Genomic DNA, 57,671 nt, shown 5'->3' with positions numbered 1-57,671 from the left:
TCTTGTACTTGCCCCAGTGCTGATAACATGATGATTGGTAATTCCAACATTGAATGTGTTTGTCGTAATTTATTACAGACTTCATAGCCACTCATTTCAGGCATCATAATATCAAGCAGTACTAAATCTGGCTGTTGTTTAGCAATCAAAGTTAATGCTTGAGGGCCGCTTTCTGCGGTTTGAACACGATATCCTGCAAGACGTAAGAAATTGGTTAATATTTGTAAATTGACAGGCTCATCATCAACAATCAGTAATAATTCACCATCTGGATTTTCAGGTAAATCAGACGCATCATAATTTGCCGCATTTAATAATGGTGCTTTAAAGTGATTATTATTAGGGTTTGCTGCCATGGCTGCGATTTGATTTGCATTGGCTAAATTAAGGGTAAAACTAAAGGTGGTACCAATCATTTGTTGGCTACTCACATATAATCGCCCGCCCATAAGTTCAATCAATTGACGACTAATTGATAACCCAAGTCCTGCGCCTTGACGGTAATTTGCTGATCCCGTATTAGCTTGAATAAGTGGCTCAAAAATATGCTCCAATTGTTCGCTAGGAATACCTTGTCCAGTATCAACAACTTGAATACGTAATTGGTGCTCTAATACCGTTGCCGATAAGATGATTTTACCTTCAGAGGTATATTTAATTGCATTACCAACCAAGTTATAAAGCACTTGTTCTAGGCGTTGTTCATCGGCATCAACGAGAGGGAGATCCGTTGGAATTTGATTAATAATTCGAATTGGTTTATTACCTAACAAATGACTTGATAATTCTAGAACCAAGCGAATAGCTACTGATATATCAACCGCTTGATGGTTAATATCAAGATCGCCATAACGCATTTTGTGGTAATCAAGCAGATCATCAACGAGTGTAGTTAAACGTTGACCACTATTGATGATCATTTCTAATTGGCGTCGTTGTGATTGATGTAATGCACCATTAGCTCCCGCTAATAAAGACTCTGCAATTCCCACCATACCATGCAATGGAGTACGCAATTCGTGTGATGTTGTGGCTAGAAATTCATCTTTCATTTTATCTGCAGTTTGCAGTTCATTATTTTGTTGACGAATAATCGTTAGGTTATGCTCTAACTCTTTATTTTGTTGCCGAATAAGACCAATTTTCTCACGAATTGAGCGTTGCATACGGGCAAAGCTGATCGCTAGCCGTCCAATTTCATCGGGGCGTTCGGTGCCATCAATTTTTTGCTCTAAATCACCACCAGAGGCTTTTTCTGCGGCCCAAGTTAAGCGTAATAATGGTGCTGTAATAGAATTTGAGAGCCAATGTGAAGTAATGATCACTAAAATAATGGCGGAAACCATGGCCGCAACAAAGATTTTTTCTAACTCAAAGATACGCGCAAAGGCTTCTTTTTCTGGAAGTTCAACCACCAATGCCCAGTGGTGATTTAATATATTTAGCGGTGAAAATGCGCCTAATACTGGAATATTGTCATAGTTAATAAAGCTACCAATGCCGGATTTACCAGCAAGGGCTTGATTGATACTTTGGCTTTGTAATTGTATTGGCAATGTAGTTTGCGTTTCAAAACGTAATTTATGATCACTACCGACTAATAGGGTTTGAATATGCTTAGTATTGTCTTGGATTAGTTCGGTGATCTTTTGGTTACTTAGTTCCATAAAGACATAACTATGTAGGTAGCCTTGTTGAATAATCGGTGCGGCAAACCATGCTGTTGTATCATTATTGTGTTGATTGGTACTAAAGTCAGTAAACACAACAGGGACTTGTTCTGGATTATTGGGATTTTGTTGCGTTTTCTTTTTAATGGCCTCAAAGGTTTTCTGTAAAGCTATGTGAGAGGTGTTTTTAGCTAATAGATTAACCCCAAAAAGACCATGATTTTTAACTGAGTAAACAACATCACCAGAAATATCGACGAGCATAATATCTTTGAAATCAGAGCGTTTTAGGTACTCATTATAAACGGCGTTATACCGTTTAAACATTAATCGGTAACGCTCATGACCAAGATAACCACTATTCGCTGTTTGATTGCTTTTAGTGGTAAGGGTTGAATTAAAATAATTAGCTCGACCTTGAGCATCAAGTTGTGAATCAATATTACCTAATTGATGGAATGCGCCAACTAAACCGTAAAATCTTCCGCCACTGTTATTTGATAGCTCTGATCGCGCGAAACTTTTCACTTCTGATTCTTTAGCTGTAAAGAAACTCTGTAATTGTTTATGTTTATTATCACGCAATGAAGCAAGGTGGTTGATGCTCTGTTCTGCCAAATCTTTAGTATGAGAATTAAGGAAATAGAGTGCCGACAATATCAGCGGAGTGATACTGAGAACTAAAAATGCGAGCATAAGTGTGTGCTGAAGACGTTTGAAACGTTTAGTATTCTGCATTCCGGTGCCTGAATAAGATATTAGTGTTTATGGTTTTAACGATGAATATAGCCACGTTAAAATAGATATTAATATATTAACGGTTGTCCTAATTGTTAATATATTAATGTGATGAGTAATCGTGTTTATACTGGATTTTTATTATGAATCAAGTTACTAGAAAGGGAATCGTGTCAAGAGACGCAAAATTAACAAATTTAACGTCATAAAAAAGGGCAGTATTGACTGCCCTTTATAAAATGAAAATTTTGATTATTGACTGCTATTCGTTATTTTTTGGCAGTGTAGACATTGAATTTATTGGTATGCGAACTGATCTCACACTGACCAAGGCTAGCTTCAATCAATGGTGGATATTGTAGAAAACAGTTAGCCACAATGACTAATTCACCATTACTATTTAAATAATTCGGTGCTTGATTAATAAAGGTTTCAGTCGCGGCATAAAATGTTTTAAGGCCAGCGTGAAAGGGGGGATTACTGATTAAATATTGGTAAGGACCATCAATGTTTTTATAGACATCGGTAGCGATAAAGTTGGCAGTGAGCTGATTAACTTTAAATGTTTCTTTTGCTGATTCAATTGCGAGTGCGCTGATATCACACAGATCTAAGTCAATTTGAGGGTACTTGGCTTTCATTACTGCGCCAATAACACCTGCACCACAACCAAAATCGAGAACTTTACCGTTAAGAGCCGGTAAGTTATTGAGTAAAAGTTCTGAACCTTTATCAAATTCACCGTGGCTAAAGACACCGGGTAAAGAGCGGACGGTAAGGCTAACACCTGCAATATTAATTGGGTAGCTGCGGAACCATTTATTGATGTCAAACGTTGGAGCTGGGTTGTCACAACGTCCCCAGTAAAAACTACAACGACGGGCTGAGTCATATTTAGTTAATGGACCATATTGTGCAAACATTTTTTCTGCACTTCTGACGCCACAACGGTTTTCACCGACAATACAAATTTCAACGCCAGCTGCAAATTTACTCAGTAGCATTGATAGTAAATAATCAGCTTCAGCTTTTGCTTTTGGCCAATAAAGCAGGATCATATCAATATCGAGATCGGCGTTAAGTTCGGCACCAAAATGGCAGTCGATTGCTTGATGGTGTTCAATATTGCCTAAGTAACCATAATTGGTCGTGAATACTGTTACCGATTGTGCTGTGGTGAGCAATTCTGAGGCAAAGGTATCATTTAATTCACCAGCAATAAGGACTTTGCGGTTTTCAAAAAATTCAGATTGACGAGCAACCACTTGGCTCGCAGCAGAGTAAGACATTTAACTGGCCTCAAAATAGACATCATGGTTCAAGAGCGCGGATTGTTCCATAAATAGTGACAGATGGAAAGGCGCAGCTAGAGAGAATAAGTATAATCATGAGCCGCCGTTATTGTTGTTAATAATAACGGCTGGCTAGACAGTGATAACTTAGTATTAATTGTTATCTTGTTGTTTAAGGAAGGATTGAAATTCAACTTCATACATTTTAAATAGCACTAGTGTCACCCCAAAAATAATGGGTCCATAAATCATGCCGATTAAACCAAACAATTGAATACCACCAATAATTGAAAAGAAAATCAATAAGGTATTCATACTTGAACTGCCTTGCATTAATAGTGGGCGAACGATGTTATCGATAGATCCCACAACAAGAACTCCCCAACTTGCAAGAAAGAGAGCCCATTGCCAGTCGCCAATCAAGAGTAAATACAGAGATGCTGGAATCCAAATTAAAGCGGTACCAACAACAGGAATTAATGAGGCAAAGGCCATCATTGAGCCCCAAAATAAACCTTGGAATCCACATAGCCACATTGCAAAACCACCGGCAAGTCCTTGTGCAAGAGCGGTTAAGAAAGAACCGAGTACCGCAGATCGTGCAACTTGTTCAACCTCTTCCATGATTGCGTCTTCTTGACTACGAGATAATGGAATAACGTGGCGAATGGCAGAGATCATTTTATCGTTATCACGTAATAAGAAAAATAATACGAACAACATCATCATAAAATTAACGAGTAAATTTGTTGCATCACCTAATATTTTGGCGCTGATATTCAGTGCTTGAGAGCCAACTTGAGAGGCGGTTGTCGCTATTTTTTGAATAATTACCTGCGGATCAAAATCATGGAATGGCGAATATTTATCAATTAAGGCCAGTGCTTTTTGAGCAAAAGGGTGGGAAAACAGTTCTTTTGGCCCGCCAGTTGTTAACCAGGTATAGCTTTCTTTTGATACTGTCGTGCCTTGGTGAACGATGGATGAAAACACCACTAACAGAGGAATAACAATAATGACTGTCATTATAAAACATGACAGCATTGCAGCTGTATTTTCACGCGTTGGCATTTTAGCAAGTAAGCGCTTGTGCAATGGCGTAAATAACAAAGAGATGATAAACGCTAATACAATCGGACCAAGATAGGGTTCGATTAATTTATAACTTGCGTAAGAAGCGACAAATAGTGCCACTATCAGCATCCAATGACGTGGTTCTACCTTAAAGGGTTGAGACACGGTATTTATCCTTTTTTAAATCCATCGATAAAAGTTATTCTCACTGTAACTGATAAAGATTATCATTATAATCATTGCTGTTGTTTGATGATTATAGTCTTTATCGAGGAGATAACTTATGGGATGTTGTAATTGTGGGTGTGATGACAAAAAAAAATGGAAGCCATCGTTAGTACTCATTGTTGTAGTACTTGTTATTGGACTTGCCGTTTATTTTTGGCAGTAAATTAACCAATATTATTCATCACTTATTGGTTGTATATGACCGACGTGATGGTAAACACTCGCCGTAAAAAAAGGCCACAATAAGTGACCTTTGTTTTATGATAGCATTAATAAAATAATGTTTTTAATAACATTGTAGTATTTATTTTAAATGGTGCTATTTTGCTTCTTCCGCCAGTGTTGCAAAGGCAAAATCTGCCGCTTCTAATGTGGCATCAATTTCTTTTTCGTTATGTGCAAGAGAGGTAAAACACGCTTCATAGGCTGAAGGTGCAAGGTAAACCCCTTTATCAAGCATTAGATTAAAGAAACGTTTGAAGCGCTCAACATCACACTTAGTCACATCTTCATAGCAAGTAACGCTATCTTGATCGATAAAGAAGAAACCAAACATTGCGCCAACTTGGTTTACCGCTAAAGGTATGCCATGTTTGTCAGCAAGTGCTTTAAAGCCGTTTGCTAAACGTTTAGTGGTATTTGCTAAGCGTTTTTCATTACCTTCTTCTGTTAATACCGTTAAGCAAGCATGGCCTGCAGCCATTGCCACAGGGTTACCTGATAGCGTACCTGCTTGATATACTGGACCTGTTGGTGCAACAAATTCCATTACATCACGACGACCACCAAAAGCACCGACAGGCATACCACCACCAATGATTTTTCCTAATGTAGTGATATCAGGTTTAACATTATAATATGCTTGAGCACCGCCTTGCGCGACACGGAAGCCTGTCATAACTTCATCTAAAATTAATAATGCACCAAATTCATCACAAATTTCACGTAGGCCTTGAAGGAATCCTGGTACAGGTGGAATGCAATTCATATTTCCGGCAACAGGCTCAACGATAATACAAGCGATTTGATCTGGTTGAGCCATAAATGCTTCACGAACTGAATCAAGATCGTTATAAGTTGCAGTTAAAGTATGTTTAGCAAAATCAGCGGGAACACCAGGAGAGCTTGGCTGGCCAAGTGTTAAGGCACCAGATCCTGCTTTTACTAATAGGCAGTCAGCATGACCGTGGTAGCATCCTTCAAATTTAAGAATCTTATCACGACCAGTAAAGCCTCGAGCAAGACGTATAGCACTCATGGTAGCTTCTGTACCTGAACTTACCATACGAACCATTTCCATTGATGGCACAAGCTCTGATACTAATTCAGCCATAGTGATTTCCATTGCTGTTGGTGCGCCAAAGCTTAAGCCTTGTTGTGCAGCATCAATAACAGCATCACGAATTGCAGCATGATTGTGGCCCAGTATCATTGGACCCCATGAACCAACGTAATCAATATATGCATTACCATCAGCATCAAAAATATAAGCGCCATCAGCGCGATCAATAAATAATGGTGTGCCACCAACGCCAGCAAAAGCTCTTACTGGTGAGTTAACACCCCCCGGGATTTTTTGTTGTGCTTTGGCAAATAAATCAGCTGACTTGTTCGTTTTGCTCATGTTAAATCCTATAAAAAAAGTAAGGCGATGATTCAATCCACAAAAAATTCGATCCTAATTCATTATAGGTAGGGAAGTGTGGAGAATGAAACTGCCTTATTGTACCTAAAGTGGTGCTGAAGATAGAGTCATTTTACTGTTTAAAATGAATGCTAATCTAAAAGTAGATACTCTAATTTTGAGAAACAAGTCACAGTTGCAAAGCTATTTTTCAACATTAGCAGTGTAAATCATAACCACATTGAATTAGGCTATAGAACTGATTCTATCTTCATATTCTCGCTGTAATGGCGTTATCTTATATAATACGGCTCTCTAATGACTGAAAAATCGCGCGGTCTTCATATGCCCTTCCATCTACAACCGAGTGGTTTGGTTCGGCGTTTCTTGACCCAAGATAAAACACCTGCTTCTGTTATATTTCTTTCGGCGCTAGTTGGTACTCTTGCTGGCTTGGTTGGTACGCTATTTGAAATTGGTGTGCGGTGGGTTAGTGAGCAGCGTACCGTCTGGTTACGTGATGAGATTACTAACGTACTGCCTTTGTGGTTAGCGGCGTTTCTTGTTAGTGGCATACTCGCTTTTATTGGTTACTTTTTAGTGTGCCGCTTTGCTCCTGAAGCCGGAGGCTCTGGTATTCCAGAAATTGAAGGCGCAATGGATGAGATGCGTCCTGTGCGTTGGTGGCGTGTTATTCCCGTTAAGTTCTTTGGTGGCTTAGGTGCATTAGGTTCAGGTATGGTCTTGGGCCGTGAAGGTCCAACGGTACAAATGGGCGGTAATATCGGTCGTATGATCTCAGATATTTTCCGTTTAAAAGATAAAGAAGGTCGTCACTCATTATTGGCTGCTGGTGCGGCTGGTGGTTTAGCGGCAGCATTTAATGCCCCAATGGCGGGTATTATGTTTGTGATTGAAGAGATGCGTCCGCAATTTCGTTACAGTTTAATTTCGGTTAAATGTGTAATGATTTCAGCGATGATGTCGACGATTGTATTTCGATTTATATCTGGTCAAAGTGCGGTTATTACCATGCCGCAATATGATGCTCCTGCGCTAACGTCTTTATGGCTATTCTTAGTGCTAGGATTACTCTTTGGTGGCTTCGGGGTTCTTTTTAATCGCTTAATTATTTTTACATTAGATTGGTTTGTTAATATTCACCATAATAATCGTACTCGTTATTTAATTACTGGTGGATTATTAGGGGGGTGTTTTGGTTTATTATTACTTTACTTCCCTGAGCTAACTGGCGGTGGTGTGTTCCTTATTCCACCGGCAACTAATGGCGACTATAGCTTAAACATGCTTCTGCTGTTGTTCTTTGCTCGTGTTGTAACAACATTATTATGTTTTGGATCCGGTGCTCCTGGTGGTATTTTTGCGCCGATGTTGGCATTAGGTACGCTATTTGGTACATTTTTTGGTACGGTAGCACTCGATATTTATCCTCATTTAGGCATTGCTCCGGGTTTATTCGCTATTGCAGGAATGGGGGCATTATTTGCAGCAACTGTACGCGCACCTATTACCGGTATTCTATTAGTCATTGAAATGACCAATAACTATCACCTTATTTTACCATTAGTTGTAACAACATTGGGTGCAACCATGATGGCTCAAATGTTAGGTGGTCAGCCGATTTACTCTCAATTGCTTCATCGTACGATTAAAAAAGAGAAATTAGGTCACGATTCACCCCATGATGCTCCGGTTGAGACGGCTAATACTTGAACACAATAGTCAGGTATTAGATAATCCCTTTAATTAATGGAAGTGTTTGAGAGGTTTTGTAATGAGCGATGTTAATTTGCCGCTGACTTTTTCTGATGTGGCTGCGAATAAAGTGAAAACGCTTATCGCTGAAGAAGAAAATCCAGAATTAAAACTACGTGTATATATTACAGGTGGTGGTTGTAGTGGGTTTCAATATGGCTTTACGTTTGATGAAAAAGTTAATGATGGTGATATGACCATTGAAAACAATGGCGTGACATTAGTTGTTGATCCAATGAGCTTACAGTATTTAGTTGGTGGTGTTGTAGATTACACTGAAGGCTTAGAAGGTTCACGTTTCTTTGTTAATAACCCTAATGCGACTACAACATGTGGCTGTGGTGCGTCATTTAGCGTTTAATGCTGTGACATATTTGTGCTATAAAAATAAAAAAGCCGTCTATTTTGACGGCTTTTTTTATTTCAAACAGTTATAACGGTTTGAAATTAACTTTGTGGTAATAAAATGTCATTTTTAGCTAATAAGTGACGGTAGCTTTTTACCTGCCCTAGTTTGCTATTTGCTTGTTGTTTAAATACCGTTTGCGTTACACCTGAAAGTGAATGGGCTTGAGGTAAATCGACTGTACGTGGGTTTTTATGTTTACCATTGACTAAAAATTCATAATGCAGATGTGGTCCCGTCACTCGTCCTGTTCCACCTAGCGTTCCAATGGTTTGTCCTTGTTTTATACGTTGACCACTTTTAACCATCCGTTTCGTCATGTGTAAATACTTAGTAACGTAATTACCATTATGGCGAATAAAGACATAGTTGCCGTTAAATTTATTATAGCTTGATTCCATAACCACACCATCGCCAGCAGCCCAAATCGGTGTGCCGACGGGAGCCACATAATCAGTACCTCGGTGTGCTTTTACTTGCTTAGTGACAGGGTGTAAACGGCGAGGGTTAAAGTTTGAACTGACATAACGGAAGTTAATGGGTGAGCGTAAAAAGGCTTTACGCATAGCCTGACCATTTTTATCATAATATTTACCATCTTGGTGACGTATTGCGGTAAAAGTTTGTCCCATGTTGGTAAATGTAGCAGTAAGAATATTGCCATGGTCAATCGGATGACCATTAAGATAATGTTGCTCAAATAGCACCTCAAATTTATCTCCTGCTCGAATATCAAGTGCAAAATCGATATCCCAACCAAATAGCACTGCTATTTCCATAATTTGAGTCGCGGTTAATCCTGCTTTATCTGCGGCATTCCAAAAACTAGATTCAATCGTTGCTTGTGCATAGTTGGTTTGGGTTTCTATCTGCTGTTTAGTCATCGTCGCGGTAAAGCTATTGTGATTACGTTTTACCACTAAGGTTTCAAGAGGCGTTAATGGTTGGTGTAATTCCATTAATTTACCTGAGGCGTCAAACCCAAAATTTAAATGATCACCAGGACGGAGTGAGATTAGTTTTTTAGTTTTATTACTGGTTGCCATTATTTGATGTAATAGCCCATTGTCTAAGCCTATTTGATCAAATGCCACTGCTAAGCTTTCACCATTTTTGATTGTGTACGTTTTCCACACTAACGAGGATTTTGTGAGTGGTGTCGTTTCAGTGATTGATGATGGCGGCAATTCGAGCGGATAAGATTGGCCTAATTGGTAGGTGACATCTGTTTGGGCTGGCGGCTCGGCATAAATATCAGGCGCTATAATAAGGGCAATAAGCGCACTACTGATTATCCCGATCAGTATTTTATTTATTCTTGGCATATGAGGTGATGAGCTTCCATTCATGATGAGAGTAAAAAATAAATAATATTAAGTGTAACGGCTTTCAATATAAGGTGCTATTGAAGTTAAAATAACCAATGTTGTTTTTTATAAATTTGTGGTAATGATCGAAAATGGTTGATTTTAGAACAGTGGTAACCGATAGGTTAGCCGGCTTTAAAAACAATTCTTACCTATTGAGAGTCGTTTTTTTTGAATAGGTTCATTTTAGTAAGCTTAATTTTTAGCTTTGATCGTTAGGGTCTCTGTTAAATTCAGTCTATTATCACAAATTAACGTTCATTTTTTGATATAGACTGGCCATGGAATCGATTCAACATATTATTACTGAGCTCACGCCATTGCTGCAGCAATATGGTTATTATATTTTAGCGCTGGCGATTGCCGTGGAAGGTATGGGGATCCCTGCGCCTGGACAGTCATTATTAGTCGTGGCTAGTTTATTAGCGGCATCAGGCAAAATGTCATTACCTGCTGTACTTATGGTTGGCTGGGGAGCCAGCTTTATTGGTAATAGCATTGGTTATTTTATTGGACGCCAATTTGGACATGTACTAACTCGCAAGCAATGGATAAAACCTAAAACACTAACTAAACTGCATGGTTTTATTGATCGCTATGGCATGCTAGGGCTGATCATTAGCCGTTTTGTGGAAGGTATTAAACAATTTATGTGTATTGGTTGTGGTATTGCTGCTATGCCCGCTAAATTGTTTTTTATGGGTAACTTTTTAGCCGTGACGGTTTGGTTACTTATTTTTGGTGTTGCGCCTGCTTATTTACGGGATGAAATTGCCCCTATTTTAGCGTTCTACCATAAATATCAAACTCAATGTTGGGTCGTGGTTGCTGTTATCGTTATCGCAATAATATGGTTGGTTTACCGCCGTTTTCAGCGTAGTCGAATCGTGATTGAAAAATAAAAACGTGCTGTTTTAGTGAAAAAAACCGCCAACGTTTAACGCTGGCGGTTTTTTCATTTAAGTGTAGTTAGTGCTATTTCGTTAATTACGTAATGCAAAAGTCGGTAACGAAAGGTTCCATCGAATTGCAGCTAAACGAATTGATAAGGTGGTGATAATTCCCATGATTGCCGCCATTGAAGGCAGGACACCGAGCGATAAGCTTAGCGTATGGATAACGCCACCAATGATACAAGCTGTAGCATAAACTTCTGTACGGAAAATCATCGGTACTTCACGACCTAAGACATCACGAATAACACCGCCACCACACCCTGTAATAACTCCCATAATCACTGCTACTAATGGTGATGCGCCATAACGTAATGATTTCTCAACGCCAATGGCCACGAACACCGCAAGTCCAATTGCATCAGCAACAGGGAGAAAATACCATGGCATCCGTCGTGGGCGTTGAGTCGCGATCATAGTGATAATACAAGTAATAAAAATTACCCATAAGTAGTTAGTATCGTGGATCCAAAATACTGGTGTTGCCCCTAATGCCATATCACGAATCGTACCGCCACCAATAGCCGTTACACTTGCAAGCACCACGACACCAAAAGGGTCCATTCGTAGTCGTCCAGCCATAAGTACACCTGATGCGGCAAAAATGGCAGTACCAAACATATCGAGAAAATAAATGAGCATCTCTGTACCTACAAGAATAATGAAGTTGAGTTAAGCGGCAGAGATTGTACGAATAAATTCATCAGGAACAACCGTAATAAAATGCTTTGTGAGGTTATTCACAGGGTTTATCACAATAGTGTGATTAGTGATCACCTCGTACTTGGTCGAGCAATGTACAGACTTGTTTAATTGCCAGTAAAGCGCGTGGTGTTGGTCGGTTTAACCAGTTTGTGTTTAGCTGATAAATATGTTGTTGTTTAACGGCAACGAATTGATTTTTCCATTGCGCCCATAATTGTTGAGTCTCTGTTATTGGCTGAGCGCTAAATATTATTTGAGGCTGACGTACTACTACTTGTTCTTGATTGACTTGTGGATAGGCGGCACGACTTTTTGCAAAAATATTATCGCCACCACAAAATTGAAAAATTTGACTTGGCCAACCACTATCAGCAACTGTCATTAATGGCGTTGAACCCAATTGATAAAAATAACGTATCTTGGGTTTATTGTGATTGGCTATTTGCAGTTGTTGTAACTGTTGCCTAAATTTAGCGGCAGCTTGTTGTGCCGACTGTGGAGAATCAGCATAGCGCCCTAGTTGTTCTAATGTGTTGGGAATGTCAGCCAATACTTTTGGGTTTGAATAGAGTATTTTAATCCCAAGTTGCTCTAAGCGAGCTAATTCACGACTAGGATTGCCGCCTTGCCACGCTAAAATCAAATCAGGTTTCAGCGTTAAAATACGTTCCATTTTAAGGCCACGATAATTTGCTACGCGTTCTAATTTTTTAGCGGCGGAAGGATAGTCACTGTAAGCACTGGCGGCAATGAGTTTATTGCCTAAACCTGCGGCGTAAGCCATTTCAGTCGTATGAGGTGACAAGCTAATAATTCGTTGGGTTTGCTGGGCTAACGTTGCGGCAACGCTTGGCGTAATGGTGCTGATAACCAACAGAAGTAGACATAAGAAACGCACTATAAAATTCCGCTCCAAAAGTATAATAATAAGCTCTCAACAGCGATCCACACATAAAGTCGTTGGGTTATGAGTTGTTGTATTTGTGCTATATGCAGTGCTGCTGGTGTGATCCTGCCACCAAGACGAGGTCGCTGCATTTTAAGATTGTTGTAAATAGCGGGGCCGCCGAGAGATAAAGCAAGCTTGTAACCTGTGACCACTAATAACCAGCCGGGACCGGGTAAGTGCCAATTTTCACCTTGTTGCCGTAACCCTTGTATTGCTACTTGACCATTACGGCCAAGACTTAACAATAAAGCAAATAATCTTAGCGGTACAATATCAAGGATGGCTGCAATGCGGATCGCTGGGTATCCAAATATCGCATACTGGGCACGGGTTGGTGACCATGCACGAGCAAGACCAATGGCTAATCGATACAAAATAGCTGCAATACCACCACCGAGTGCATACCAAAACAGTACTCCTACCACATGCCGCCCATAGCTTAAAATAATGGTTTCAGCGCCAGCTTTACCTAAACCGAGGAGTGATAAAACGGTGGTATTTCGATTAAGATGAGGGGCGAGCAACTGGCGACATTGATCTTTATCGCTGCGGTTATAAGCATGCGTAAATTGATGACTAAGTTGACTGGTATGTTGCCAATCAAGGGCAAGCCATAATAATGTTAATTGAAATAAAGTGGGATACCAGACTAATTGACTGGTCGCGAACAATAACACGACGACCGTAAACCACATTAATGCCCAAGCTAAATACCCCGCTAATAAGCGTTGAGCGTAATTATCATGAGGATGATTGACCCGAGTTGCAATTAATAGCGCTAAGCGGTGCCAGATTCGCAACGGGTGTATTGGATAGGGTATGGGTAATAACCAATGTAATAATAATGCTCCCCACAAAGCCAGTAGGGAGCTATTGGTTATAAATGAGGCGATAAATGCCGAAGTTGTCATCAGTAGTTATCATCTCATTTAAGGTGAATTAGTTTAGCAATTCAACCATTTTAGCAACCATTACTGAAGAACTCTGTGCTGCAAGTGGCAGGAACTCATCAAAGCTCATTGGTGATTCTTTGTCAGCAACATCAGAAATTGCGCGAACAACCACAAATGGTACTTTAAATTGATGGCAAGCTTGCGCAATTGCCGCCGCTTCCATTTCAACAGCAACCACTGTTGGGAAATGAGTGCGAATAAAGTTTTGTTTTTCAGCTGAACAGACAAATGCATCGCCAGTACAAATCAAACCACGAACCGCGTGTGGTGGTTGTGGTAATGCCGCTAGTGCTTGCTCGGCGACAGACATTAACTTTTCATCAGATAGGAAAGCTGCTGGTTGCTGTGCCATTTGACCAATTTCGTAACCAAATGCTGTTACATCTGCATCGTGGTAACGTACTTCAGTTGAAATAACCACATCACCGACGTTTAAGCTTGACTCAAAACCGCCAGCAGAACCGCTATTAATCACGACATCAGGCTTAAACGTTTCAAGTAAAATAGCCGTACCTACTGCAGCTGATACTTTGCCAATACCTGATTGTAGTAAAGCAACGTCTGCACCGTTTAGTTTACCAGTATAGATAGTACAACCTGCTTTATTATGAGTTTCGCAGTCAGTAAGTTGCTCTTTAAGGATGACAACTTCTTGCTCCATTGCGCCAATAATGCCGATTTTCATGAATGGTATCTCTTTTTAATGGTGTGCACTTGCAGTGCTAATATGGTTAAGATTGTAGCATGAGCCATAATCATTATTCCAAAACTCTCGTCTAAACACAGTTAATCAACATAAAGACACCGTGGTGGTACACACAACCACGGTGTTGTTCATCCGTTTTTATGAGGGATAACGGTTACAAGTCTAAATAATCAAGTATACCATCAGCGGCTTTTCGACCTTCATCAATGGCCGTGACAACGAGATCAGAACCGCGTACGGCATCTCCTCCAGCAAAGATCTTTGAGTTTGAGGTTTGGAAAGCAAACTCAGTATCCGCCGCTTTAATTCGTCCCCATTGATCAAGCTCGACATCATAAGGAGCGAGCCAAGGCATTGCATGTGGCTGAAAACCAAATGCCATAATTACTGCATCAGCGGCTAATATGTGTTCACTATCGGTAACGGGTTCTGGACGACGACGACCAGCAGTATCAGGTTCACCTAAGGCGGTTTTGATGACTTTAACGCCAATCACGTTTCCAGAGCTATCGACTTCAATGCCTAATGGCTGGAGGTTAAACATAAAATTAACCCCTTCTTCGCGTGCATTTTTTACTTCACGTTTAGAACCGGGCATATTGGCTTCATCACGACGGTAGGCACAGATAACATTGTTAGCCCCTTGGCGAATTGAAGTTCGAACACAATCCATAGCGGTATCACCACCACCAAGTACCACCACCCGCTTACCTTGCATATTAATAAACGGTTGTTGTGGCTCAAGCGCCATTACTCGATAAGTGTTAGAGACCAAGAACGGCAGCGCATCGTAGACGCCATTAGCATCTTCATGTTCAAGCCCTGCACGCATATTTTTATAGGTGCCGACCCCTAAGAAAACCGCATCATAATCAGCGATCAGGGTGTCAATACTGATATCTTTACCCACCTCAGTGTTAAGTTGGAACTCAACTCCCATATCAGTAAAAACACGACGGCGATTGACCATAATGTCTTTTTCTAATTTAAATGAAGGAATACCAAACGTCAGTAAGCCGCCAATTTCGGGGTAGCGATCAAATACCACGGGTTTTACGCCATTACGCACTAAAACGTCAGCACATGAGAGTCCAGCCGGACCTGCACCGATAATAGCGACTTTTTTATCGGTCCATTCAACATTGGATATGTCAGGCTTCCAGCCCATTTCAAACGCTTTATCAGTAATGTATTTTTCAACATTGCCAATAGTTACCGCGCCAAAATCTTCATTGAGGGTACATGATCCTTCACATAAACGATCTTGAGGACAAACGCGACCACAGACTTCGGGTAAGGTGTTGGTTTGATGCGATAACTCTACCGCTTCAATAATACGCCCCTCATTGGCAAGTTTTAACCATTGTGGAATGTAGTTATGTACTGGGCATTTCCACTCACAATAAGGGTTACCACAATCGAGGCAACGATCTGCTTGAGCACTGGCTTGTTGACGTGTAAATGGCTCATAAATTTCGACAAATTCTATTTTTCTAATTTGAATCGCTTTTTTAGGTGGGTCGATACGTTCGACATCAATAAATTGGTAAACATTCTGGCTCATTTGGTTTTCCCTCCCTTATTGTGCCTGAAGACGCAGCTCAGATTCTGAACGGCTTTGATGCCCTAATAGGGTATTGATATCTGCTGATTTTGGCTTCGCAAGATAGAATTTTGGTATCCATTGTTCAAAGTTAGCCAAAATTTCATTAGCGCGCGTTGAGCCAGTTTCTTGCAGGTGACGATCAATTAACCCGCGTAAATGTTCTTGATGAATTTTGAGTTGATCAAGTGCGACTGCCTCAATTAACTCTGGATTCACTCGTCCTGCAAAATCGCCATCTTCATCTAAGATATACGCAAAACCACCCGTCATTCCGGCACCAAAGTTGACGCCAGTCTTACCTAAAATAGCCACAATACCGCCCGTCATATATTCACAGGCGTTATCACCAGCCCCTTCTACAACCGCAATTGTGCCTGAGTTACGTACTGCAAAACGTTCGCCGGCTTTACCTGCTGCAAATAATTTGCCACCGGTAGCGCCGTATAAGCAGGTGTTGCCAATAATAGTGGCGTCGTTGGATTTAAACGCTGAGCCGAGTGGTGGACGAATTGCTATTTTGCCTCCGGCCATACCTTTACCAACGTAGTCATTAGCATCACCCGTTAAATTCAGGTTTACACCGCCAGCATTCCAAACACCAAAGGATTGCCCTGCGGTGCCAATAAAGTTGAGTCTAATTGGTGCTGATGCCATGCCTTGATTGCCATAGCGATGAGCAATTTCACCGGATAAGCGGGCTCCAATTGAGCGATCAGTGTTGCAAATAGGGAAGTGATAATCTCCGCCACTGCGGTTTTCTATGGCGTTAAGGGTATGTTCTAGTAATTGCTGGCTTAACTGAGCATCATCAAAGGGCGAATTTGCTTCACTGCAATACACTGTTTTACCTGCTTGCGGTGTCGGTGCAACTAACAGTGGGCTTAAATCCAGTTTGGATTGTTTGGCTGTAACCCCTTCAAGTTGCTGTAATAGATCAGTACGGCCGATTAAGTCTATTAATTGTTTTACTCCAAGCTGCGCTAATAATTGACGCACTTCTTCGCCGACACCGATAAAGTAATTCATTACCTGTTCTGGTAAGCCTTTAAAGAAATCACGGCGCAGTTTTTCATCTTGGGTTGCGACACCCGTTGCGCAGTTGTTTAAGTGACAAATACGCAGATATTTACACCCAAGCGCAACCATGGGGGCAGTACCAAAGCCAAAGCTTTCTGCACCTAAAATGGTAGCCTTAACCACATCTAGCCCTGTTTTTAAGCCGCCATCCACTTGCAGACGGATCTTATGTCGTAAGCCGTTAGTGACTAGAGCTTGTTGGGTTTCAGCTAGCCCCAGTTCCCACGGGCTGCCTGCATATTTGACTGAAGTCAGTGGGCTGGCTCCGGTTCCTCCGTCATAACCTGAAATAGTGATTAAATCAGCATAGGCTTTGGCAACACCGGTAGCGATAGTGCCGACACCGGGTTCAGAAACCAGTTTGACGGACACTAATGCTTTGGGATTGACTTGTTTGAGATCGAAAATCAGTTGCGCCAGATCTTCAATCGAATAAATATCGTGATGCGGTGGTGGTGAAATTAAGGTCACTCCTGGAACGGCAAAGCGCAATTTAGCGATTTCAGTGGTGACTTTATGCCCAGGAAGCTGACCGCCTTCACCGGGTTTAGCCCCTTGTGCGACTTTAATTTGGATCACATCTGCATTGACTAAATAATGCGGAGTGACACCAAAACGACCAGACGCCACTTGCTTAATACGTGAGTTACGCTCAGTACCAAAACGACGTGGATCTTCACCACCTTCACCTGAGTTAGAGCAACCGCCTAAACGGTTCATCGCAATCGCTAAAGCTTCATGGGCTTCAGGACTCAGTGCGCCAATTGACATTGCCGCGGAGTCAAAGCGTTTATACAATTCAGTGGCTGCTTCAACCTTCTCTATCGCAATCGGACTATCGGTATCCGCCAAGGCTAATAAATCACGAATAGCAGCCACTGGGCGGTGGTTTACTTGTTCAGCAAAGGCGAGATAATCGTGATAATTACCCGATTTAACCGCTTTTTGTAAGGTTGATACTACGTCAGGGTTATAAGCGTGGAACTCGCCCCCATGAACATATTTCAGTAAACCGCCGTGATCAATCGGTTTACGTTTAAGCCATGCTGTACGGGCAAGGTTGTGCAAGTCTTGCTGAATATCACTAAAATCAGCGCCTGCAATACGACTTGAAACGCCTTTAAAACACAGTTCAATAATGTCATTACCTAAGCCAATAGCTTCAAATAGCATTGAACAACGGTAAGAGGAAATGGTTGAGATCCCCATTTTAGACATGATCTTAAATAGACCTTTATCGATACCATTACGGTAGTTGATCATTACTTCACGGTAAGACTTATTAATGACGTTGTTATCGACCATTTTTGCTAAAGATTCATAAGCAAGGTAGGGATAAACAGCCGTAGCGCCAAAGCCTAATAGAACTGCAAATTGATGCGGATCGCGTGCAGTGGCAGTTTCTACCACAATGTTAGTATCACAACGTAAATTGTTATCTACTAATCGACGTTGAACGGCACCAACGGCCATGGCAGCAGGGATCGGTAATGTGTTTTTGCTGATAGCGCGATCGGACAATATAATCAGCACGGCACCTTGCTTAACTAACTGTTGTGCTTTATCACATAGGCTGACAATGGCTTGTTCAAGGTCTGTGTGTTGAGGATCAAAAGTAATATCAAGTTGATTGCTAGCATAGTATTGCTGGTCGAGCGCCAATAATTGTTTTAGATCTGAATGTAATAATACTGGTGATTTAAATGCGACTCGCTGAGCGTGACTATCTGTTTCACAGAACACATTAATCTCACGCCCAATACAGCTCGCAAGTGACATAACATGTTTTTCACGTAAGGGATCGATCGGCGGGTTAGTTACCTGAGCAAACATTTGCCGAAAATAATCGGTGATGGGACGTTGCTGTGACGACAGTACAGCCATTGGCGCATCATCACCCATAGAGCCTGTGGCTTCTTGGCCATTTTCACCAATAACGCGCAGTACTTGATCGAGTTCTTCGCGGCTAACATTAAATTGTTTGTGGTGAGTATTAAGTTGATTGTCATTCAAACTACGTTGGCTTATATGGCTATCATCTAACTGCTCAATGGGCACTAAATGTTGAACATGAGTATCCATCCATTGCTTATACGGATGGCGGCTCATCAGTTCGTTATCAATATCTTGTGAGTGCCAGATTTTGGCAAATTTAGTATCGATAACCAATAATTCACCGGGACCAACACGGCCTTTTTCGGCTACTTCATCTGGAGTGTAATCCCAAATTCCCACCTCTGAGGCGATAGTGATCAGTTTATCTTTGGTGATCACATAACGTGCAGGGCGTAAGCCATTCCGATCAAGGTTACACGCAGCGTAACGACCGTCTGACATTACGATCCCAGCAGGGCCATCCCAGGGTTCCATGTGTTTAGAGTTAAAATCATAGAAGGCACGTAATGCGGGATCCATGTCGGGGTGATTTTGCCATGCTGGTGGGACTAACATCCGCATGGCGCGGAATAAATCCATACCGCCAGCTAAAAATAGCTCCAGCATATTATCAAGGCTTGATGAGTCTGACCCCGTTTCATTAACAAAAGGTGCAGCTGTTTTTAAGTCGGGCAGCAGTGGCGAGCTAAATTTATAGGCGCGAGCGCGAGCCCATTGGCGGTTACCAGTTATGGTATTAATTTCACCATTATGGGCTAAGTAACGGAAAGGCTGCGCTAATGGCCATCGCGGTTGAGTGTTGGTTGAGAACCGCTGGTGGAATAAACAGATCGATGACTCTAAACGAATATCCCCTAAATCTTGATAAAATTTAGGCAGATCAGCGGGCATAAATAACCCTTTGTAGACCGTGACTTGAGTGGAGAGGCTACAAATATAGAACTCTTTATCATCGGTAATACGTTTTTCAATTCGACGCCGAGCAATATAAAGTCGACGTTCAATATCGCGAGGTTTCCATCCTGCTGGCGCATTAATAAAGACTTGCTCAATAGCAGGCAATGATTGTTGAGCTATTGGACCGAGAACCGTTGAATTAATTGGCACTTCACGCCAACCCGCAATGGACAAGGTTTCAGTGATTAACTCTTGATTAATAATCTCACGGGCATGTTGAGCGAGGATCGGATCTTGACTGAGAAATATCATGCCTACTGCAAATTCACGCGATAAATTCCACTGTTTTTCTGCGGCAATAATACGATAAAAATTATCCGGTTTTTTAATCAATAAACCACAGCCATCGCCAGTTTTTCCATCTGCGGCAATTCCTCCTCGGTGGGTCATGCGATCGAGGGCGGATATCGCGGTACGAACAAGTTTATGGCTGGTTTTACCTTCAATGTTGGCGATAAGACCGAAACCACAGTTATCTTTTTCTAGTGATGGGTTATACAGTGACATTGCAATTCTCCCTTGCTCCTGTTTGTTGTAAACAGTTTTACTGCAAAATGAGAATAAATAGTGATTGCTCATTTTGCTTCCTACGACATTTCAAATTAACGATAATTTACAAGAAGGTCAAATATTGATAACAAATGTTATAGGTGGTGGGGAAGTGGTCGCTATTGAAATTAATCGTTTAAAATAAATGCAGATTGATTACAGCTATATGTTTTTTGTTGGTAATGGGAAAAGTGTTATAACACTAGATTACAGCAACAAAGCAGACTGCTGGTGGGTTTTAAGAGAGAGGGGGGATTACATTAGCGAAGTAAATAATCTTCTGAGCTGTAATAAATAAAAGCCAGCGTTAATGAGCTGGCTTTAAAATTTTTAATGGGATCAAACAACAATAAAGTTTAAGAAAGCATTAATGAATTTGCTTTTGCTTCGAGATGAGAGTTCCCCATCAAGTAGCTATCAATCACTCGTGCTGATTCTCGACCTTCATTAATACAGCGTACGACTAGTGATTGTCCTGTTCGCATATCCCCAGCGGCAAACACTCCTGCTTGACTTGTTGCGAAATGTTGAGTGGCAACATTACCGCGTTCATCAAGTTGAATATTTAATTGGGCTAATACACCCGTTGGCTCAGGGTGGAGAAAGCCCATCGCTAAGAAGGCCATATCACAAGCAATGATACGTTCAGTTCCTGCAATTTCTTCAAAGCTAGGTCTTTCACCCAGTTTGGCGTCTTGCCAAGCAATATCTGCAATTCGTAGCCCTTTGACATTGCCGTTACCATCATCAATAAATTCTTTGGTGAGAATATTCCAATAACGATCACAGCCTTCTTCATGCGAAGTCGATGTTTTCATTATCATTGGGTATGACGGCCATGGCTGATTCGCTGGGCGCTTTTCTGGCGGTAATGGCATGATCTCAACTTGGGTGATACTTGCTGCACCATGACGGTTTGAAGTACCCACACAGTCAGAGCCCGTATCACCGCCGCCAATAACAACCACATGCTTGTCTTTTGCATAGATTGCTGCTGTTTTTAAATCCATATCGTTTGCACGACGGTTATTTTGCGCTAAAAAGTCCATCGCAAAATGAACCCCATTAAGCTCACGTCCTGGAATTGGTAAATTACGTGGTACGGTTGAGCCGCCTGTTAGCAAAATAACATCAAATTCTTGACGTAATTGTTGAGCATTAATATCGACCCCGATATGGGCATTGACTTCAAATTTGACTCCAGCTTGCGCCATAAGGTCGATTTTACGATCAATAATATCCATACCGAGCTTAAAGTCGGGAATTCCAAATCGCAGTAAGCCACCGACTTTTTCATCTCGCTCAAATACAGTCACAGTATGGCCAGCACTGTTTAATTGCTCGGCTGCTGATAATCCCGCAGGACCTGAACCAATAATGGCAATGGTTTTTCCTGTGCGTGAACGGGGTGTTTTAGGTTTGGCATAACCGTTACGATAAGCAGTTTCAACAATGGTTTTTTCAATATTACAGATAGTGATTGGATCTTGATTGATGCCAAGCACACAGCCACTTTCACAAGGGGCTGGGCACACTCGTCCTGTAAATTCAGGGAAGTTATTGGTGGAACTTAAAATGTTCCATGCTTCTTCCCAGCTATCACGATAAACCGCATCGTTGAACTCAGGAATAATATTGCCAATCGGACACGCGTTATGACAAAACGGTACTCCACAATCCATACAACGTGATGCTTGTTCTTGAATTTTATCGCCAAATTCTTCGTTAAGAACAAACTCTTTGTTATTCTGAATACGAACACTTGGATCTAACTTACCTGGCAGTTCGCGACCAAATTCTAAAAATCCCGTAGGCTTACCCATTGATGGCCTCCAACGTTTCCTTGTTGTGAGTGGCAGCTTGACGCTGTTGTAATACGGCTTTGTAATCCCTTGGCATTACTTTTCTTATCTGACTGAGATTAGCCTCAAAGTTAGACAAGAATAGTTCTGCAACCGTACTGCCCGTTAATTCAATATGTTTGGTTAGCATATCAAGTAGCAGTGCTTTATCTTCAGTTTCGATTGGATCTAAATCGACTAATTCTGCATTAAGTTTGGTTTCAAAATCACCAAATTGATCCCACACATAGGCAACACCCCCACTCATACCTGCGGCAAAGTTTCGTCCTGTTGGACCAAGAATAATTGCAACGCCTCCTGTCATGTATTCACAGCCATGATCGCCGATCCCCTCAACGACAACTTTAGCGCCAGAATTACGAACACAGAAACGCTCACCCGCAAGGCCGCGAATATAAGATTCACCGGAGGTTGCACCGTAGAAACATACATTACCAACGACAATATTATCTTCGGCAATAATGTCCGATTGACGATCAGGGTAGAGCACTAATGTACCGCCTGAAAGTCCTTTACCCCAGTAGTCATTAGCATCACCTTCAACTGTAAATTGAACCCCTTTGGCAAGGAATGCGCCAAAACTCTGACCGGCTGAACCATTAAATTTAACCGTCATTGGCTGTGGTAAGCCTTGGTCTTTATACACTTTAGATATTTCATTGGATAACATCGTACCGACACTACGATCTGTATTAATGATCGGTAATTGCATGGTGACGGTTTCACCTTTTGTCAGCGCAGGTTGAGCAAACTCAATCAAAGTACGATCAAGCACATGCTCTAAACCGTGATCTTGCTGACGTTGGTTGTAAATTCCATCTTCAGCACGTGGTGGTTGAATGTGCAGTACCGGGCTAAGATCAAGGTTCTTATATTTCCAGTGACCGATATCATCACGTAGTTTTAACTTATGTGCTTGGCCAACCATTTCATCGATAGTGCGGAAACCGAGTTCAGCCATCACTTCACGTAAACCTTGAGCCATGTATTGGAAGAAGGTAACGACATCTTCTACGCGGCCATCAAAACGCTCACGTAGGGTTTTATTTTGAGTGGCAATGCCAACTGGACAGGTGTTTTTATGACACTTACGCATCATAATACAGCCTTCAACAACTAAGGCGGCAGTTGCAACGCCCCATTCTTCTGCGCCAAGTAAAGTAGCAATAGCAAGGTCGCGCGGAGTTTTCATTTGGCCATCAGACTGCACCACAATACGATTACGTAAGCCATTTTTAAGTAGAGTTTGATGTGTTTCTGCCAAGCCAAGTTCCCACGGTAAACCGGTGTGGCGAATTGATGACATTGGTGATGCACCAGTACCGCCATCAAAGCCAGCAATAAGCACCACATCGGCTTTGGCTTTGGCAACACCTGAAGCAATGGTGCCTACGCCTGCTTCTGAAACTAATTTGACGTTAACACGACCAGCACGGTTGGCATTTTTCAAATCATAGATCAGCTGGGCTAAATCTTCGATGGAATAAATATCGTGGTGAGGCGGCGGTGAAATTAAGCCAACTCCAGGGGTTGAGTGGCGGGTTGCACCGATCCAATCATCGACTTTATCACCCGGTAGTTGACCACCTTCACCAGGTTTTGCGCCTTGTGCCATTTTAATTTGCAGTTCAGCAGCATTAGTTAAGTAGTATGAGGTAACCCCAAAACGACCTGATGCTACTTGTTTGATTGCCGAACGTTCCCAGTCGCCATTATCTTTTTTATCAAAACGAATCGGATCTTCACCACCTTCGCCTGAGTTAGATTTAGCGCCAATACGGTTCATGGCAACGGCTAGAGTTGAGTGTGCTTCATAAGAAATTGAACCAAAACTCATCGCCCCTGTTGCGAAACGCTTAAGAATATTTTCAATCGGCTCGACGTCATCAAGTGCAATTACCCCTGCTGGGTTGCTGACAAAATCTAATTGACTACGCAATGTGGCAGCGTTGTCACCTTGATCATCGACCGCTTTAGCATATTGCTTAAATTGAATGTAATCTTTTTCGCGAGTAGATTGTTGCAGTAACGAAATGGTTTCAGGGTTAAATAGGTGTTTTTCACCACGTTGTTTCCATTGATAAACACCACCCACATCAAGAATTTGTACTGGAATTTCACGGGTTGGGTAACCAACACGGTGACGCACTAACACTTCTTGAGCAATATCATCGATGGTTAGCCCTTGAATACGAGTAACCGTTCCGGTGAAATATTTATCAACCACCGCTTTGCTGATGCCAAGAGCTTCAAAAATTTGTGCGCCATGGTAAGACTGCAGCGTTGAAATACCCATTTTAGAAAAAATCTTTAGCAGTCCGCCGTTAACACCTTTGCGGTAGTTATTAAATAAGGTATCTGTTGGCAATTGTGGATCAAGCTTACGTTTATGCTGAAGATCAACCAGTGTTTCTGTGACTAAGTAAGGGTTAATTGCATTAGCGCCATAACCAATTAAAGTCGCAAAGTGGTGAGTTTCACGTGCATCACCTGTTTCAACTACGATGTCACACTTGGCTCGTAGACCTTTACGAATCAGATGATGATGAACCGCGCCGACAGCAAGCATTGCAGGAATAGCTGCATGGTTAGAGTTAACCGCACGGTCAGTCAAAATAATGATCGAGTAGCCATCAATAACGGCATCTTCAGAATACTGACAAATACGTTTTAGTGCGCGATCAAGTTTGCCTTGTTCCCCACTGGCTCGAAATACAATATCCAATGTTTTTGATTGCAGGTGTTCATTATCAATGGCACGAATTTTTTCTAATTCAGCATTAGACAGTACGGGGGATTCAAGCTCAACTTTATGACAATGCTCAGCTGTTTCTGTGAGCAGGTTTTGATCTTTACCTAAGTAGGTATTGAGTGACATCACCATTCGTTCACGAATAGGATCGATGGGTGGGTTGGTCACCTGCGCAAAAAGCTGTTTAAAGTAATTGGACAAATGTTGTGATTGATGTGATAGCACAGCTAATGGCCAGTCGGCCCCCATAGCACTCAGTGGTTCATAACCAACCTTCGCGAGCGGCACTATAATGTCATTAACTTCTTCTGAACTAACACCAAAAGCTTGTTGATGATGTAACAAACGTTCAGGGGTTGGCTGGTGATACATATTGTCGGCATCGGGGAGTGTTTTCAGTGTTAAGAGATTATCTTTTATCCATTGCTCATACGGTTGTGAGGCCGCGATACTGTCTTTAACTTCTTCATCTGAAATAATACGACCTTGTTCAAGATCGGCAACGAAGATTCGTCCTGGTTGTAAACGACCGCGAAATTGTACATTTTCAGGTTCAATTTTTACTACGCCAGATTCTGATGCCATAATCAGAAAATCATCTTTAGTGACTGTATAACGTGATGGACGTAAACCATTACGATCTAATGTGGCTCCGACTTGTACCCCGTCAGTAAAACATACTGATGCAGGGCCATCCCATGGCTCCATAATATTGGCATGATACTGATAAAAAGCACGACGCTTAGGATCCATACTGGTATTTTCTTGCCATGCTTCTGGAATCAGCATCATTAGTGCATGTGGCAAACTACGCCCCGAGAGCACTAATAGCTCAAGAGCCATATCAAAGTTAGATGAATCTGAACTACCTTCCTGACAGATTGGCAGTAACATACTGATTTCTTGAGGGCTAAATAAGTCCGACTCAAGAATTGCTTCGCGAGCTTTCATCCAGTTAAGGTTGCCGCGAACAGTATTAATCTCACCATTATGAGCAATATAACGGAAAGGTTGCGCTAATCGCCAGCGAGGGAAAGTGTTGGTTGAAAAACGGGAGTGCACTAACGCTAAAGCGGTTACCATTGATGGATTTCGTAAATCAAGGAAGTACTGCGGCACTTGGGCTGTCGTTAATTGACCCTTATAGACTAAGGTTTTATAAGACAGTGAGTTGATGTAGAAGTCATCACCAATATTGGATACGCTTTCTAAACATACGCGTACGGTGTAGTTACGCAATACGTAAAGTTTACGTTCTAATACCGCAGGGTCTAAATTTGCACCGCCTGTAATAAAAACGTGTTCAAATTGAGGTTCGGTACTGAGAGGATCTTCTCCAATCATTGAATTATCGACCGGAAGAACGCGATAACCAATAATTTCTAGATCAAGACGTTTAGCATTACGCTCAAGAATATCACGGCATTGCTGACGTTTATGTTCATCTTTTGGAAACAGTACGACTCCCACACCATATTGTGCGAAAGCGGGTAACTTAATCCCTAGTTTAACGGTTTCTTCTAATAAAAATTCGTGGGGTTTTTGCAGTAATATTCCGGCACCATCACCACTGCTTGGATCACAACCCTGACCACCACGGTGTTCCATACGCGCGAGCATATCGAGAGCTTGGGTGACAATTTGATGTGATTTGCGGTTTTTAAGGTGGGCAACAAAGCCGATGCCACAAGCATCGTGCTCTAATTCAGGCACATAAAGTCCCTGAGTGCTAAGCTCTTGAGCTGTCATAGATACATCCTTCCAGTTACATCAAGCCATATTCCTAAGGCTTGGTTATCCCTAATTTATTTTCACAATCAATGCACATTGAGATGGACTCCTGTCCTGCGTCATTGAACGTGTGTTTGTGACGATGAAATTGGCTTTATTCACAAACTTAATTCTGTTGTATTACGATAATGAGTAACAAAACACGTTACTTATGGCTCAATAACCATATTAATCACGCTAAAGCAGCATAATTGTAGGGCTTTTTTTGTTCACAAATTGCACACAAGTGTCACCATCCTACAATTTTGATACATTAATTACCAATAAAAATTAACATAGTGAATGCATAAATGGATCATATTAAAATACAATTATGCTGCTTAAATGTACGTTTAAAGTGAGGACCAAATATTCTTAGAGAGGGGTTCTTTGTCTTAGCACAACCTACATTATTATGATTGATGCTATGTTGCGGCTCTTTTGTTTATTGGTCTGCGTTGACGTAGATTATTCATTGTTTTAAACGCTAGGTAATACCATGCAATTACATCAACTCGTCAATACTTTTGGGCAAGACCTTCAACATCGTTATGGAGAGAAAGTTCATAAACTTACCTTGCACGGTGGTTTTAGCTGTCCTAATCGTGATGGCACTATTGGGCGCGGAGGTTGTACATTTTGTAATGTGGCATCATTTGCCGATGAAAATAATCAGTTTGTCCCCATTCAACAACAATTAACAGCTCGTGCTGGAGAGATCCATCGTGCAAAACGTTATTTAGCCTACTTTCAGGCTTACACCAGCACTTATGCGGAAGTTCAAAGTTTAAAAACGATGTATGAACAAGCATTAACATCTGCTGATATTGTTGGTTTATGTGTGGGGACTCGCCCTGATTGTGTACCTGATACCGTCTTAGAATTACTTGCTGGTTATGTAGAACAAGGCTATGAAATTTGGCTTGAGTTAGGTTTACAAACTGCGAATGATAAAACCCTTAAACGAATTAATCGTGGTCATGATTTTGCTTGTTACGCCGAAATTACTCAACGAGCTCGTGCATTAGGCATTAAAATTTGTACCCATTTAATTGTTGGATTGCCAGGTGACACTAAGGCCGATAATTTAATGACATTACAAAAAGTTGTCGACGTTGGTGTTGATGGAATTAAATTACATCCATTACATATTGTTGAAGGCAGCAAAATGGGACAAGCTTTTAAAGCGGGGCGATTGCAACCGATCAGCATTGAGACTTATACCGATATTGCCAGTGAAATGATTCGATTCACTCCGCCTGATGTTATTTATCACCGTGTTGCGGCAAGTGCGCGCCGACCAACATTATTAGCGCCTATGTGGTGTGAGAATCGATGGTTAGCAATGGTAGAGATTGAACGGATCCTTGATAAACAAGGTGGACAAGGCAGTGGATTAGATAATCCTTTCGTGTATCAATTACCGATATTACATAATAAGGATTAAATGAAGCCTACTTTAAAGTAGGCTTTTTTGTGCGCCATAATAAAACTTTACTGTTTTCGCTTAGGTACTGACTGCGAGAGCGATTATTATTAATAACAATATTCGCCATGGTGGCGAGGTTGTTTTTTATTGGTATTCAGTGATGAAACAAGTCAAAATTTTAGCCCAATTTTATGTCGATCTATTAGTAAAGTTAGGTATTTTTCGTTTTAGCTTATTATTAGCAGCAGCATTAGTTGCATTAGCGTTAGTTGTACAAATTAGCGTAACTCTATTATTGCATGGAACAATGCGTGATGTTGAAATTATACGTTCAGTAACGTTTGGTTTATTTATCACGCCATGGGCGGTGTATTTTTTATCCGTGGTGGTTGATCAATTAGAAGATTCACGCCAAAGATTATCTAAATTAGTGACTAAACTTGAACAAATGCGTGCGCGCGATATGGAGCTAAATCAGCAGTTACAAGCAAATATTTCGCAGCTTAATTCTGAAATTGAAGAGCGAGAGAAAGCAGAAGAAGCGCGCGAAGAAGCAATGCAAGATTTAGAAAATGAAGTTTATCAGCGTGAAAATGCACAATTAGCAGTTGCTGAAAAAAGCGCATTATTGAAATCGTTTTTAGATGCTTCGCCAGATCTGATTTACTACCGCAACGAGAAAAATCAGTTTTCTGGTTGTAATCGCGCGATGGCTGAATTGGTTGGTAAGAGCGAAAAAGAATTAGTGGGGTTAACACCATGGGATGTTTATCCTGCAGAAGTTGCTAAACGTATTCTGAAAACTGACCAAGAATTATTTGACGATAATACTGCCATGACGGATGAACAGTGGTTGGATTATCCTAATGGTAGAAAGGCTCTCTTTGAATTGCGTAAAGTGCCACTTTATGATCGAAATGGTAAACGTTTAGGGTTGATGGGCTTTGGACGTGATATTACCGAGCGCAAAAAATATGAAGACGCATTAGAAAAAGCCAGCAGTGATAAAACGGCATTTATTTCGACAATTAGTCATGAATTACGTACGCCGTTAAATGGTATTGTAGGTTTAAGTCGTATGTTATTAGAAACTGAGTTAACCGATGAGCAACGTGGTTATTTACGTACTGTTCATGTTAGCGCGATTACTTTAGGTAATATTTTTAATGATATTATCGATTTAGATAAATCAGATCGTCGTCGTTTAGAGTTGTTACCTCAGCCATTAGATTTCCACGAGTTTATTGAAGATATTGGTAATATTTCACAATTAATGGCTGAGCAAAAAGGATTACGATTTAATTTAGAGTATCTAACTGATCTTCCAAAAAATATTGAAGTTGATAGTACGCGATTACGACAAGTATTGTGGAATTTGATTGGTAATGCGACCAAATTCACTAAACAAGGTGGCGTTGTGTTGTCAGTGAGTAGTGAAGTTTATGATCATGAAGCGAATATTATTTTTGAAGTAGAAGATAGTGGTATTGGTATTCCTAAAACTGAAATTGATAATATCTTTGCAATGTATTATCAGGTCCAACAAGGTGGTGATAATTTACATGCGGTCGGTACTGGTATTGGTTTAGCGGTTTCACAACAATTAGTTCACTTGATGGGAGGGAATATTCGTGTTGATTCTGAAGTCGGCATTGGTAGTACATTTACCGTTAGAATTAAAGTGCCATTAGTTGAAACAGTTGTTGAAGATCATCTTGTGACTGAGGTGCGCCCAGAAATGAGCGGCTTAAGTATTTTTATGGTCGAAGATATTGAGTTGAATATTGTGGTCGCAAAATCATTGCTTGAACGCTTAGGGCATGAGGTTACGGTTGCAATGCGTGGTGATCAAGCATTAGCGATGTTTAAACCAGAAGATTATGATTTAGTATTATTAGATATTCAGTTACCCGATATGACTGGATTTGATATCGCTCAAAAATTACGTGAACAATATCAAGATCTACCAGCATTAGTCGCACTAACGGCTAATGTTGTTAATGATAAAACGGAATACCTTACTAAAGGTATGGATGAAGTACTGAATAAGCCATTAAGTGTTAAAGCTATTACCAGTGTGATTGAAAATCTTGTTTTAAGTTGCAGTGATGAAGTTGAATCGATAACGCTGGATGATGCAGGTAAAGATAATATTACGCATAACGGTATGGTTGATACATTATTAGATTTAGAAATGTTGACTTCATACGTTGATATTGTTGGTACCGAACCGGTATATACCAGTATTGAGATGTTTGAGAAAATGATGCCTGATTATCTTGCTATTCTAGACTCAAATATGACAGCTAAAGATCAAGATGGAATTAAATTTGAAGCACATAAGATCAAAGGTGCTGCGGGATCTATTGGACTGAAACATATTCAGCAAGTAGCACAAAAAGCACAATCACCTGAATTACCTGCGTGGTGGGAAAATATTAATGATTGGGTTGATGAGATAAAATACAGTTATCAAGATGATATAACTGTACTCAAAACATGGCTAAGCCAGCAATAATGAGCAATAAAAAAGGCGACCATTGGTCGCCTTTTTGTTTTACTGTTAGCTGGGAAAAGAGATTACTCTTCGCCTAAATCACCACAAAAGCGGTAACCTTCACCATGAATAGTTGCAATAATTTCTGGAGTATCTGCAACTGATTCAAAATGCTTACGGATGCGACGAATAGTTACATCAACAGTACGATCATGTGGCTTAAGCTCACGACCCGTCATTTTCTTTAGTAAATCAGCGCGTGTTTGAATTTTACCTGGGTTCTCACAGAAGTGCAGCAGAGCACGAAACTCAGAACGCGGTAATTTGAATTGTTCACCACTTGGGCTAACTAAAGAACGGCTATTGATTTCTAATGACCAACCATTGAACTCGTAACGCTCAACCAATTTTTTATCTTCAGTTGGAAGACCTTGGTTCATTGCTCGAGTTAATAGGTTACGCGCACGAATAGTTAATTCACGCGGGTTGAATGGTTTTGTGATGTAATCATCAGCACCAATTTCAAGACCTAAAATTTTATCAACTTCGTTATCACGGCCTGTTAAGAACATTAATGCCATATCACCTTGTTCGCGAAGCTCACGAGCAAGTAGAAGACCATTCTTTCCTGGAAGATTAATATCCATAATAACTAGATGCACAGGGTTTTCAGAAAGCATTTGGTGCATTTCTGCGCCATCATTTGCTTCGAATACAGTATAACCCTCTGCTTCAAAAATACTTTTCAGGGTGTTACGTGTTACGTGCTCGTCTTCTACAATCAGAATGTGAGGGGTTTGCATTTTGGCAGTACCTAATATCAGAAACTAAATCTGGTTAATCACAGAATAGTTAAATTCTATAAAAAAATTCACATATAGGCAAAATGTTCAAATAAACACTTTATTGTTACAACCTATGTGGTACACCATCCTTTCATTCAACATGTCTTAGATGTTGAAATCCCCCATAAAGCTTGGGGTGCTGGCTACAATCTCCCTGATAATGTAACAATTGTATTCACTTAACAGCTCGCTAACAATGTGGAGAGCTTATTTGATGTCGATTATTTATATATTTGTTGATTTATATCAAACAGCGAAAAAAGCAGTTGTTATATTCAAAGTTTAGTTAACTTTTATATCTAAGTAGATAAAAAGTGTCATGCTAGTAATCATAAGATACAAAATCTAATACCATTGACTAATATTTAAACTTAACGATAATAAAAAACACAACATATAGTTCATCTTTCTCTAAATATTGTAACAGTATCAGTTAGGGTTGGCACTCATTATGGGTGCGAGATATCAGTAAAAAAGATCTCATAAATTAACCTGATTACCACTATTTAACAGCCACTGTTAAATTATCTCCTATACTTTAAGATATTGAAGTATAGGAGTGACGTTATGCCTAAGAATTCAATCCAATTTCAGAAAGGCTTTTCTATACCCGAATTTATGCAAATGTATGGGACAGAAATTCAATGTAGAGAGCGTTTATTTAATATTCGATGGAAAAATGGTTACGTTTGCCCTACCTGTGCTTCTAAAAGTTATTGTGAACTTAAATCGCGGTCATTATATCAATGTAATAAGTGTCACCATCAGACATCATTGACGGCAGGTACTTTATTTTCCCATTCAAAATTACCGTTAACTACTTGGTTTTTAGCTATTTATCTCATCACACAAGATAAAAACAGTATTTCAGCATTAGAGCTAAAGCGTAAATTAGGGGTTTCTTATAACGCAGCATGGCGAATAAAACATAAGCTCATGCAAGTGATGAAAGAGCATGATGATAATCGAAAGTTAGGCAATATCGTGCAATTGGATGATGCATATATTGGAGGTAAACAAAAAGGAAAGCGAGGACGTGGTGCCAAAGGTAAAACACCTTTTGTATCAGCGATCTCTTTGAATGAAGAAGGTCATCCTATTTATATGCGGCTAAGTGTTGTTTCTTGTTTTAAAAAACAAGAAATTATAGATTGGGCTAAAAAGCATTTACAAGAAAAAACGTTAGTCATATCAGATGGTTTACCCTGTTTTAATGGTCTGTTAGCAGCAGATATTATTCATGGTTCATTACCAAAAAATGGTAAAGAACTTCACCAATATGAAGCTGCATTTTATTGGGTCGATACCATGATTGGTAACGTTAAAAATTCGATAAAAGGGACATATCACGCAATTAGAGAAAAGCATATTCCTCGTTATCTTGGTGAATTCTGTTTTCGATTTAATTATCGGTTTCGAGTTGAAGATATATTCAATACGCTAATTAAATGTGGTGCAAAATCACCACCGATGCCAGAGAAATTATTAACGCTGGCTGAGTCTCGGTGGTAATCAGGTAAATTAATATAGTCATTATGGTTGAGAAATACGGTCAATTTTGTCTTTTTTTATTTGTTTTATCGTGATGGGAGAAAGCTAATGAAGGATTTATTACCAGACTTATGTGATTACTATGCAGAAGATGTTCGTTTATTACCGCTAACATTACGCGATTATGGTTGTAAAACACCTTTTTGGGGACAAATAGTGACACTACGCTGTTTTGAAGATAATAGCTTAGTGCGTAATCTATTATCAATTGATGGTGGTGGTAAAGTTCTGTTTATTGATGGCCATGGCAGTTGTCGACGCGCATTATTAGGTGATCAGCTGGCATTATTAGCCATAAATAATAATTGGCAGGGAATTGTTGTTAATGGTGCTATCAGAGATGTTGAGACATTGGCACAATTACCATTAGGCATTAAAGCTCTTGCTGCGTGTCCAATAAAAACGGATAAGCGTCAAATGGGTGACGATAATGTCGTATTAAATATTGCAGATACTCTAATCTACCCAAATGATTATATTTATGCAGATTTAAATGGCATTATTTTGGCAAATAAAGAGCTAGATTTAAATGTATTAAAAACTGAATCCTAATCCTAGCTCAATGATTTTTTCAAGTTCAGCATAATCAACGGTTGCCCGTACATTAACTTTTTGAGATACATCATATTGACTACTCAGTTCTAGTCCTAAGGTCGTTTGGTTATTCACTGTTTCTGAAGTGATAGCACTATTTATACTGATTCGCGGTGATACGCTATATTTCACTCCAGAAGCTAATCCACTAGATGCTGGTTGAGAATCAGTGCTAGTTGTTAAATGAGTGCTAACATACAGTTGGGTATTATCAGTGACTGAGTAAGCATAACCGCTGTCTATTTGCCATATATCAAAACTTTGCTGATGTGATTGCGATGATAAAAACCATCCTGATGTTAGTTTTTTGCCTCCATCATACGTTAAGTTTGTTTCAATCACGGCTGCCGCTGATGCCGTTATTGGCATCATTAAAAAAGTAAGTAATCCCACTATACTTACACAATATTTGATCATACTTATTCCTATCACATCGACATTATTTAAAATGATAGGCCATATAGCGTTCGGTGTAAGTGTTATAAGTGATAAATATTCATCAAGTGGCGTATTACATGATAATAGCCACAATTTAGCCGCAATTTTCCTGTTTATTACAAGCGTTAGTTAAGATCATCTTTGTTAGTATTGTCTTTGTTAATATTAATATGTAGTCGATGACGATTTTGATAGGGAAAAACATCAGGATATAGTTCTTGATTGATATTATTCTGCAAATGCTGCCAATAGCTGGCCTCAAACAGATCTTGATGTAACTCATTAAATAGAGCTCTTACTTTAGGGTTGATCAGTAAAAAGGTACGAAATTCTTCTGGAAAAACATCATTAATTCCAACGCTATACCAAGGTTCAGCAGCCATTTCATCTTCAGGATAACGCGCAGCTGGAATCTTTCTAAAGTTCATTTCACTCATATAAGTAATTTCATCATAGTCATAAAACACCACGCGTTTATGGCGGGTTACGCCGAAGTTCTTAAATAGCATGTCACCTGGAAATATATTAGCGGCGGCTAATTGTTTAATTGCGTTACCATATTCATTTACAGCATGGCGGAGGTCAGCATCATTGGCTGTTTCAATGTAGATATTAAATGGGATCATTCGCCGTTCCATATACAGGTGTTCAATAATGACTTCATTATCGGTAAGGGTCACGATGGAAGGGGCGATAGTAAGTAGCTCTTGAATGAGTTCATCGCTAAATCGATGACGTGGAAAGCTAAAATGACGATATTCTTGTGTATCGGCCATTCTACCAACACGATCATGTTCTTTTACCAGTTGATATTTTTGTTTAACAACTTGCGGACTAATGTCTTTTTGTGGGGCGAATTTATCTTTAATTATTTTAAAAACAAAGTCATAAGACGGTAATGTAAACACGGACATTACCATGCCTTTTATTCCTGGAGCGATAATAAATTGGTCGTCTGAGTGTTCTAAATGATTCAAAAATTGGCGATAAAATTCTGTTTTTCCATGTTTTTGACACCCAATGGCAGTATAGAGTTCGGCTAAATTTTTATTGGGTAACAGTTGGGATAAAAAGCGCACTAACGCTGCGGGTGCTGGGCTGTAAACCATGAAATAAGAACGGGCAAATCCAAAAATAACACTGACATCATTAACGTTACAGATACCCGCATCCAGTAATAATTGACCATTTTGATTGAGTATTGGTAAGACTAAAGGGCGTGATTTCCCATTTGAAAAAGTGAGTTTTCCCACTAAATAAGCGGCTTTATTTCGATAAAAAGGTTCACGAATTTGCTCTAAGGTTAGTTGTGAATCAAGATCGGATCCTAGTTCGGTTTTTAAATGGTTAACAAGCAGTTGAATGTCTCGTTGTTTATCATTCCACTCTAAAGTAAATGGTTGATCATCGAGCATTCTTTCTATCATTGCCGCGATTGTTGTTTGAACACGATAATGACGGGTTAATGTACTAGGATATGTGGGAATTCGGTGCTGTTGTGAGCTGTGAACGAAGATATTATCGCGGTTAATATTACGGTGTTTGAAAATGCGGCAGTAAACAGAATTAAAAAAACTTTCCGCAATATCATAACGTGGATAATCAACGAGTAAATCTTGGTAAGCTAATTTTACCGCGATTAGGCATATCTGATTTGCATATTGACCACCCAACATAATTTGAATTTGGTTAGTCACTAATTCAACGTGATGATCATAAAAACTGATTCGGGTTTTTAATGCTTGATGGATTTTAGCCCACTGTTGGTGCTCAAATCGTTGTTGAGCTTCGGCTGTTACGTCAAGAAAACGGCCGAACATGGCATCAGAGCCTTGTAAAATCGTATGCGCTATCAGTGATTCCATCGCTGCACTCATCAGTCAGTCCTTAATGATGATAATTTTATTCACTATTATTTACTATGCAATGCTCTGTAGCGTACTGCAAATATTATTGTTGTTTTTTTGAGCGTTAAAATACGTGTGCTGAGCCGATAAGACCAGGTAATTATTATGTGATAATTGTAAAAACTTTATTGACTATATATTACGATCCATGTAATCGTAAGGTAACAGCGTATAAAGAGAAATTGCAGTTATGGCAAATATATCCCGTATAACTATCACCACAACCATGATTATTACCATTAACATTACCGGTGTTGGTGCGGGCTGATATACGCAAAATTATAACAAGCCCGCAACTCATAAAAGAGCTGCGGGCTTTTTTTTAAATTTAAATTTATCAATGTTGAGTAATATTTGTTGTCGACAAATAGTTCAGGATGACCACTCAGGAGTAGGGAATGCGAGTATTTAAATTTGGCGGATCGTCACTAGCAGATGCAGAACGATTTTTAAGAGCGGCAGATATTATTGCCAGTAATGCAAAACAAGGCGAAGTTGCAGTGGTGTTGTCAGCACCCGGAAAAGTAACTAATAATTTAGTCGCAGTGATTGAAAGTGCTGTGACTACAGGTAATGCCACTCAACAAATAGTGACCCTAGAGAGTGTATTTAATGAACTATTTACCGGTCTTAAAGTACTTGAGCCGGCTTTTGACCAACAATTATTAGAGGCAAAATTAGCAACAACTATTGAGCAATTACAGCAATATGTACATGGAATCAGATTATTAGGATTATGCCCTGATAATGTGTACGCCAAAGTAATCAGTAAAGGTGAGCGGTTATCGATTGCGACAATGAAGTCGTTATTAGAAGCTAAAGGTCAAGCTGCTAGTTTGATTGACCCGTTACACTATTTACATGCTGATGGTAATTACCTTGAAGCCCATGTCGATATTGAGATTTCAACGCAGAATTTTATTAATAATCCATTGCCGACGGGACATGTTTGTATTATGCCTGGTTTTACTGCGGGTAATTCTCGAGGAGAGTTAGTCACATTAGGACGTAATGGTTCTGACTATTCAGCGGCGGTTTTAGCGGCTTGTTTACGTGCTGATTGTTGTGAAATTTGGACTGATGTTGATGGCGTTTATAGCTGCGATCCACGGCTGGTTCCTGATGCTCGATTATTGAAATCGTTAAGTTATCAAGAAGCGATGGAATTATCTTATTTTGGAGCATCTGTTTTACATCCAAAAACGATAGCACCTATTGCACAATTTCAGATCCCTTGCTTGATTAAAAATAGCTTTAATCCTCAAGGTGCTGGCACCTTAATTGGTCAAGATACTGGCGAAGATAAGCTGGATATCAAAGGGATCACCACCTTAAAAGATCTAACCATGGTCAACGTTTCAGGGCCTGGAATGAAAGGGATGGTTGGTATGGCTGCTAGGGTCTTTGGTGCTATGTCGACCGCAGGTGTATCAGTGGTATTGATCACTCAGTCATCATCTGAATACAGCATTAGTTTCTGTATTGAAACCGCTGATAAAGTTGCAGCTAGAGCAGCATTAATTGCCAGCTTTGAACTTGAATTAAAAGAAGGTTTACTTGAGCCTGTTGAGTTTAGTGATGATTTATCGATTGTGACGTTAGTGGGCGATGGTATGCGAACTTCTCATGGTATTGCATCTCGTTTCTTCACTGCATTGGCTGAGGTAGATGTCAATATTGTAGCAATTGCCCAAGGCTCTTCTGAGCGTGCTATCTCCGCAGTTATTCCACAAAACAAAGTTTCTGAGGCGGTTAAAGCCTGTCATGAAAACTTATTTAATAGCCAGCATACGTTAGATGTATTTGTGGTGGGTGTTGGGGGCGTTGGTGGCGAGCTGATCGACCAAATTCACCGTCAGCAACAAAAACTCGCTCAAAAAGGGATTGTGATTCGTGTCTGTGGTATGGCTAACAGTAAAGGCTTATTACTTGAAAGTAATGGCTTTATGCTTGATAGCTGGCGTGATCTGATGGGAGCGGTGAATGAACCACTTCAGTTACAGCGTATGGTTGAATTAGTCCGCCATAACCATATTATTAATCCGGTTATTATTGATTGTACGTCTGATCAAACCATTGCAGAGCAATACGCTGATTACTTAGCGGCAGGTTTTCACGTTATTACACCCAATAAAAAAGCCAATACAGCCAGCATGGCGTACTACCAACAGTTGCGTCAAGCTGCGCGAGTCGGTCATCGTAAATTTATGTATGACACTACCGTTGGTGCTGGTTTACCCGTTATTGAAAACTTACAAAACTTACTGGCCGCGGGTGATGAATTAGTACGTTTCTCCGGTATTTTATCTGGCTCTCTGTCTTATATTTTTGGCAAGTTAGATGATGGTATGAGTTTTAGTGAAGCAACGACTGTTGCGCGTAATAATGGCTTTACTGAGCCAGATGCACGTGATGATCTTTCGGGTATGGATGTTGCCCGTAAGTTGTTGATTTTAGCCCGTGAAGCAGGGTTAGAATTAGAACTTGAAGATGTTGTGGTTGAGCAAGCATTACCACCGGGTTTTGATGCATCAGGATCTGTTGATGAATTTATGGCACGGTTACCACAAGCTGATGCTTATTTTGCTGAATTAGCAGCAGAAGCAGCAAAAGAAGATAAAGTATTACGTTATGTCGGTGAGATTGATAACGGTAATTGTAATGTTAAAATTGTTGCGGTTAACCCAGATGATCCAATGTTTAAAATTAAAGATGGTGAAAATGCACTGGCGTTTTATAGCCGCTATTACCAACCAATTCCACTAGTGTTACGTGGTTATGGCGCAGGTACTGAAGTGACTGCAGCTGGTGTATTTGCTGATTTAATGCGTACATTAGGTTGGAAGCGAGGTATCTAACATGAGTGTTGTTGTTTATGCTCCAGCATCGATTGGTAACGTAAGTGTTGGTTTTGATGTTTTAGGTGCTGCTGTTTCTCCTATTGATGGCTCTCTGTTAGGTGATCGAGTCGAGGTTACTGCTGGCACGGCAGCATTTAGTTTGCAGTGTGTCGGTGCTTTTGTTGATAAATTACCGCCGCAGGCAGAAGACAATATTGTTTATCGTTGCTGGCAAGTATTTGCGCGTGAACTTGATCATAAAGGGATCACTTTATTACCTGTTGCGGTCACACTAGAAAAGAACATGCCTATTGGTTCTGGTTTAGGTTCAAGTGCTTGCTCTATTGTGGCGGCCCTTGATGCTTTAAATCAATACCATCAACAACCGTTAACCCGTAATGAATTACTGACCTTAATGGGAGAAATGGAAGGCGAGGTTTCTGGCAGTGTGCATTACGATAATGTTGCTCCTTGTTTCTTGGGTGGTTTGCAATTTATGGTCCAAGAAATGGGGATTATTAGCCAAGAGATACCTTGTTTTGATAATTGGTATTGGGTTATGGCATATCCGGGAATTAAAGTGCCGACTGCAGAAGCTCGGGCAATTTTACCTGCACAATATCGGCGTCAGGATATTATTGCACACGGACGTTATCTGGGCGGATTTATCCATGCTTGTTATTCTCAGCAACCGCTGCTCGCCGCTAAAATGATCCATGATGTTGTGGCTGAGCCTTACCGTGAAAAATTATTACCTAACTTTAATCAAGCTCGAAAATATGCTTTAGAAGCGGGTGCGATTGCGAGTGGTATTTCGGGATCTGGACCGACGATGTTTAGTGTTTGTACTAATCTTGAAGTCGCACAGCGGTTAGCAAAATGGCTAGCCGATAATTATGTTCAAAATGATCAAGGATTTGTGCATGTTTGTCAGCTCGATAAACAAGGCGCAAAAGTTACAGGGAGTGAGCTATAACCATGAAGTTGTATAATCTTAAAGATCACCAACAGCAGGTATCATTTGGTCAGGCAGTACGCCAAGGTTTAGGTCGTCAACAAGGCTTGTTTTTTCCGGCACAATTACCACAATTAGGTGATATTGATACCTTACTTGCGATGGATTTTGTTAGCCGTAGTAGTAAGATTTTATCAGCCTTTATTGGCGATGAATTAAGTAGTGAAACTGTTACCCAAATGGTCGATAGTGCCTTTCAATTTCCCGCACCGCTGAGGCAAGTTAAATCAAATGTGTATGCATTAGAACTGTTTCATGGTCCGACATTAGCGTTTAAAGATTTTGGTGGCCGTTTTATGGCGCAATCTTTAGCGGCAGTAACCGATAGTGACGGTAAGATTACGATTCTAACAGCAACGTCGGGGGATACCGGTGCGGCAGTCGCTCATGCTTTTTATGGTATGGATAATATCCAAGTGGTGATTTTGTATCCCAAAGGAAAAATTAGTCCATTGCAAGAAAAGCTATTTTGTACACTTGGAAAAAATATTACTACCGTGGCGGTTAATGGTACTTTTGATGATTGTCAGGCGCTTGTTAAACAAGCCTTTGATGATGCAGAATTACGTGATGATATTGGTCTAAATTCAGCTAACTCAATTAATATCAGTCGCTTAATGGCACAAATTTGTTATTACTTTGAAGCTGTTTCTCAGTTATCAAAAGCTGAACGCGAGCAATTAGTCATTTCAGTGCCAAGTGGTAATTTCGGTAATTTGACGGCGGGTTTATTAGCTAAATCATTAGGTTTACCAGTTAAACGCTTTATTGCTGCAACCAATGTTAATGATACTGTTCCACGTTATTTACACACTGGAGAGTGGACGCCAAAGACAACTGTCGCCACTATTTCTAACGCGATGGATGTGAGCCAACCAAATAACTGGCCTCGGATTGAAGAGTTATGTCAGCTTAAAGGGTGGGGGCTAGATGAGTTAGGTTATGGTGCTGTGGATGATAAGCAAACAGCGATTACGTTAAAGCAGATGTATGCTGATGGTTATTTATGTGAGCCTCATGGCGCGATTGCTTATAACGTGCTTGAGCAACAACTAGCAGAAAATGAAACTGGATTATTTTTATGTACCGCACATCCGGCGAAATTTAAAGATGTGGTTGATACTATTTTAGCGACTGATATCGAGTTACCAGCACCGCTTGAGAAGCATAATGCACTACCGTTGTTATCATTGGATGCTGATAATAATTTTGCGACTATTAAGTCAATTTTATATTCGGTTCAACCTACGTTATAAGATAAAAACAGTAAAATTATGATATAAAAAAGGAGCCTTAAGGCTCCTTTTTTTATTACAGCATCTTGCTCAAATCAAGACTCTTACACTATGCCCAAAAATTATAGGCTGTTAGTGAAAGTACGAGCGATAACGTCTTGCTGTTGTTCAGTTGTTAGAGAGTTAAAACGTACAGCATAACCTGATACACGGATTGTTAGCTGTGGGTATTTCTCTGGGTGTGCAGCAGCATCTAGTAGTGTTTCACGCTTAAGAACGTTAACGTTTAGGTGTTGACCACCTTCGATTTTAGCTGGTGCTTCGATAGCTAGTTCACGGTACTCAATGTCACCAAGATCTGCTTGTGCGATAATTTGGTCAGCATCGTAGCTGCCAGGTGCACAAACACAACGCGCTTCATTAGACTCGCTATCTAGGATCCAGATTGAGTTTAGTAGATCATCGTTTGCTGCTTTAGTAATTTGAATACCAGTAATCATAACTTTTCTCCGAAAAAATTGTTGTTAATTTATTCATTTTTATATTGAGCTACTTATTATATATCTTTTAACGCGAATTCAGGTATTGATGTAGATCAAATTACTACAAAAAACCTTAAATATAATAAGGCTGTTTTATTGAGCTAAGTCAATCTAACTGCATTTTGCTGACTAATCAACTAAAATTATTAAATTTAAAAAATAAGTTGAATGTTATTTTGTTGTAAAATAACAACATTAAATGACGCAGTTATGATTATTTGGTGAGTCATTTATCATTTTTTATGGGTTTTTATGTTAAATGACGATGACGCTATTGATGCTGCTAATCGGTTATTTAACTGTTATTTCTGGATATTATTATGAAACTAATTGGTGCACATGTATCAGCTGCGGGGGGAGTATTTAATGCGCCTGTTAACGCTCAGGCAATAAATGCAAATGCATTCGCATTGTTTACAAAAAATCAACGTCAATGGCAGGCTAAACCATTAGAGGCAGAGACGATTAAACTATTTAAGGCTCGTTGCCTACAGCTTGGTTTTGATGCGAGTGCTATTTTACCGCATGACTCTTATCTGATTAATTTAGGGGCTCCTGAAGCGGAAAAATTACAAAAGTCACGTTTAGCTTTTATTGATGAAATGCAGCGTTGTCAGCAACTAGGATTACATTTACTGAATTTTCATCCTGGCAGTCATTTGAAAAAGATATCAGAAACAGCGTGTCTAACATTGATTGCAGAATCAATAAATCTAGCCCATCAGCAAGTTGATGATGTGGTGGCGGTGATTGAAAATACTGCAGGGCAAGGATCTAACTTAGGGTGGCGTTTTGAGCATTTGGCTGAAATTATTGATCAAGTAGACGATAAATCACGAGTAGGAGTGTGTATTGATACTTGCCATACTTTTGCTGCGGGTTATGACTTACGGACGATGGAAGCAACAGAGGCCACTTTCGCTGAATTTGATCAGGTGGTTGGAATGTCGTACTTACGAGCAATGCACTTAAATGATTCAAAAGGTGATTTAGGCAGCCATTTAGATCGTCATCATAGTTTAGGTGAAGGGATGATTGGCTGGGATTGTTTTCAGTTCTTAATGCAAGATCATCGATTTAATAATATGCCATTGATATTGGAGACGATTAATTCTGATATTTGGCACCATGAAATTGCGACTTTACGTCGTTTTGAACAAGAGAGTTAACTTATGACGGCAAGCTGGCAAACATTTATCGAGCAGCAACAACAATTACCGTATTTTAATAGTATAGATCAATCTGTTACTACTGCTCGTGCGGAAGGTAAAACTGTTTTTCCTCCTCAGGAGGATGTATTTAATGCTTTTTTTAGTACACCATTAATGGAGACGAAAGTGGTGATTTTAGGCCAAGATCCTTATCATGGTCCAAATCAGGCTCATGGTTTGAGTTTTTCAGTATTGCCTGGAGTAAAAACACCGCCATCATTGGTTAATATGTATAAAGAATTAGCAACGGATATCAATGGCTTTACTATTCCTGATCATGGTTATTTACAGTCATGGGCAGAGCAAGGGGTATTGTTACTTAATACTGTTTTAACGGTGGAACAAGGCAATGCACATTCTCACGCTAAAATTGGTTGGGAAACGTTTACTGATCGTGCGATTGAATACATTAATGACAATACGGAAGGAGTGATTTTTTTATTGTGGGGCGCACATGCTCAGAAAAAAGGTAAGAAAATCGATTTGGCACGACATCATGTTCTAACGTCGGCTCATCCTTCACCATTGTCTGCTTACCGTGGTTTTTTTGGTTGTAAGCACTTTTCTGAGACGAATAAATTATTAACGACCATGAATAAATCACCAATTAATTGGCAATTATAAGTTATCTTAGAAAATATTGTTTTTAGGAATGAAAAGGCCAGCGGTTATGCTGGCCTTTTTAATAATATAGTTAGAAATCAAAATCATCACTATTAAAACTACCACACATATCCATGTCTTGTAGTTCTCGACGTAGTCTTTGACGGTCTTTCAATGCCTCAATTTCACGCCACTTTCGTTTTTCAGGTTTAGCACGAGAGCGACGAGAAACCGTATCAATTGTCATCATGTCATCAAATGCAAAGCTATCCATAAAGCACCTATTCCTACTTTTCGCTCGGTGTAAGCGATTTGAGTATTTATTACCATAGAATGACGAATAATAAAATTGAACTGTTTCTCATTTGTTACCGATAGATGAATTTTTTGTGTGCTTGATATCACAATTGTTGCGTTGGTGATTAAAAAAGAAACCATTATTAGTGTTAAATAGGTTTTTTATTATTTTTGGCAACGAGATTAAGTTTTAAAAGTTAATTGTATAAATAAGTTTAATTTTTAAAGGATAATAGTCACCCAATATATAAAAGTTATAAGTTTTGTAACTCATTGTAAAATTTAAGACAATTAGATAATTATTATTTTTATAACAACTTGGCACTCTATAGCTAAGCTTTTAGTCTGAATTTTATAAGATTAGAAATAATACCTGTAACGCATTACTGCCAATGTTGGCACCATTTTTTTGCTAATTATTAATCTTGAAGGCGTAAAATGTGACCAGTCAAATTAACTTTATCAATGATTTGCTGTGGGGGTCGATATTGATATATGTGCTGATTGGTATTGGCATTTATTTCACCTATCGTCTTAACTTTATTCAGTTTCGCCACTTTAAACATATGTTTTCCATAATGAAAAATAGCCGTAAGTCAGACTCGTCGGGTATTTCTTCTTTTCAAGCATTGTGCACCAGTTTGGCGGCCAGAGTGGGGTCTGGCAATATGGCGGGCGTGGCTGTTGCTCTAACCTTAGGGGGTCCTGGTGCTATTTTTTGGATGTGGCTGATCGCGATGCTAGGCATGGCGACGGCTTTTGCAGAAAGTGCATTAGCACAGTTATATAAAACCCGTGATGATGATGGTAATTATCGTGGTGGCCCTGCTTATTACATGGAGCGAGGCTTAGATATGCGGTGGATGGGCGTCGTATTTTCTATCTGTCTTATCATTGCATTTGGATTAGTCTTTAATGCTGTGCAAGCCAATTCTATTACTCAAGCTACATATGTCGCTTTTGGGTGGCAACCCCTGTATGTCGGCTTTGGCTTGGTAGTATTAACGGGGATAATTATTTTTGGTGGGCTACGAACCATCGCTCGTACTGCTGAAATTTTAGTACCGACAATGGCATTGTGTTACCTCGGATTAGCATTATTCATTATGCTGAGCAATATAGATCAATTGCCGCATATCTTACTGCTTATTTTTCGAAGTGCGTTTGGATTTGAAGAGGCCGCATCTGGAGCATTGGGCTATACCATTGCTCAAGGGATGATTAATGGTTTAAAACGAGGGTTATTCTCAAATGAAGCTGGTATGGGATCGGCACCAAATGCAGCAGCATCAGCAACGCCTTACCCTCCGCATCCTGCATCACAAGGTTATGTACAGATGTTAGGTGTCTTTATTGATACCATCGTTATTTGTTCGGCAACCGTCGCAATTATTTTGATGTCTGGCGAATATGAACTACACAGTAGTATTACTGGCATTGAATTAACTCAAAAAGCAATTAGCTCACAAGTGGGTGATTGGGGTGGGATTTTTATTGCGGTTGCCATTTTCTTTTTTTCTTTTACGTCATTGGTTGCAAATTATTCTTATGCTGAAACAAATCTTATTTTTTTAAAGCATAACAATAAAATGAGTATGAATATATTTCGAGTCGTCGTGCTGGGTATGGTGATGTTTGGCGCATTAGCTGATTTACCAACGGTATGGGCAATGGCTGATATTTCAATGGCAATGATGGCGATGATTAATTTAGCGGCAATAGTATTACTGTCCGGGACGGTGGTTAAGTTAGCGCAAGATTATAATCAGCAGTTAGCATTAGGAAAGATCCCGATATTTAATCGTCAAGATTATCCTGAATTGCATGCTCAACTTGATGCCGAAATTTGGGAACAATTACCAGTATTATCAAGACCTGATCGAGATCGTTAGCCGTTGTTATGCCTATTAATAAAATAGCCACAATCATGGCAGTTGTGCGTGGTTTTTGTGATTGATGGTGGTAGGCTAAATGTATCAGACTTTAAAGGGAAATGGCTCATGTTAATCGTGATATCACCAGCAAAAACATTAGATTACACTTCGCCGTTAGCAACAACGACTTACACATTACCTGAATTAACCGTGGATTCAGCTGAATTAATTGATGTATGCCGCGAGCTTACACCGATGGATATTGCAAGCTTAATGAAAGTTAGTGATAAAATTGCCGGGTTAAATGCCGCCCGTTTTGCTGAGTGGCAGCCAACGTTTACGGTAGATAATGCACGACAGGCAATTTTGGCATTTAAAGGTGATGTTTATACGGGGTTAGCCGCTGAAACTATGACTGAAGCCCAATTTGCTTATACACAACAACATTTACGAATGCTGTCTGGGTTGTATGGTGTATTACGTCCACTTGATTTGATGCAACCTTACCGTTTAGAAATGGGTACTCGGTTAGTGAACCCTCGCGGCAGTAATTTATATCAATTTTGGGGTGATATTGTTACAGATAAACTCAACGCGGCAGTTGCTGAACAAGGTGATGATATTGTAGTTAATTTGGCCTCTAATGAGTATTTTAAAGCGGTTAAGCCTAAGCAACTTAAAGCTCAATTAATTACTCCAGTTTTTAAAGATTGTAAAAATGGCACCTATAAAGTGATTAGTTTCTATGCTAAAAGAGCCCGTGGAATGATGGCTCGTTATATTTTAGATAATCAATTAACGTCTATCGCTCAATTACAACAATTTGATAGTGCGGGTTATTATTTTGTTGCTGCGGAATCAACATCAACAGAATTAGTGTTTAAGCGCGAACAGCAATAATTCGTATCGTAAACAACCATCATTAATGCTGTTATCGTTTTTTAAGATAAAAAAAGGCCAACGTCGTAGCGTTGGCCTTATTATTTTATCTATCTTGTAAAAGAGAAATTACGACTTAGCTTGGCTCTTTTTAGCCGCTTGTTTGATTTTCTTTTTCGCTTTCGCTTCTTTTACTTTCTTATTAACTTTTTTCTTTTTCTTGGCGGTATTTGCTTTCTTTGTCTGTGGACGCAGACCATGAATAAAGCGCTCTTGCACTTCTTCTTTCATGTAACGGCTAATACGTTCGATCATGCCTTGGTCATGCGCTTCAACCAATGCAATAGCGGTACCTTTTTTGCCTGCACGAGCAGTACGACCAATACGGTGCACATATACTTCAGCAGTACGTGGCAGGTCAAAGTTAATAACATGGCTTACGTCAGGTAAATCAATACCACGCGCAGCAACGTCGGTCGCAATCAGTACGTTTACTACGCCATCACGGAAACGAGTGATCATGTTAGTACGTGCCGCTTGTGCCATCTCACCTTGAATCCAGTTACAAGGAATGCCCATTGCGTCTAATTGACTGCGAAGGATACCTAGGCGCTCACGTGTTTTTACAAAGATGATTGTACGTTCAGCTTGATCTTTAATGATGTTTTCTAATAGAGCAAGCTTGTGCTCCATACTATCGCAACGAAGATACATCTGTTGGATCTTCTTACGCTCACGACGAGAAGGATCGGCGTTAACTTCAAGCGGTTCATTTAAAATTGTTTCTGAGAACTCACGTACGCCTTTACCTTCTAAGGTTGCAGAGAATAATAAGCTCTGACGACGCCAGCGGCACTCATGGTTGATGCGCTCAACAATTTTACCAAAGCCCATATCTAACATACGGTCAGCTTCATCAAGGATCAGACATTCAATTGCGCGGCAATCAAATTTCTCAGACTCAATGTATTCCATTAAGCGGCCAGGTGTTGCAACGACGATATCTTGCGTTTTACCCAGTAGCTCAGCATGCTCATCGTAAGAAATACCACCAGTAATAGTGAATACTTTTAAGTTAGTGTATTTAGACAGTGCTTTTGCATGTTCAGCAACTTGAATCGCTAACTCACGGGTTGGCGTTAAGATTAATACACGTGCAGGCCCCGGCTTTTTGCGTGGAAAATCCTGCAAATGCTGAATCATTGGAAGCAGAAACGCAGCTGTTTTTCCGGTCCCTGTTGGTGCAGAAGCCATGACATCTTTACCGTCAAGGGCATGAGGGATAGCCTGCGCTTGAACTACGGTTGGGCGGCTATAGCCGATCTCGTCAATCGCTCGTAATAGCTCGCTATCTAACTCTAATTCGGAAAAGTCTTTCACCAGTTATCTCTCCCAAGACAAATGCTAAATATGTTCTCGTCACTGTGCTTATGCAGTGTAACCAGAACATGGGTATTTATATTAAGGGGCGGCATTATAGCCACTCTTGGCGTAAGTAACACCGATTAAAACATAAAAACTTCAGTTAATGATCAATATTCGTTATTGCTTGATTATATTTTATACGGTGACAGATTACATTTTTAAATAAAAATCTTTAGTAAGTGCAATAAAATCAGACGAATAAGTGTTGTTGGTATGAATACAAAGCTGTTGTTGCTGAGTAAGAGAACATTTTTTAGTTAATTCGATTAATATTCTCATTATCGGTTTTTTCTCAGTGGTACGAACGTCACATCGGCGCTGGCAGTATAATCCGTAAGCGTGTGCTTGAGTGATTAATTGTTGGCCTTCATAAGTAGGTAAAATTATGTTGGCACTTCCATTGAGGGTTAATAAATGACTGATCGTTGCAAGTAATTGTTGATGAGTAAAGCTATCAGTGTGGCGCGCTGTTGCACGATGTTGCTGTTGTGCTTGCTGACCAGCATTAAAATAGGGAGGGTTACAAATAATATTATCAATAGAGGCTGGTGTAATATGCTGACACCAATGAGTAATATCATTTTCAATACATTGTAATCGTGATTGCCAAGGCGATGCTGCAAAGTTTGCTGTTGCTGCTATCACTGCGGTTGGATCTAATTCAATTGCTGTGATTGTTGTTACAGATGTGCGTTGGGCTGCCATTAATGCTAACAATCCACTGCCAGTCCCAATATCAACAATATGCCCTTGTCGCGGAAGGCTAGCCCATGAGCCTAATAATACACCATCGGTACTGATTGGCATGCCGCAGCCATGATCATTGATGGTAAATTGTTTAAAACTAAAACTGCGACTCATTATTATTACCCTTAATTTTTAAAATAGGTCGTGGGTTGATAAAATACACAAAAGCATATAACCGCATATTATATGACCAAGCCATGTAAGTGATGATTGTTTTATTAATCTTCTGTTTTTATCTGTGTGGTGTGGTGTTATATCTTTTTTGTAAGTATGGTTTTTTTTGTTTTGATTGGTTTTTTGTTTTGTTTTGATGTTTCTGTGTGGTTATTAATTCTGGTTTTTTATGTTTAAAGCTGGATTATATGGTGTTTTTAGCTACTCTATTGCTAAGGTTAGTCTTTTTAGTCATTATGCTGTAAGGCACGTAATTAATAGCAACATATAACACGTGCTACTTATTATAAAAAATGCAGACACAATATATAACCCATTAATGAGTGGAAGGTGCAGTTTGAAAAAAACGCTCAAAATAACAGATATTATCGCGCTTGGTTTTATGACCTTTGCGTTCTTTCTTGGTGCTGGCAACATTATTTTTCCACCGTTAGCTGGACAGCTGGCTGGTGATAATATGCTACCTGCAATGTCCGGCTTTTTAGTGACAGCTGTAGGTTTACCTTTAATCGGTATTATCGCAGTAGCAATTGCAGGTGGTGGCTGGAAAGGGTTAACCCGTGATTTACCCTCAAAAGTAGCAACCTTAATGGCAGTGTTGATTTTTATCATTATTGGTCCTGCGTTTGCTGCTCCTCGTACAGGTCTTGTTGCTTATGAGATGGCAGTAAAACCTTTTATCACTGATGCTAGCCAAACCAGCTTAACTATTTTTTCTATTCTCTTTTTTGCTGTGGCACTGTTTTTCGCTTGGTCTCGCGGTAAATTGATCGACATGATTGGTAAGTTTTTAACACCAGCTTTATTTGTAGTATTAACAGTATTAGCGATTGCGGTTTTTGTTAACCCACAAGGAACAATTGTTGCCGCTCAAGGTGATTATGTCACTCAAGCGTTTACTACCGGTTTCCTTGAAGGTTATAACACCATGGATACTTTTGCCGCATTGATGTTTGGTATGCTGATTGTCGATGTGATCCGTAGTAAAGGTGTAACGGATGATAAGACAACGTGTACTTATCTTATCTATGCCGGTTTAATTGCAGCAGCAGGTTTAGCGTTTGTTTACGTATCGTTATTTTATCTTGGTGCAACTAGCTCAAGTATCGCTGCGGGTGTTGGTAATGGTGGCACGATATTAACAACGTATGTCATGGCTTTATTTGGCTCAACGGGTCAAATTATTTTATCTGCGATTGTATTACTTGCTTGTTTAACTACGGCAATTGGTTTAATCAGCGCATGTGCCGATTATTTCAGTACGCTAACGCCGATGTCTTATAAAAAATGGGCGGTGTTATTAGCGGTAGTGTGTGCGGTAGTGGCAAATGTTGGTCTGAATATGCTAATTACGTTATCAGTACCAGTATTATTTGCACTATACCCAGTTGCTATTGCGTTGGTTGCATTAACTTTGATTCGTAAATGGCTACCTAATCCACGTTTAGCATATCGTGTAGTATTGTTAGTTTCGTTTATCTTTAGCATGATTGATGTTGCTAAGTATCTTAAATTTGATATGTCATTATTTAGTTCATTACCTTTATTTAATTATGGTATGGCATGGGTTTTACCAACGTTGATCGCATTAATTGTGACGCGTTTTATTGGTGGGAAACAGCCGAAAGATGATGATAAACATACTGTTATCATCTAATCTAATTGTGATATAAAGAAGGAAAAGGGATGCAATTGCATCCCTTTTTTATAACGCTGATTTTTATAGAACAAGAATTATAAAAGTTGAGCATATTCAAGCATGATTTGTTCACACCATTTCTCAATGCGAGCATCGCTTAATTCATATTGACTATCTTCATCTAACGCAAGGCCAACAAACAATGAGTTATCAGCGGTTAGTGCTTTTGAAGCCTGAAATTGATAGCTGTCATCATTTGGCCAATAACCAATAAATTGTACGCCTGTTGGACTAAGTTGATCATGTAACATGCCCATCGCATCTAAAAACCATTCGGTATAGCCTTCTTGATCCCCTAAACCAAATAGTGCCACTGTTTTTTGTTGTAATTGTAAGCCATCAAGTTGTTGCCACACCGCTTCCCAATCTTCTTGAATTTCACCAAAATCCCAGGTTGAAATACCTAAAATCAGCATATCGTACTGGTTCATTGTTGCTAATGGCGTGTGTTTAATATTGTGTAATTCAACGATATCAGCGCCGAGACATTCACGAATTTTTTCTGCGGCCATTTCGGTATAGCAGGTGGTTGAGCCATAAAACAAACCAATTTTCATGCTGTGTATCCTATGTTTTTATTTTTAACCAAAGTGTACTCGGTATTGATCGCAGAGCTCAAGGTTTGCATGGTCTGGTAAGGCATAACATTAGGCTGAATAAATGGATAACGAGGTTACTTTTAAGATTAAATATCCTATCATGCGCTGAATACTGTGTTTTTATCCATGTATTTAAACCGTTTTATGACACAGCTTATGATGAGGTAAAAATGGTAACCGATGATGTTATTATTGAACGCTTTCTTGATGCGATGTGGATGGAGCGAGGATTATCAGACAATACTCTCGCCTCTTACCGTAATGATTTGAAAAAATTACAGCAATGGATGCAGCAACAAGCGATTACAGTTTCTCAAGCCTCTATTGATGATTTACAACGCTATCAACTATGGTTGTTTGATCAAAACTATAAACAGACGTCAAGGGCGCGAATGGTGTCGGCAATTCGACGTTTATTTCAATATTTATACCGTGAAAAAGTACGGATTGATGATCCTAGTGCAATGCTAGTAACCCCTAAATTACCCAAGCGGTTGCCCAAAGATCTGAGCGAAGCGCAAGTTGATGCTTTATTAGAAGCACCAGATGTGAATGATCCACTTGAATTGCGTGACAAGGCAATGTTGGAATTATTGTATGCCACGGGACTTCGTGTAACCGAATTAGTCACATTAACCATGGATAAAGTCAGCTTACGCCAAGGTGTAGTTAGAGTAACAGGTAAAGGTGATAAAGAACGCTTAGTACCAATGGGTGAAAATGCTGTTGATTGGATTGAGCAGTTTATTGACAGTGGGCGCCCAGTATTATTAGGCGAGAAAAGCTCAGATGTACTGTTTCCAAGCAGACGTGCAAGGCAAATGACGCGCCAGACATTTTGGCATCGTATTAAACATTATGCGGTATTAGCGGGGATTGATGCTGATACATTATCTCCCCATGTTATGCGTCATGCTTTTGCGACACATTTACTTAATTATGGTGCTGATTTACGGGTGGTACAAATGTTGCTTGGTCATAGTGATCTTTCAACAACGCAAATATATACTCATGTTGCGACTGAAAGATTGAAACAATTGCACCAAAGCCATCATCCTCGTGCATAATTATGAGAGGTTGTTAGCTAAAACTAGCGATAATATTTGTATTTAGGAATACTTCATTTATGCTGCGCTCATAAAAATAATAGCGTAATTGAAACTATATAGTCTAAATCACGGTCTGTTTTATACCGAGATTGTCATCATTTTAAAAGGGATAACAAGATGCATTTTATTCGTCGCACTGTGCTAGCCACGACCATTGCACTGACTGCTTTTTCTGCAGTAGCAAAGCCTGATGTAACGGCTATTACTAAGCAACTATCAACTATTGGTTTAACACCAAGCTCAATTACAGCTTCGCCAATGGCGGGTGTAAATGAAGTTGTGACTGAACGTGGTGTTGTTTATACCTCTGATGACGGACAATATTTTTTAGCGGGTCATTTATACCAAAATACCGGAGCTGAACCTGTGAATTTAACTGAGCAAAAAATGGCACAGTTAAATAAAGCTAAATTAGCGGGTATGGATAAAGACATGATTGTTTATCCTGCTAAAAATGAAAAATATGTAGTAACAGTATTTACCGATACTAGCTGTGGTTACTGCCGTAAATTGCATAATGAAATGCAAGGTTATAACGATGCTGGCATTACGGTACGTTACCTTGCTTTCCCTCGGGGCGGAGAACGTTCAAGTAACTTTAATCAAATGAGTGCAATTTGGGGCGCTAAAGATCGTGCAAAAGCAATGCATGATGCTAAAAGTGGCACTTTTGATGAATCAAAAATCACGCCACGTCCTGATTTAGTGATGGAACAATACCAATTAGGTGTTGCGATGGGCGTTAACGGTACACCTGCGATAGTACTTGAAGATGGCACTATGATTCCAGGATACCAACCGCCAGCCGCATTGCTACAGTTATTAAAGAGCAAAGCGAAAAGCTAATTACGACTCTTTATGATCATTGGTTATCGTATATAAAAGCCTGATAGTAATATCAGGCTTTTTTGTTCGCAGTGATTTGGTTAAGATGAAAAGATAATCATGCCATTAAAGAAGCCGTTATTATGATAGAAATTAAGCGCCGTCCTGTTGCCGATCCTCAAGGCTTCTCTAGTGCGATCCCTTCCATTTTACAACGTATTTATGCTAGCCGTGGTATCACTCATGATGCTGAACTTGAACGCGGTGCAAAAGGATTGCTTAATTATAATCAGCTTTATGGTATGGCTGATGCCGTAGCGTTATTAGTGACTGCGCTCGCTAATAATACGCGAATTATTATTGTGGGTGATTTTGATGCCGATGGTGCCACCAGTTCCGCATTATCTGTGCTGGCATTGAAAATGTTGGGTTGCCATAACGTTGATTACCTCGTGCCAAATCGATTTGATGATGGTTATGGACTAAGCCCTGAAGTAGCACAACAAGCGATTGCTCGTGGTGCAGAGCTTATCATGACGGTGGATAACGGTGTTTCTTCGATTAGCGGTGTTGCAGCGGCAAAAGCACAAGGGGTACAAGTACTTGTTACTGATCATCACCTGCCAGGCGATTGTTTACCTGCCGCTGATGCAATGGTAAACCCTAATCTTAATCAATGTGGTTTTCCATCAAAAGCATTATGCGGTGTTGGTGTTGCATTCTATTTAATGTTGGCGCTGCGAGCAGAGTTACGTAATAACGGCTGGTTTGAACAACAAGCACTGGCTGTGCCTAATTTAGCTGAATTACTTGATTTAGTGGCGCTGGGTACAGTTGCAGATGTGGTGGCCTTAGATGGTAATAACCGCATTCTTGTTCATCAAGGATTACAACGTATTCGTGCGGGAAAATGTCGTCCGGGTATTCAAGCATTAATTGAAGTGGCTAATCGTGATCCCGCCCGTTTAGTAGCAAGTGATCTTGGTTTTGCTTTAGGACCACGGATCAATGCGGCTGGGCGACTAGACGATATGTCATTTGGGGTTGAATTGCTCTTGTGTGACAATATTCAAGCCGCCCGTCGTATGGCATCAGAACTTGATGCACTCAATCAGACTCGCAAAGAAATCGAACAAGGAATGAAAGAAGAAGGGCTCGCTATTTGTGAACGGTTACAGTTTAACCACCAAAATATGCCTTATGGCTTAGTGCTGTTTCAACGTGATTGGCACCAAGGGGTGATTGGTATTTTAGCTTCACGAATCAAAGATAAATACCATCGTCCAGTGATTGCTTTTGCTGATGCGGGCAATGGCGAAATTAAAGGATCTTGTCGTTCTATTGCTGGTTTACATATGCGTGATGTATTGGATGTGGTTGATACACAACATCCAGGAATGATTTTAAAATTTGGTGGCCATGCGATGGCTGCTGGACTAACGATTCCTGAGGCCCAACTTGATGCATTTAGTGCGGCATTTGATACTACGGTACGTGAAATTTTAGATGAAGATGCACTGCAAGGTGTATTACTCAGCGATGGTGAATTACAGCCTTCTGAATTGACGCTTGAAATTGCAGAAATATTACGAGCTGGTGGGCCATGGGGACAACAATTTCCCGAACCAACATTTGACGGTAATTTTCGATTATTACACCAAAAGCTGGTGGGAGGTAAACATCTAAAAATGATGGTTGAGCCTTTAGTTGGTGGCTGTGTGATCGATGCAATTGCATTTAATGTTGATCTTAAACGCTGGCCTGATGCTTCTGTGCAACAAATTGAATTGGCATATCGGCTCGATATTAATGAATTTCGCGGTAATCGTAGTGTGCAGTTAATGGTTGAACATTTAGCAGCAAAATAAAGTGAGTGTGCTTTGTAAAGGCTTAAGAGGGGGATCTTGGCGTTGAGCGCCTAGATTGTCACCATATTTGGATTAATTTTCTGATAACCTTTCTCTCCCCCTGTATATTCTATCTACAATTCGATAGAATCTTGCGGTTATATCTATTTCGGTAATGAAGTGTGGCGATGTTCGAAATTAATCCTATAAAAAACCGACTTGAGGATGTGTCAGTACGTACTGATACCCTTAGGGGGTACCTTTGACTATGATGCTAAAAAAGAGCGTCTAGAAGAGGTCAATGCAGAGTTAGAGCAACCAGATGTATGGAGTGAACCTGAACGCGCTCAAGCGTTAGGTAAAGAACGTGCAGCATTGGAAGCAGTAGTGGAAACCATTGACTTATTAGATCAAGGCGTTGAAGACGTTGCAGGTCTACTTGAGTTAGCGGTTGAAGAATACGACCAAGAAACTTTTGATGAAATTGAACCTGAATTAGCAGAACTTGAAGCAAAGTTAGCTAAATTAGAATTTCGTCGTATGTTTGCAGGCGATCACGATAGTTCAGATTGCTATCTTGACTTGCAAGCAGGTTCTGGTGGTACTGAAGCACAAGATTGGACATCAATGATGCTCCGCATGTATTTGCGTTGGGCTGATGCTAAAGGCTTTAAGAGCGAAATCATTGAAATTTCTGATGGCGACGTTGCAGGTCTTAAATCTGTCACAGTACGTATTAGCGGTGAGTATGCTTATGGCTGGTTACGGACTGAAACAGGTGTTCACCGCTTAGTACGTAAATCACCTTTTGACTCCGGCGGCCGTCGTCATACTTCATTCGCATCAGCATTTGTGTATCCAGAAATTGATGACAACATCGTGATTGATATCAATCCTTCTGATTTACGTATTGACGTATACCGTGCATCAGGTGCGGGTGGTCAACACGTCAACACCACTGAATCTGCGGTACGTATTACACACTTACCAACAAACCTTGTTGTACAGTGTCAGAACGATCGCTCTCAGCATAAGAACAAAGATCAAGCAATGAAGCAATTAAAAGCGAAATTGTTTGAATATGAAATGCAGAAGCAAAATGCTGAAAAGCAAGCCAGTGAAGATACTAAATCAGACATTGGTTGGGGTAGTCAAATCCGTTCTTATGTATTGGATGACTCTCGCATAAAAGATTTACGTACTGGGGTGGAAAATCGAAACACCCAAGCAGTATTGGACGGTGATTTAGACCGTTTTATTGAAGCTAGCTTGAAATCAGGTCTTTAACCGAATTTCAGTAAAATTTTAAGGGATACTCCATGACTGACCAAGTACAAGATGAAAATAAACTGATTGCTGAACGTCGTGCTAAATTAGACATGATCCGCAAAGGTTGTAAAGCAAATGGCCACCCAAATGATTTCCGTCGTGATAGTTTAGCGGCAGATCTAGAAGCAAAATACGGTGAGATGACTAAGGAAGAGCTTGAACAAGCCGGTCATGTATTTGCAATTGCTGGTCGTATCATGGCTAAGCGTGGTCCTTTCCTTGCAATTCAAGATGTATCTGGCCGTATTCAGGCTTATGCATCTAAAGATGTTCAGAAAGAACTAAAAGAAAAATATTCTGGTCTAGATATCGGTGACATCATCGGTGTTAAAGGGGCGCTACACAAATCGGGTAAAGGTGATCTTTACATCGAAATGGATAGCTACGAGTTGCTAACTAAAGCACTACGTCCATTACCAGAAAAATTCCATGGTCTAACTGACCAAGAGATGCGTTACCGCCAACGTTATGTTGATCTTATTGTAAATGACGATTCTCGTCGTGCATTTATCATTCGTTCAAAAGTGGTTTCAGCGATTCGTAATTTCATGGTAACAAAAAACTTCATGGAAGTTGAAACGCCAATGATGCACGTGATCCCTGGTGGTGCAACAGCACGTCCATTTGTGACTCATCATAATGCATTAGATATCGACATGTACCTACGTGTTGCGCCTGAGCTTTACCTTAAGCGTCTAGTGGTTGGTGGTTTTGAGCGTGTGTTTGAAATTAACCGTAACTTCCGTAACGAAGGTCTATCTCCACGTCATAACCCTGAATTCACCATGATGGAATTCTACATGGCGTATGCTGATTACCATGATCTAATGGATCTTACTGAAGAAATGCTAAGCAGCGTTGCGATTGATGTGCTAGGTTCTTCAAAAATGCCTTACGGTGAGTTTGAAGTTGAATTTGCTGGCCCTTACGCGCGTATCAGCATGTTAGATGCAATCAAGCAATACAACCCTGATCACGCAGAAATCCAAGCATTAACTTACGAAGGCGTTGCTGATCGTGAGCTAATGGTTAAGATTGCTAAGTCAGTGCATGTTGAAGTTGAAAGCTTCTGGACGTGTGGTCAGCTATTAGAAGAGATCTTTGGTGAAACTGCTGAACCTCAACTAATGCAACCAACATTCATTACTGAATACCCAGCAGACATCTCACCACTTGCTCGTCGTAACGATGAAAATCCATTCATTACTGACCGTTTTGAATTCTTCATTGGTGGTCGTGAAGTGGCAAAT

The 57,671-nt window shown here is 40.1% G+C and carries 41 protein-coding genes (2 of these 41 running past the window's edge); 20 read left to right on the top strand and 21 right to left on the bottom strand.

Annotated features, from left to right (window positions below):
* From OC457_RS11900 to hemL, 4 genes are all read right to left on the bottom strand, one after another.
* Positions 1 to 2,408: the 5' portion of a response regulator gene (locus tag OC457_RS11900; protein ID WP_210436112.1), read on the bottom strand. The gene continues 970 nt to the left of window position 1, outside the view; 2,408 of the gene's 3,378 nt are visible here — the first part of the coding sequence; its start codon is at positions 2,406 to 2,408; its stop codon lies off the left edge, out of view.
* Positions 2,409 to 2,677: 269 nt separating this feature from the next.
* Complete coding sequence (rsmC, locus tag OC457_RS11895) at positions 2,678 to 3,697, bottom strand: 16S rRNA (guanine(1207)-N(2))-methyltransferase RsmC (RefSeq protein ID WP_080176271.1); 1,020 nt, start codon at positions 3,695 to 3,697, stop codon at positions 2,678 to 2,680.
* Between the two features lie 156 nt (positions 3,698 to 3,853).
* Positions 3,854 to 4,939, bottom strand: a complete 1,086-nt coding sequence (locus tag OC457_RS11890) for an AI-2E family transporter (protein WP_080176270.1) — start codon at positions 4,937 to 4,939, stop codon at positions 3,854 to 3,856.
* Between the two features lie 382 nt (positions 4,940 to 5,321).
* On the bottom strand, positions 5,322 to 6,626 hold the full coding sequence (gene hemL, locus OC457_RS11885) for a glutamate-1-semialdehyde 2,1-aminomutase (RefSeq protein WP_080176269.1): 1,305 nt from the start codon (positions 6,624 to 6,626) through the stop codon (positions 5,322 to 5,324).
* Positions 6,627 to 6,971: 345 nt separating this feature from the next.
* Between hemL and clcA the strand changes: the two genes are divergently transcribed.
* Both clcA and erpA read left to right on the top strand, forming a co-directional pair.
* Positions 6,972 to 8,360 (top strand): H(+)/Cl(-) exchange transporter ClcA, encoded by a 1,389-nt coding sequence (clcA, locus tag OC457_RS11880; protein ID WP_370737976.1) that lies wholly within the window; start codon positions 6,972 to 6,974, stop codon positions 8,358 to 8,360.
* 61 nt (positions 8,361 to 8,421) lie between these two features.
* A complete protein-coding gene (gene erpA, locus OC457_RS11875; RefSeq protein WP_045036017.1) occupies positions 8,422 to 8,763 on the top strand; it encodes an iron-sulfur cluster insertion protein ErpA in 342 nt (113 codons plus the stop codon).
* An 86-nt stretch (positions 8,764 to 8,849) separates the two neighbouring features.
* Here the strand turns inward: erpA and OC457_RS11870 are convergent, their stop codons facing one another.
* Positions 8,850 to 10,133: a peptidoglycan DD-metalloendopeptidase family protein gene (locus tag OC457_RS11870; protein WP_235866997.1), complete on the bottom strand. Its 1,284-nt coding sequence runs from the start codon at positions 10,131 to 10,133 to the stop codon at positions 8,850 to 8,852.
* A gap of 323 nt (positions 10,134 to 10,456) precedes the next feature.
* On the opposite strand from OC457_RS11870, the gene OC457_RS11865 reads away from it, so the two are divergent.
* Complete coding sequence (locus OC457_RS11865; protein WP_080176266.1) at positions 10,457 to 11,077, top strand: DedA family protein; 621 nt, start codon at positions 10,457 to 10,459, stop codon at positions 11,075 to 11,077.
* Between the two features lie 81 nt (positions 11,078 to 11,158).
* Here OC457_RS11865 and OC457_RS11860 read toward each other — a convergent pair whose 3' ends face one another.
* The 8 genes from OC457_RS11860 to gltB (OC457_RS11825) all read right to left on the bottom strand — a co-directional run bounded on the left by OC457_RS11860 (position 11,159) and on the right by gltB (OC457_RS11825) (position 26,889).
* Positions 11,159 to 11,770 carry a TRIC cation channel family protein gene (locus OC457_RS11860; protein ID WP_080176265.1) on the bottom strand — a complete coding sequence of 204 codons (612 nt, stop codon included), beginning with the start codon at positions 11,768 to 11,770 and terminating at the stop codon, positions 11,159 to 11,161.
* A 124-nt stretch (positions 11,771 to 11,894) separates the two neighbouring features.
* On the bottom strand, positions 11,895 to 12,731 hold the full coding sequence (btuF, locus tag OC457_RS11855; protein WP_080176264.1) for a vitamin B12 ABC transporter substrate-binding protein BtuF: 837 nt from the start codon (positions 12,729 to 12,731) through the stop codon (positions 11,895 to 11,897).
* Positions 12,731 to 13,693, bottom strand: a complete 963-nt coding sequence (locus OC457_RS11850) for a cobalamin biosynthesis family protein (protein ID WP_080176263.1) — start codon at positions 13,691 to 13,693, stop codon at positions 12,731 to 12,733. Before OC457_RS11850 ends, btuF begins: the two co-directional genes overlap by 1 nt.
* A gap of 28 nt (positions 13,694 to 13,721) precedes the next feature.
* A complete protein-coding gene (gene mtnN, locus OC457_RS11845) occupies positions 13,722 to 14,420 on the bottom strand; it encodes a 5'-methylthioadenosine/S-adenosylhomocysteine nucleosidase (protein ID WP_080176262.1) in 699 nt (232 codons plus the stop codon).
* 175 nt (positions 14,421 to 14,595) lie between these two features.
* Entirely contained in the window at positions 14,596 to 16,005 is a 1,410-nt protein-coding gene (locus OC457_RS11840) for an FAD-dependent oxidoreductase (RefSeq protein ID WP_080176261.1), read from the bottom strand.
* Between the two features lie 15 nt (positions 16,006 to 16,020).
* Positions 16,021 to 20,484, bottom strand: a complete 4,464-nt coding sequence (gene gltB, locus OC457_RS11835; protein WP_080176260.1) for a glutamate synthase large subunit — start codon at positions 20,482 to 20,484, stop codon at positions 16,021 to 16,023.
* 398 nt (positions 20,485 to 20,882) lie between these two features.
* Positions 20,883 to 22,349 carry a glutamate synthase subunit beta gene (locus OC457_RS11830; protein ID WP_080176259.1) on the bottom strand — a complete coding sequence of 489 codons (1,467 nt, stop codon included), beginning with the start codon at positions 22,347 to 22,349 and terminating at the stop codon, positions 20,883 to 20,885.
* Positions 22,342 to 26,889 (bottom strand): glutamate synthase large subunit, encoded by a 4,548-nt coding sequence (gltB, locus tag OC457_RS11825; protein ID WP_080176258.1) that lies wholly within the window; start codon positions 26,887 to 26,889, stop codon positions 22,342 to 22,344. The genes OC457_RS11830 and gltB (OC457_RS11825) overlap by 8 nt, the downstream gene beginning before the upstream one ends.
* Positions 26,890 to 27,409: 520 nt before the next feature.
* Here gltB (OC457_RS11825) and OC457_RS11820 point away from each other — a divergent pair.
* Positions 27,410 to 28,357: a TIGR01212 family radical SAM protein gene (locus OC457_RS11820; RefSeq protein ID WP_080176257.1), complete on the top strand. Its 948-nt coding sequence runs from the start codon at positions 27,410 to 27,412 to the stop codon at positions 28,355 to 28,357.
* Between the two features lie 142 nt (positions 28,358 to 28,499).
* Entirely contained in the window at positions 28,500 to 30,857 is a 2,358-nt protein-coding gene (gene arcB / locus OC457_RS11815) for an aerobic respiration two-component sensor histidine kinase ArcB (protein WP_080176256.1), read from the top strand.
* A 62-nt stretch (positions 30,858 to 30,919) separates the two neighbouring features.
* Here arcB and arcA read toward each other — a convergent pair whose 3' ends face one another.
* A complete protein-coding gene (gene arcA / locus OC457_RS11810) occupies positions 30,920 to 31,639 on the bottom strand; it encodes a two-component system response regulator ArcA (protein ID WP_036796042.1) in 720 nt (239 codons plus the stop codon).
* 609 nt (positions 31,640 to 32,248) lie between these two features.
* Here arcA and OC457_RS11805 point away from each other — a divergent pair.
* On the top strand, positions 32,249 to 33,193 hold the full coding sequence (locus OC457_RS11805; protein WP_262054059.1) for an IS1595-like element ISPma1 family transposase: 945 nt from the start codon (positions 32,249 to 32,251) through the stop codon (positions 33,191 to 33,193).
* 87 nt (positions 33,194 to 33,280) lie between these two features.
* Positions 33,281 to 33,784 (top strand): putative 4-hydroxy-4-methyl-2-oxoglutarate aldolase, encoded by a 504-nt coding sequence (locus tag OC457_RS11800; RefSeq protein WP_080175138.1) that lies wholly within the window; start codon positions 33,281 to 33,283, stop codon positions 33,782 to 33,784.
* On the opposite strand, the gene OC457_RS11795 is transcribed toward OC457_RS11800, so the two are convergent.
* Both OC457_RS11795 and aceK read right to left on the bottom strand, forming a co-directional pair.
* Positions 33,767 to 34,243, bottom strand: coding sequence for a hypothetical protein (locus OC457_RS11795; protein WP_080175137.1), 477 nt, complete (start codon positions 34,241 to 34,243; stop codon positions 33,767 to 33,769). The two genes, OC457_RS11800 and OC457_RS11795, sit on opposite strands and share 18 nt — an antisense overlap.
* A gap of 146 nt (positions 34,244 to 34,389) precedes the next feature.
* Positions 34,390 to 36,141 (bottom strand): bifunctional isocitrate dehydrogenase kinase/phosphatase, encoded by a 1,752-nt coding sequence (gene aceK, locus OC457_RS11790; protein ID WP_080175136.1) that lies wholly within the window; start codon positions 36,139 to 36,141, stop codon positions 34,390 to 34,392.
* 428 nt (positions 36,142 to 36,569) lie between these two features.
* Between aceK and thrA the strand changes: the two genes are divergently transcribed.
* The 3 genes from thrA to thrC are packed head-to-tail and all read left to right on the top strand — an operon-like array spanning position 36,570 to position 41,282.
* Positions 36,570 to 39,029, top strand: coding sequence for a bifunctional aspartate kinase/homoserine dehydrogenase I (thrA, locus tag OC457_RS11785; protein ID WP_080175135.1), 2,460 nt, complete (start codon positions 36,570 to 36,572; stop codon positions 39,027 to 39,029).
* 1 nt (position 39,030) lies between these two features.
* The gene (gene thrB, locus OC457_RS11780; protein ID WP_080175134.1) at positions 39,031 to 39,987 is read left to right on the top strand and encodes a homoserine kinase; all 957 of its coding nucleotides are present in this window, start codon (positions 39,031 to 39,033) and stop codon (positions 39,985 to 39,987) included.
* A 2-nt stretch (positions 39,988 to 39,989) separates the two neighbouring features.
* Positions 39,990 to 41,282, top strand: coding sequence for a threonine synthase (thrC, locus tag OC457_RS11775; RefSeq protein WP_080175133.1), 1,293 nt, complete (start codon positions 39,990 to 39,992; stop codon positions 41,280 to 41,282).
* Between the two features lie 101 nt (positions 41,283 to 41,383).
* Here the strand turns inward: thrC and grcA are convergent, their stop codons facing one another.
* Positions 41,384 to 41,761, bottom strand: coding sequence for an autonomous glycyl radical cofactor GrcA (gene grcA / locus OC457_RS11770; protein ID WP_080175132.1), 378 nt, complete (start codon positions 41,759 to 41,761; stop codon positions 41,384 to 41,386).
* 362 nt (positions 41,762 to 42,123) lie between these two features.
* Between grcA and nfo the strand changes: the two genes are divergently transcribed.
* Both nfo and ung read left to right on the top strand, forming a co-directional pair.
* Positions 42,124 to 42,972 carry a deoxyribonuclease IV gene (gene nfo / locus OC457_RS11765; protein ID WP_080175131.1) on the top strand — a complete coding sequence of 283 codons (849 nt, stop codon included), beginning with the start codon at positions 42,124 to 42,126 and terminating at the stop codon, positions 42,970 to 42,972.
* 3 nt (positions 42,973 to 42,975) lie between these two features.
* A complete protein-coding gene (gene ung / locus OC457_RS11760) occupies positions 42,976 to 43,638 on the top strand; it encodes a uracil-DNA glycosylase (RefSeq protein WP_080175130.1) in 663 nt (220 codons plus the stop codon).
* A gap of 70 nt (positions 43,639 to 43,708) precedes the next feature.
* On the opposite strand, the gene OC457_RS11755 is transcribed toward ung, so the two are convergent.
* On the bottom strand, positions 43,709 to 43,891 hold the full coding sequence (locus OC457_RS11755) for a DUF3545 family protein (RefSeq protein ID WP_080158490.1): 183 nt from the start codon (positions 43,889 to 43,891) through the stop codon (positions 43,709 to 43,711).
* A gap of 463 nt (positions 43,892 to 44,354) precedes the next feature.
* Here OC457_RS11755 and OC457_RS11750 point away from each other — a divergent pair, with 463 nt between their 5' ends.
* Together OC457_RS11750 and yaaA are read left to right on the top strand one after the other, a co-directional pair.
* The gene (locus OC457_RS11750; RefSeq protein WP_080175129.1) at positions 44,355 to 45,806 is read left to right on the top strand and encodes an alanine/glycine:cation symporter family protein; all 1,452 of its coding nucleotides are present in this window, start codon (positions 44,355 to 44,357) and stop codon (positions 45,804 to 45,806) included.
* Between the two features lie 108 nt (positions 45,807 to 45,914).
* Complete coding sequence (gene yaaA / locus OC457_RS11745) at positions 45,915 to 46,688, top strand: peroxide stress protein YaaA (protein ID WP_080175128.1); 774 nt, start codon at positions 45,915 to 45,917, stop codon at positions 46,686 to 46,688.
* A gap of 108 nt (positions 46,689 to 46,796) precedes the next feature.
* Here yaaA and srmB read toward each other — a convergent pair whose 3' ends face one another.
* Complete coding sequence (srmB, locus tag OC457_RS11740; protein ID WP_080175127.1) at positions 46,797 to 48,047, bottom strand: ATP-dependent RNA helicase SrmB; 1,251 nt, start codon at positions 48,045 to 48,047, stop codon at positions 46,797 to 46,799.
* Positions 48,048 to 48,242: 195 nt separating this feature from the next.
* Positions 48,243 to 48,953, bottom strand: coding sequence for a tRNA1(Val) (adenine(37)-N6)-methyltransferase (locus OC457_RS11735; protein ID WP_080175126.1), 711 nt, complete (start codon positions 48,951 to 48,953; stop codon positions 48,243 to 48,245).
* Positions 48,954 to 49,350: 397 nt separating this feature from the next.
* Here OC457_RS11735 and brnQ point away from each other — a divergent pair, with 397 nt between their 5' ends.
* A complete protein-coding gene (gene brnQ, locus OC457_RS11730; RefSeq protein ID WP_080175125.1) occupies positions 49,351 to 50,670 on the top strand; it encodes a branched-chain amino acid transport system II carrier protein in 1,320 nt (439 codons plus the stop codon).
* Positions 50,671 to 50,747: 77 nt separating this feature from the next.
* Here brnQ and fldB read toward each other — a convergent pair whose 3' ends face one another.
* On the bottom strand, positions 50,748 to 51,269 hold the full coding sequence (fldB, locus tag OC457_RS11725; RefSeq protein WP_080175124.1) for a flavodoxin FldB: 522 nt from the start codon (positions 51,267 to 51,269) through the stop codon (positions 50,748 to 50,750).
* A gap of 212 nt (positions 51,270 to 51,481) precedes the next feature.
* On the opposite strand from fldB, the gene xerD reads away from it, so the two are divergent.
* The 5 genes from xerD to lysS all read left to right on the top strand — a co-directional run.
* Positions 51,482 to 52,378: a site-specific tyrosine recombinase XerD gene (xerD, locus tag OC457_RS11720; protein ID WP_080175123.1), complete on the top strand. Its 897-nt coding sequence runs from the start codon at positions 51,482 to 51,484 to the stop codon at positions 52,376 to 52,378.
* A 159-nt stretch (positions 52,379 to 52,537) separates the two neighbouring features.
* Positions 52,538 to 53,266: a bifunctional protein-disulfide isomerase/oxidoreductase DsbC gene (gene dsbC, locus OC457_RS11715; protein WP_080175122.1), complete on the top strand. Its 729-nt coding sequence runs from the start codon at positions 52,538 to 52,540 to the stop codon at positions 53,264 to 53,266.
* Between the two features lie 122 nt (positions 53,267 to 53,388).
* A complete protein-coding gene (gene recJ / locus OC457_RS11710; protein WP_080175121.1) occupies positions 53,389 to 55,113 on the top strand; it encodes a single-stranded-DNA-specific exonuclease RecJ in 1,725 nt (574 codons plus the stop codon).
* 167 nt (positions 55,114 to 55,280) lie between these two features.
* Positions 55,281 to 56,379 (top strand): peptide chain release factor 2 gene (gene prfB / locus OC457_RS11705; RefSeq protein ID WP_096777845.1). Its coding sequence is split into 2 segments (ribosomal slippage): positions 55,281 to 55,355 and positions 55,357 to 56,379, totalling 1,098 coding nucleotides; the frame shifts between segments, so codons are not numbered across the junction.
* A 32-nt stretch (positions 56,380 to 56,411) separates the two neighbouring features.
* Positions 56,412 to 57,671 carry the 5' portion of a lysine--tRNA ligase gene (gene lysS, locus OC457_RS11700; RefSeq protein WP_080175120.1) on the top strand. Its footprint extends 249 nt past the window's final position, so the window shows 1,260 of its 1,509 coding nt (coding positions 1-1,260); it begins with the start codon at positions 56,412 to 56,414; its stop codon lies beyond the right edge, outside the window.

This window comes from Photobacterium toruni (assembly GCF_024529955.1).
GTDB classification, from domain to species: Bacteria; Pseudomonadota; Gammaproteobacteria; order Enterobacterales; family Vibrionaceae; genus Photobacterium; species Photobacterium toruni.
Note: the sequence above shows the minus strand (reverse complement) of the source record. Positions and strands in the feature narration are given on the sequence as shown.

Coding starts and splice junctions, on each gene's coding strand:
- rsmC (WP_080176271.1), bottom strand. CDS start 3,697: ATGTCTTACTCTGCTGCGAGCCAAGTGGTTGCTCGTCAATCTGAATTT.
- hemL (WP_080176269.1), bottom strand. CDS start 6,626: ATGAGCAAAACGAACAAGTCAGCTGATTTATTTGCCAAAGCACAACAA.
- clcA (WP_370737976.1), top strand. CDS start 6,972: ATGCCCTTCCATCTACAACCGAGTGGTTTGGTTCGGCGTTTCTTGACC.
- erpA (WP_045036017.1), top strand. CDS start 8,422: ATGAGCGATGTTAATTTGCCGCTGACTTTTTCTGATGTGGCTGCGAAT.
- OC457_RS11870 (WP_235866997.1), bottom strand. CDS start 10,133: ATGCCAAGAATAAATAAAATACTGATCGGGATAATCAGTAGTGCGCTT.
- OC457_RS11865 (WP_080176266.1), top strand. CDS start 10,457: ATGGAATCGATTCAACATATTATTACTGAGCTCACGCCATTGCTGCAG.
- OC457_RS11860 (WP_080176265.1), bottom strand. CDS start 11,770: ATGCTCATTTATTTTCTCGATATGTTTGGTACTGCCATTTTTGCCGCA.
- OC457_RS11850 (WP_080176263.1), bottom strand. CDS start 13,693: ATGACAACTTCGGCATTTATCGCCTCATTTATAACCAATAGCTCCCTA.
- mtnN (WP_080176262.1), bottom strand. CDS start 14,420: ATGAAAATCGGCATTATTGGCGCAATGGAGCAAGAAGTTGTCATCCTT.
- OC457_RS11840 (WP_080176261.1), bottom strand. CDS start 16,005: ATGAGCCAGAATGTTTACCAATTTATTGATGTCGAACGTATCGACCCA.
- gltB (WP_080176260.1), bottom strand. CDS start 20,484: ATGTCACTGTATAACCCATCACTAGAAAAAGATAACTGTGGTTTCGGT.
- OC457_RS11830 (WP_080176259.1), bottom strand. CDS start 22,349: ATGGGTAAGCCTACGGGATTTTTAGAATTTGGTCGCGAACTGCCAGGT.
- gltB (WP_080176258.1), bottom strand. CDS start 26,889: ATGACAGCTCAAGAGCTTAGCACTCAGGGACTTTATGTGCCTGAATTA.
- OC457_RS11820 (WP_080176257.1), top strand. CDS start 27,410: ATGCAATTACATCAACTCGTCAATACTTTTGGGCAAGACCTTCAACAT.
- arcB (WP_080176256.1), top strand. CDS start 28,500: ATGAAACAAGTCAAAATTTTAGCCCAATTTTATGTCGATCTATTAGTA.
- arcA (WP_036796042.1), bottom strand. CDS start 31,639: ATGCAAACCCCTCACATTCTGATTGTAGAAGACGAGCACGTAACACGT.
- OC457_RS11805 (WP_262054059.1), top strand. CDS start 32,249: ATGCCTAAGAATTCAATCCAATTTCAGAAAGGCTTTTCTATACCCGAA.
- OC457_RS11800 (WP_080175138.1), top strand. CDS start 33,281: ATGAAGGATTTATTACCAGACTTATGTGATTACTATGCAGAAGATGTT.
- OC457_RS11795 (WP_080175137.1), bottom strand. CDS start 34,243: ATGATCAAATATTGTGTAAGTATAGTGGGATTACTTACTTTTTTAATG.
- aceK (WP_080175136.1), bottom strand. CDS start 36,141: ATGAGTGCAGCGATGGAATCACTGATAGCGCATACGATTTTACAAGGC.
- thrA (WP_080175135.1), top strand. CDS start 36,570: ATGCGAGTATTTAAATTTGGCGGATCGTCACTAGCAGATGCAGAACGA.
- thrB (WP_080175134.1), top strand. CDS start 39,031: ATGAGTGTTGTTGTTTATGCTCCAGCATCGATTGGTAACGTAAGTGTT.
- thrC (WP_080175133.1), top strand. CDS start 39,990: ATGAAGTTGTATAATCTTAAAGATCACCAACAGCAGGTATCATTTGGT.
- grcA (WP_080175132.1), bottom strand. CDS start 41,761: ATGATTACTGGTATTCAAATTACTAAAGCAGCAAACGATGATCTACTA.
- nfo (WP_080175131.1), top strand. CDS start 42,124: ATGAAACTAATTGGTGCACATGTATCAGCTGCGGGGGGAGTATTTAAT.
- ung (WP_080175130.1), top strand. CDS start 42,976: ATGACGGCAAGCTGGCAAACATTTATCGAGCAGCAACAACAATTACCG.
- OC457_RS11755 (WP_080158490.1), bottom strand. CDS start 43,891: ATGGATAGCTTTGCATTTGATGACATGATGACAATTGATACGGTTTCT.
- yaaA (WP_080175128.1), top strand. CDS start 45,915: ATGTTAATCGTGATATCACCAGCAAAAACATTAGATTACACTTCGCCG.
- OC457_RS11735 (WP_080175126.1), bottom strand. CDS start 48,953: ATGAGTCGCAGTTTTAGTTTTAAACAATTTACCATCAATGATCATGGC.
- fldB (WP_080175124.1), bottom strand. CDS start 51,269: ATGAAAATTGGTTTGTTTTATGGCTCAACCACCTGCTATACCGAAATG.
- xerD (WP_080175123.1), top strand. CDS start 51,482: ATGGTAACCGATGATGTTATTATTGAACGCTTTCTTGATGCGATGTGG.
- dsbC (WP_080175122.1), top strand. CDS start 52,538: ATGCATTTTATTCGTCGCACTGTGCTAGCCACGACCATTGCACTGACT.
- recJ (WP_080175121.1), top strand. CDS start 53,389: ATGATAGAAATTAAGCGCCGTCCTGTTGCCGATCCTCAAGGCTTCTCT.